At 71.3% G+C, this 54,969-nt stretch carries 55 protein-coding genes and 1 pseudogene (2 of these 56 cut by a window edge); 24 read left to right on the forward strand and 32 right to left on the reverse strand.

Annotated features, from left to right (window positions below):
• The 4 genes from ACFT4A_RS14495 to ACFT4A_RS14510 form a co-directional block, all read right to left on the reverse strand.
• Window positions 1-460, reverse strand: partial view of a Rieske 2Fe-2S domain-containing protein gene (locus ACFT4A_RS14495; protein WP_382829584.1) — the 5' end (the start) only. 725 nt of this gene lie to the left of the window's left edge; 460 of the gene's 1,185 nt are visible here — the first part of the coding sequence; its start codon is at window positions 458-460; the stop codon falls past the left edge of the window.
• A gap of 100 nt (window positions 461-560) precedes the next feature.
• Window positions 561-1,208, reverse strand: coding sequence for a hypothetical protein (locus ACFT4A_RS14500; RefSeq protein ID WP_382829586.1), 648 nt, complete (start codon window positions 1,206-1,208; stop codon window positions 561-563).
• A 69-nt stretch (window positions 1,209-1,277) separates the two neighbouring features.
• On the reverse strand, window positions 1,278-2,156 hold the full coding sequence (locus ACFT4A_RS14505; RefSeq protein WP_382829589.1) for an alpha/beta fold hydrolase: 879 nt from the start codon (window positions 2,154-2,156) through the stop codon (window positions 1,278-1,280).
• A complete protein-coding gene (locus tag ACFT4A_RS14510; RefSeq protein WP_382829590.1) occupies window positions 2,153-2,518 on the reverse strand; it encodes an STAS domain-containing protein in 366 nt (121 codons plus the stop codon). Before ACFT4A_RS14510 ends, ACFT4A_RS14505 begins: the two co-directional genes overlap by 4 nt.
• Before the next feature lie 173 nt (window positions 2,519-2,691).
• Between ACFT4A_RS14510 and ACFT4A_RS14515 the strand changes: the two genes are divergently transcribed.
• The gene (locus ACFT4A_RS14515; protein ID WP_382829593.1) at window positions 2,692-3,141 is read left to right on the forward strand and encodes an ATP-binding protein; all 450 of its coding nucleotides are present in this window, start codon (window positions 2,692-2,694) and stop codon (window positions 3,139-3,141) included.
• A gap of 18 nt (window positions 3,142-3,159) precedes the next feature.
• Here the strand turns inward: ACFT4A_RS14515 and ACFT4A_RS14520 are convergent, their stop codons facing one another.
• The 7 genes from ACFT4A_RS14520 to ACFT4A_RS14550 form a co-directional block, all read right to left on the reverse strand.
• Window positions 3,160-3,834, reverse strand: coding sequence for a 4-carboxy-4-hydroxy-2-oxoadipate aldolase/oxaloacetate decarboxylase (locus ACFT4A_RS14520; protein ID WP_382829596.1), 675 nt, complete (start codon window positions 3,832-3,834; stop codon window positions 3,160-3,162).
• The gene (locus tag ACFT4A_RS14525; protein WP_382829597.1) at window positions 3,831-5,042 is read right to left on the reverse strand and encodes an aspartate transaminase; all 1,212 of its coding nucleotides are present in this window, start codon (window positions 5,040-5,042) and stop codon (window positions 3,831-3,833) included. Before ACFT4A_RS14525 ends, ACFT4A_RS14520 begins: the two co-directional genes overlap by 4 nt.
• Before the next feature lie 4 nt (window positions 5,043-5,046).
• Window positions 5,047-5,790 (reverse strand): SDR family oxidoreductase, encoded by a 744-nt coding sequence (locus ACFT4A_RS14530; RefSeq protein ID WP_382829600.1) that lies wholly within the window; start codon window positions 5,788-5,790, stop codon window positions 5,047-5,049.
• Window positions 5,791-5,824: 34 nt separating this feature from the next.
• Window positions 5,825-7,135 carry an MFS transporter gene (locus tag ACFT4A_RS14535; RefSeq protein WP_382829603.1) on the reverse strand — a complete coding sequence of 437 codons (1,311 nt, stop codon included), beginning with the start codon at window positions 7,133-7,135 and terminating at the stop codon, window positions 5,825-5,827.
• A gap of 89 nt (window positions 7,136-7,224) precedes the next feature.
• A complete protein-coding gene (locus ACFT4A_RS14540; RefSeq protein WP_382829606.1) occupies window positions 7,225-8,211 on the reverse strand; it encodes a biotin-dependent carboxyltransferase family protein in 987 nt (328 codons plus the stop codon).
• On the reverse strand, window positions 8,204-8,917 hold the full coding sequence (locus ACFT4A_RS14545; RefSeq protein ID WP_382829609.1) for an allophanate hydrolase subunit 1: 714 nt from the start codon (window positions 8,915-8,917) through the stop codon (window positions 8,204-8,206). The genes ACFT4A_RS14540 and ACFT4A_RS14545 overlap by 8 nt, the downstream gene beginning before the upstream one ends.
• 1 nt (window position 8,918) lies before the next feature.
• On the reverse strand, window positions 8,919-9,701 hold the full coding sequence (locus ACFT4A_RS14550; protein WP_382829611.1) for a LamB/YcsF family protein: 783 nt from the start codon (window positions 9,699-9,701) through the stop codon (window positions 8,919-8,921).
• A gap of 256 nt (window positions 9,702-9,957) precedes the next feature.
• Here ACFT4A_RS14550 and nac point away from each other — a divergent pair, with 256 nt between their 5' ends.
• Both nac and ACFT4A_RS14560 read left to right on the forward strand, forming a co-directional pair.
• A complete protein-coding gene (gene nac, locus ACFT4A_RS14555) occupies window positions 9,958-10,875 on the forward strand; it encodes a nitrogen assimilation transcriptional regulator NAC (protein ID WP_382829614.1) in 918 nt (305 codons plus the stop codon).
• A 91-nt stretch (window positions 10,876-10,966) separates the two neighbouring features.
• Window positions 10,967-11,965, forward strand: a complete 999-nt coding sequence (locus ACFT4A_RS14560; RefSeq protein WP_382829616.1) for a 2-hydroxyacid dehydrogenase — start codon at window positions 10,967-10,969, stop codon at window positions 11,963-11,965.
• Window positions 11,966-11,974: 9 nt separating this feature from the next.
• Here the strand turns inward: ACFT4A_RS14560 and ACFT4A_RS14565 are convergent, their stop codons facing one another.
• Together ACFT4A_RS14565 and ACFT4A_RS14570 are read right to left on the reverse strand one after the other, a co-directional pair.
• Window positions 11,975-13,141 (reverse strand): acyl-CoA dehydrogenase family protein, encoded by a 1,167-nt coding sequence (locus ACFT4A_RS14565; RefSeq protein WP_382829619.1) that lies wholly within the window; start codon window positions 13,139-13,141, stop codon window positions 11,975-11,977.
• Between the two features lie 18 nt (window positions 13,142-13,159).
• Complete coding sequence (locus tag ACFT4A_RS14570) at window positions 13,160-14,359, reverse strand: CaiB/BaiF CoA transferase family protein (protein ID WP_382829622.1); 1,200 nt, start codon at window positions 14,357-14,359, stop codon at window positions 13,160-13,162.
• A gap of 154 nt (window positions 14,360-14,513) precedes the next feature.
• Here ACFT4A_RS14570 and ACFT4A_RS14575 point away from each other — a divergent pair, with 154 nt between their 5' ends.
• From ACFT4A_RS14575 to ACFT4A_RS14600, 6 genes are all read left to right on the forward strand, one after another.
• The gene (locus ACFT4A_RS14575; RefSeq protein WP_382829625.1) at window positions 14,514-15,473 is read left to right on the forward strand and encodes a LysR family transcriptional regulator; all 960 of its coding nucleotides are present in this window, start codon (window positions 14,514-14,516) and stop codon (window positions 15,471-15,473) included.
• A 121-nt stretch (window positions 15,474-15,594) separates the two neighbouring features.
• Complete coding sequence (locus ACFT4A_RS14580; protein WP_382829628.1) at window positions 15,595-16,131, forward strand: phosphonopyruvate decarboxylase; 537 nt, start codon at window positions 15,595-15,597, stop codon at window positions 16,129-16,131.
• Entirely contained in the window at window positions 16,131-16,718 is a 588-nt protein-coding gene (locus ACFT4A_RS14585) for a thiamine pyrophosphate-dependent enzyme (protein ID WP_382829631.1), read from the forward strand. The genes ACFT4A_RS14580 and ACFT4A_RS14585 overlap by 1 nt, the downstream gene beginning before the upstream one ends.
• Before the next feature lie 31 nt (window positions 16,719-16,749).
• Complete coding sequence (locus ACFT4A_RS14590) at window positions 16,750-17,004, forward strand: hypothetical protein (protein ID WP_382829633.1); 255 nt, start codon at window positions 16,750-16,752, stop codon at window positions 17,002-17,004.
• Between the two features lie 32 nt (window positions 17,005-17,036).
• Window positions 17,037-17,909 carry a hypothetical protein gene (locus ACFT4A_RS14595; RefSeq protein ID WP_382829636.1) on the forward strand — a complete coding sequence of 291 codons (873 nt, stop codon included), beginning with the start codon at window positions 17,037-17,039 and terminating at the stop codon, window positions 17,907-17,909.
• A gap of 57 nt (window positions 17,910-17,966) precedes the next feature.
• On the forward strand, window positions 17,967-18,755 hold the full coding sequence (locus ACFT4A_RS14600) for an HpcH/HpaI aldolase/citrate lyase family protein (protein WP_382829744.1): 789 nt from the start codon (window positions 17,967-17,969) through the stop codon (window positions 18,753-18,755).
• A 161-nt stretch (window positions 18,756-18,916) separates the two neighbouring features.
• Here ACFT4A_RS14600 and ACFT4A_RS14605 read toward each other — a convergent pair whose 3' ends face one another.
• Together ACFT4A_RS14605 and ACFT4A_RS14610 are read right to left on the reverse strand one after the other, a co-directional pair.
• Entirely contained in the window at window positions 18,917-20,500 is a 1,584-nt protein-coding gene (locus ACFT4A_RS14605) for a PucR family transcriptional regulator (protein WP_382829639.1), read from the reverse strand.
• Between the two features lie 24 nt (window positions 20,501-20,524).
• On the reverse strand, window positions 20,525-21,874 hold the full coding sequence (locus ACFT4A_RS14610) for an MFS transporter (RefSeq protein ID WP_382829642.1): 1,350 nt from the start codon (window positions 21,872-21,874) through the stop codon (window positions 20,525-20,527).
• Window positions 21,875-22,041: 167 nt separating this feature from the next.
• On the opposite strand from ACFT4A_RS14610, the gene ACFT4A_RS14615 reads away from it, so the two are divergent.
• The 3 genes from ACFT4A_RS14615 to ACFT4A_RS14625 all read left to right on the forward strand — a co-directional run bounded on the left by ACFT4A_RS14615 (window position 22,042) and on the right by ACFT4A_RS14625 (window position 24,957).
• Window positions 22,042-22,701: an SDR family NAD(P)-dependent oxidoreductase gene (locus tag ACFT4A_RS14615; RefSeq protein ID WP_382829644.1), complete on the forward strand. Its 660-nt coding sequence runs from the start codon at window positions 22,042-22,044 to the stop codon at window positions 22,699-22,701.
• Window positions 22,702-22,873: 172 nt separating this feature from the next.
• Window positions 22,874-23,545, forward strand: coding sequence for an HAD-IA family hydrolase (locus ACFT4A_RS14620; protein WP_382829646.1), 672 nt, complete (start codon window positions 22,874-22,876; stop codon window positions 23,543-23,545).
• A gap of 8 nt (window positions 23,546-23,553) precedes the next feature.
• The gene (locus ACFT4A_RS14625; protein WP_382829649.1) at window positions 23,554-24,957 is read left to right on the forward strand and encodes an NAD(P)/FAD-dependent oxidoreductase; all 1,404 of its coding nucleotides are present in this window, start codon (window positions 23,554-23,556) and stop codon (window positions 24,955-24,957) included.
• A gap of 12 nt (window positions 24,958-24,969) precedes the next feature.
• On the opposite strand, the gene ACFT4A_RS14630 is transcribed toward ACFT4A_RS14625, so the two are convergent.
• Window positions 24,970-27,204 (reverse strand): alpha-L-fucosidase, encoded by a 2,235-nt coding sequence (locus ACFT4A_RS14630; protein ID WP_382829651.1) that lies wholly within the window; start codon window positions 27,202-27,204, stop codon window positions 24,970-24,972.
• A 200-nt stretch (window positions 27,205-27,404) separates the two neighbouring features.
• Between ACFT4A_RS14630 and ACFT4A_RS14635 the strand changes: the two genes are divergently transcribed.
• A complete protein-coding gene (locus ACFT4A_RS14635) occupies window positions 27,405-28,109 on the forward strand; it encodes a FadR/GntR family transcriptional regulator (protein WP_382829655.1) in 705 nt (234 codons plus the stop codon).
• Between the two features lie 9 nt (window positions 28,110-28,118).
• Here the strand turns inward: ACFT4A_RS14635 and ACFT4A_RS14640 are convergent, their stop codons facing one another.
• The gene (locus ACFT4A_RS14640; RefSeq protein WP_382829658.1) at window positions 28,119-28,694 is read right to left on the reverse strand and encodes a helix-turn-helix domain-containing protein; all 576 of its coding nucleotides are present in this window, start codon (window positions 28,692-28,694) and stop codon (window positions 28,119-28,121) included.
• A 149-nt stretch (window positions 28,695-28,843) separates the two neighbouring features.
• Here ACFT4A_RS14640 and ACFT4A_RS14645 point away from each other — a divergent pair, with 149 nt between their 5' ends.
• Window positions 28,844-29,551, forward strand: coding sequence for a B3/4 domain-containing protein (locus ACFT4A_RS14645; RefSeq protein WP_382829661.1), 708 nt, complete (start codon window positions 28,844-28,846; stop codon window positions 29,549-29,551).
• Between the two features lie 10 nt (window positions 29,552-29,561).
• On the opposite strand, the gene ACFT4A_RS14650 is transcribed toward ACFT4A_RS14645, so the two are convergent.
• On the reverse strand, window positions 29,562-30,242 hold the full coding sequence (locus ACFT4A_RS14650) for a TetR family transcriptional regulator (RefSeq protein ID WP_382829663.1): 681 nt from the start codon (window positions 30,240-30,242) through the stop codon (window positions 29,562-29,564).
• A 278-nt stretch (window positions 30,243-30,520) separates the two neighbouring features.
• On the opposite strand from ACFT4A_RS14650, the gene ACFT4A_RS14655 reads away from it, so the two are divergent.
• The 3 genes from ACFT4A_RS14655 to ACFT4A_RS14665 all read left to right on the forward strand — a co-directional run bounded on the left by ACFT4A_RS14655 (window position 30,521) and on the right by ACFT4A_RS14665 (window position 34,840).
• The gene (locus ACFT4A_RS14655) at window positions 30,521-31,843 is read left to right on the forward strand and encodes a UDP-glucose dehydrogenase family protein (protein ID WP_382829666.1); all 1,323 of its coding nucleotides are present in this window, start codon (window positions 30,521-30,523) and stop codon (window positions 31,841-31,843) included.
• Between the two features lie 82 nt (window positions 31,844-31,925).
• The gene (locus ACFT4A_RS14660; RefSeq protein WP_382829668.1) at window positions 31,926-33,134 is read left to right on the forward strand and encodes a glycosyltransferase; all 1,209 of its coding nucleotides are present in this window, start codon (window positions 31,926-31,928) and stop codon (window positions 33,132-33,134) included.
• A gap of 89 nt (window positions 33,135-33,223) precedes the next feature.
• The gene (locus ACFT4A_RS14665) at window positions 33,224-34,840 is read left to right on the forward strand and encodes an MDR family MFS transporter (protein WP_382829670.1); all 1,617 of its coding nucleotides are present in this window, start codon (window positions 33,224-33,226) and stop codon (window positions 34,838-34,840) included.
• 31 nt (window positions 34,841-34,871) lie between these two features.
• On the opposite strand, the gene ACFT4A_RS14670 is transcribed toward ACFT4A_RS14665, so the two are convergent.
• Window positions 34,872-35,246: a hypothetical protein gene (locus ACFT4A_RS14670; protein ID WP_382829672.1), complete on the reverse strand. Its 375-nt coding sequence runs from the start codon at window positions 35,244-35,246 to the stop codon at window positions 34,872-34,874.
• A 100-nt stretch (window positions 35,247-35,346) separates the two neighbouring features.
• Between ACFT4A_RS14670 and sigJ the strand changes: the two genes are divergently transcribed.
• The gene (sigJ, locus tag ACFT4A_RS14675; RefSeq protein ID WP_382829675.1) at window positions 35,347-36,264 is read left to right on the forward strand and encodes an RNA polymerase sigma factor SigJ; all 918 of its coding nucleotides are present in this window, start codon (window positions 35,347-35,349) and stop codon (window positions 36,262-36,264) included.
• Between the two features lie 23 nt (window positions 36,265-36,287).
• Here sigJ and ACFT4A_RS14680 read toward each other — a convergent pair whose 3' ends face one another.
• The 5 genes from ACFT4A_RS14680 to ACFT4A_RS14700 form a co-directional block, all read right to left on the reverse strand.
• On the reverse strand, window positions 36,288-37,361 hold the full coding sequence (locus ACFT4A_RS14680; RefSeq protein ID WP_382829678.1) for an LLM class flavin-dependent oxidoreductase: 1,074 nt from the start codon (window positions 37,359-37,361) through the stop codon (window positions 36,288-36,290).
• 11 nt (window positions 37,362-37,372) lie between these two features.
• On the reverse strand, window positions 37,373-38,782 hold the full coding sequence (locus ACFT4A_RS14685; protein WP_382829682.1) for an MFS transporter: 1,410 nt from the start codon (window positions 38,780-38,782) through the stop codon (window positions 37,373-37,375).
• Between the two features lie 208 nt (window positions 38,783-38,990).
• A complete protein-coding gene (locus ACFT4A_RS14690) occupies window positions 38,991-39,080 on the reverse strand; it encodes a putative leader peptide (protein ID WP_106434236.1) in 90 nt (29 codons plus the stop codon).
• 37 nt (window positions 39,081-39,117) lie between these two features.
• The gene (locus tag ACFT4A_RS14695; RefSeq protein ID WP_382829685.1) at window positions 39,118-40,017 is read right to left on the reverse strand and encodes a dihydrodipicolinate synthase family protein; all 900 of its coding nucleotides are present in this window, start codon (window positions 40,015-40,017) and stop codon (window positions 39,118-39,120) included.
• A 29-nt stretch (window positions 40,018-40,046) separates the two neighbouring features.
• Complete coding sequence (locus ACFT4A_RS14700; protein ID WP_382829687.1) at window positions 40,047-41,012, reverse strand: MerR family transcriptional regulator; 966 nt, start codon at window positions 41,010-41,012, stop codon at window positions 40,047-40,049.
• A gap of 109 nt (window positions 41,013-41,121) precedes the next feature.
• On the opposite strand from ACFT4A_RS14700, the gene ACFT4A_RS14705 reads away from it, so the two are divergent.
• Together ACFT4A_RS14705 and ACFT4A_RS14710 are read left to right on the forward strand one after the other, a co-directional pair.
• Window positions 41,122-41,475 (forward strand): STAS domain-containing protein, encoded by a 354-nt coding sequence (locus ACFT4A_RS14705; RefSeq protein ID WP_382829689.1) that lies wholly within the window; start codon window positions 41,122-41,124, stop codon window positions 41,473-41,475.
• Window positions 41,476-41,500: 25 nt separating this feature from the next.
• Entirely contained in the window at window positions 41,501-43,186 is a 1,686-nt protein-coding gene (locus ACFT4A_RS14710) for a SpoIIE family protein phosphatase (protein ID WP_382829691.1), read from the forward strand.
• A gap of 31 nt (window positions 43,187-43,217) precedes the next feature.
• Here the strand turns inward: ACFT4A_RS14710 and ACFT4A_RS14715 are convergent, their stop codons facing one another.
• Window positions 43,218-43,685 carry a GNAT family N-acetyltransferase gene (locus tag ACFT4A_RS14715; protein WP_382829693.1) on the reverse strand — a complete coding sequence of 156 codons (468 nt, stop codon included), beginning with the start codon at window positions 43,683-43,685 and terminating at the stop codon, window positions 43,218-43,220.
• A gap of 337 nt (window positions 43,686-44,022) precedes the next feature.
• Between ACFT4A_RS14715 and ACFT4A_RS14720 the strand changes: the two genes are divergently transcribed.
• Complete coding sequence (locus ACFT4A_RS14720; RefSeq protein ID WP_382829695.1) at window positions 44,023-45,207, forward strand: type III polyketide synthase; 1,185 nt, start codon at window positions 44,023-44,025, stop codon at window positions 45,205-45,207.
• 63 nt (window positions 45,208-45,270) lie between these two features.
• Here ACFT4A_RS14720 and ACFT4A_RS14725 read toward each other — a convergent pair whose 3' ends face one another.
• Entirely contained in the window at window positions 45,271-47,433 is a 2,163-nt protein-coding gene (locus tag ACFT4A_RS14725) for a SpoIIE family protein phosphatase (RefSeq protein ID WP_382829698.1), read from the reverse strand.
• 332 nt (window positions 47,434-47,765) lie between these two features.
• Here ACFT4A_RS14725 and ACFT4A_RS14730 point away from each other — a divergent pair.
• A pseudogene (locus tag ACFT4A_RS14730) lies at window positions 47,766-48,364 on the forward strand (IS5 family transposase); the annotation flags it as partial.
• Window positions 48,365-48,559: 195 nt separating this feature from the next.
• A complete protein-coding gene (locus ACFT4A_RS14735) occupies window positions 48,560-48,988 on the forward strand; it encodes a hypothetical protein (protein WP_382829747.1) in 429 nt (142 codons plus the stop codon).
• Window positions 48,989-49,157: 169 nt separating this feature from the next.
• Here the strand turns inward: ACFT4A_RS14735 and ACFT4A_RS14740 are convergent, their stop codons facing one another.
• From ACFT4A_RS14740 to ACFT4A_RS14765, 6 genes are all read right to left on the reverse strand, one after another.
• A complete protein-coding gene (locus ACFT4A_RS14740; protein WP_382829700.1) occupies window positions 49,158-50,072 on the reverse strand; it encodes an SMP-30/gluconolactonase/LRE family protein in 915 nt (304 codons plus the stop codon).
• 15 nt (window positions 50,073-50,087) lie between these two features.
• On the reverse strand, window positions 50,088-51,008 hold the full coding sequence (locus ACFT4A_RS14745) for a sugar kinase (protein WP_382829750.1): 921 nt from the start codon (window positions 51,006-51,008) through the stop codon (window positions 50,088-50,090).
• Window positions 51,009-51,049: 41 nt separating this feature from the next.
• Window positions 51,050-51,679, reverse strand: a complete 630-nt coding sequence (locus ACFT4A_RS14750; RefSeq protein WP_382829703.1) for a bifunctional 4-hydroxy-2-oxoglutarate aldolase/2-dehydro-3-deoxy-phosphogluconate aldolase — start codon at window positions 51,677-51,679, stop codon at window positions 51,050-51,052.
• Between the two features lie 49 nt (window positions 51,680-51,728).
• Window positions 51,729-52,874 carry a galactonate dehydratase gene (dgoD, locus tag ACFT4A_RS14755; RefSeq protein WP_382829706.1) on the reverse strand — a complete coding sequence of 382 codons (1,146 nt, stop codon included), beginning with the start codon at window positions 52,872-52,874 and terminating at the stop codon, window positions 51,729-51,731.
• Window positions 52,871-53,617, reverse strand: coding sequence for a FadR/GntR family transcriptional regulator (locus ACFT4A_RS14760; protein WP_382829708.1), 747 nt, complete (start codon window positions 53,615-53,617; stop codon window positions 52,871-52,873). The genes dgoD and ACFT4A_RS14760 overlap by 4 nt, the downstream gene beginning before the upstream one ends.
• 67 nt (window positions 53,618-53,684) lie before the next feature.
• A complete protein-coding gene (locus ACFT4A_RS14765) occupies window positions 53,685-54,428 on the reverse strand; it encodes an SDR family NAD(P)-dependent oxidoreductase (RefSeq protein ID WP_382829752.1) in 744 nt (247 codons plus the stop codon).
• A gap of 230 nt (window positions 54,429-54,658) precedes the next feature.
• Here ACFT4A_RS14765 and ACFT4A_RS14770 point away from each other — a divergent pair, with 230 nt between their 5' ends.
• Window positions 54,659-54,969, forward strand: the 5' portion of a protein-coding gene (locus ACFT4A_RS14770; protein ID WP_382829711.1) for an ABC transporter substrate-binding protein. 1,042 nt of this gene lie beyond the right edge of the window; 311 of the gene's 1,353 nt are visible here — the first part of the coding sequence; its start codon is at window positions 54,659-54,661; its stop codon lies off the right edge, out of view.

A 54,969-nucleotide genomic window follows, 5' to 3' on the forward strand; every position in this document is an offset into this window, starting at 1 on the left:
CCGCCTTGTCCGGGTCGCCCGGGAACACGAAGACCAAGCCGTAGGCCTCGCGGACGGGATAGCCGCGCACGCCGCGCGGCGGCCGGCCGTCGTCGCGGGACAGGTACGGGATCTGCGAGATGCGGCCGTCGCCGCGGTAGGCCCAGGCGTGATAGCAGCAGCGGAGGGTGTCGCCCTCCACGACGCCCATGCTGAGCGGCACCTGCCGGTGCGCGCACCGGTCCTCCAGCGCGTGCACGGTGCCGCTCTCCCCGCGGTACAGCGCGATGCGCTCACCCGCGAAGGCTGTCGCGACCACCCGCTTGTTCCGGACGCTCCGGGACAGCGCGACCGGGTACCAGAAGTCGGGGTGCGCGCCGACGCGCCGGAGATCGGCCGTGCCGGTACCCGGGTCGGGGTGCGGCGAGGGCCTGCTTCCGTCCTCGGCAGGGAAGATCCTGGCCCTGTCGGTCTCGGTCATACCTCTCCCTCGCACGCGCACGGCTGTCCCGGGCTCCTCCATCCTGAAGGGCGCCTTCCGGCCACGCCTGGCCCAGCGTGCGGACGGGTGAGTTGTGCGTTCAGTGGGCGAAGGGCGGCGAGAAGCAGCCGCTCTCCGGGTACGGGCCGTTGGCCACCGCCGAGAAGTTCGTCTTCTGGACGAACGCCATGACGCAGGCGTCGTCGTGAACGCGCAGGGCGACTTGCGCCCCCTCGGGCGTCACGTATCCGTCGTCCTTCCAGCGTGAGGACATCCCGGTGACGGTGAGCGTCCCGCCGAGCCGTTTGCCGTCCCGTGTGACGCGCTCCTCCTCGTAGCCGAGCCGGAGCAGGGCCTCGCGCACCGTCGCGGGGTCCCACGTCCGCCGCTTCCACAGCCGTTCGAGTACCGGCCTGATGCGGTCGGCCTCCCGCTCGGCGTCCTTCGCGTGGGCCGGGGACATCTCTCCGGGACGGCGGTGGCCGTTGTTCTCGTTGTAGTGCGGGGCTCCGTCCCCGGCCCCGGGCTCCACGTACGGCGAGGCTCCGACGGCACTGGGCGAGGCTCCGGTGGTACTGGGCGAGGGCCCGGCAGTACTGGGCGAGGGCCCGGCTGACCTGCTGGGAGCGGCCCCGGCCGTCGCGCCCGAGGCGTGCAGATCACCGCAGGCGGTGAGGGTGAGGATCGCGACGAGGCCAAGCCCCACGGCGGTAACAGGGGCCCGGCGGGCGGAGGTTGAGGCGGACATGAGGTGACCCTCTCATCGCGACCGGCCGAGAGGATCGGTGGTTTCGCGGGCCCTGCTGAGTACGCGTACTCATGACGGCGGGGCGTCGAGATGCTCGGCGAGTTCCCCCAGCACCCGGGCCGCCGGCGCCGGGTCGACGAGCCACTTCAGGTGGCTGCCCCCAAGGGTGCTGACGTCGTACGGGTTGTCCGGCGTCAGCCGGTCGCCCTCGCGGATCAGCCGGTCCTGCAGGGCGAGAGGCATGCTCGCGTCGTCGGCCAGGCGGACGAAGGTCTTCGGGACACGGCCCCAGGTCTCGGCGCGCGCCCGGTCGGTCGGGGCGCCGGCGTCCGGATTCTCGTCGGGCTGGAAGGTGTTCAGGAAGGTCAGGAACTCCTCGTCGGTGCCGTCGGCGAGGAAGGCCGCCTTGAACGCCGCGAGGGCGTCCGGGTCGGCGGTACGGAAGTTGACGCGGAGCAGGCCGAGTTCGGCGGGGTCACCGGCCATCGCCGCACCCAGCGCGGCGACGTCGACCGTGGCCATCTCCGGCTCGGCGTAGTAGGCGCCGACGTCGAGGTCGACCGGGCACCAGGCCGCGACGTAGACGATCCGGTCGATCAGGTCCGGCCGCGCGTTGGCCGCCGCCGTGGCCGTGATGCCGCCGCGGCTGTGGGCGACGAGGATCACGGGGCCGTGGCGCTTGGCCCGTTCCAGGATGCCGATCAGGTGCGCGGCGTTGTCGGCGAGCGTCACACCCTTGATCGAGCCGGGCGTGCCGGCGAACTCTTCGAGATCCTGCGGCGCCTGATAGGCGCGGGTGTAGGTCGCCCCGAATCCGTGACCGGGCAGGTCGACGGCGACCGAACGGTGCCCGAGGAGGCCGAGTTCGGCCTGGAGCGGTGCGAAGGAGAAGGAGTTCGCGAAGGCTCCGTGCACCAGCACGAACGTCGGCTGCCCCGGCCCGCTCATGTCAGAGCGTCCTCGACCGTGGAGTGGCAGGCGACGACGGCGTCCAGGCCGACGAGCTGGACCACCCGCATCACCGAACCCCGGATCCCGGCCAGGCGCAGCCATCCCTGTGCGGCGTCGGCGCGTTGATGGGTGTGGATGAAGACGTTGATGCCACTGGAGTCGATGAAGGTCACGCCGCTGAGATCCGCCACGATCCGAGGCGCCCCGACATCACCGTCCTCGGGCAACAGGGCCTGCTGCAGTGCGTCCTTGACTCCATGGTCGATCTCGCCGCGCAGGGTCACGACGCGGATGCCGTCGACGGTGGAGTGTTCGATGGACAGCCGGTCCGGCCGGCTCGTCCCCTGGTTGTCGGTCACCGTCTCCTCAACTGCGCCTGGGCTGCCCCGTGCAACGTCTGTGCCGACGATTGTGCCGCACTCTCCCGGCCGAACGCATCCGATCGGCTGTGCCGAACAACACGCCCGTGGCATGCATGACAAAGTGAGGGGTACACGCACGCGCGTGAACGGGGAGTAGAAGGACGATGCTGTTGGAGCCGCAACCCGACGGGGACCGTACCGAGCCCGGCGACCGCCCGACGCAGGTCGGCTACGCCCTGGGCGGGGACGACGGCTGCATCGCCGAGGCCCGTCACCACGCGGCCGACTTCCTCACCCGGCTCCGGGAGGAGCACGGGCTGGACGTCTCCCCGCGTGCCATGGACCTGACCCAGCTGGTCGTCAGTGAGCTGGTCACCAACTCCCGTAAGTACGCGCCCGGTCCCGTCCTCATGGAACTGCGCGTCGCGGGCGCCTCGGTGGAGGTCGCCGTGTGGGACAGCGACCCCGCCGTGCCCGCGGCCCGGGCCGCCGACCCGGACCGCGTCGGCCAGCACGGCCTGGAGATCGTCAAGGCCGTCGCCCAGGACCTCGACATCGAGCGGCAGCCGGTCGGCAAGCGCATCACCGCCCGTATCTCCCTGACCGACACGAGGCCCTGACCGGCATGGCCCTCGCCGCTACTCCTCGATCACCAGCCCCTTCGCGGCGAGCAGCGGCTCCAGGTTGCAGATGTCGATGACGGTCCGGCCCGAGCGGTACGCGGCGATGAAGTCCGCCTCGGTGTCGATCCGCTCCTGTGAGGCGGCGGCCACCTCGGCCGCGTCCTCGCGGCGGACGACGACCACGCCGTCGGCGTCGGCCCGCATCACATCACCGGGGCGGACGAGCACGCCGCCGACGGTGACGGGCTCGCACATCGGCCCGACGGTCTCCTTGACCGTGCCCTTGATGGAGATGCTGCGGGAGAAGACGGGGAATCCCAGGGCGCGCAGGTCCTCGGTGTCCCTCACCCCCGTGTCGGTGATCAGGCCGCCGAGCCCCTTGGACTGGCAGGCGTTGGCGAGGACGTCCCCGAAGGAGCCGGCCTCCTCGTAGGCTCCGGCGGAGACGACGATGACGTCCCCCGGGCGGGCGTAGGCGATGGCGGTCTGCAGCATCAGGTTGTCGCGGGGCGCGCACTGGACCGTGAAGGCGGGGCCGCAGAGGGACATCCTGTGGTCGACCGGCTTGATGGTCGAGTCGAGGGCGCCCAGCCTGCCCTGGGCTTCGTGGATGGTGGCCGAGGAGTAGGCGGCGAGGCGTTCGACGAGTTCCGGGGCGGGGCGGTCGAACTTGGTGCTGACGCGGATCATGACGGCCTCTCGGACAGAGTGGTGCAGGCGGTGGCGATGCGGGCGCAGGCCTCGGTGAGCACGTCCGTCGACGTGGCGAAGGAGATGCGGAAGTAGCCGGGCGCGCCGTACGCGGCTCCGTGGATGACCGCCACCTGTCCGCTGTCGAGGAGGTGGCGGGCGAAGTCCTCGTCGTTCTCGATCCGGCTTCCCGACGGGGTGAACTTCCCGATCGTGCCTCGGCAGTTGACCAGGAGGTAGAAGCCGCCGTCGGGGACGGTGCAGCTGAGACCGGGAATGTCGTTGACGAGCTTCACGGTGGCGTCGCGGCGTGCGCGGTAGACGCTCACGGTCTCCCGGACGAAGTCCCGCGGTCCGGTGAGCGCGGCAGCGGCGGCGGCCTGGCTCACGGAGGAGGGGCAGGAGGAGGTCTGGGACTGCAGCGTGTTGATCGCGGTCACCAGGTCGGCCGGGCCCACGCCGTAGCCGATGCGCCAGCCGGTCATCGCGTACGTCTTGGAGACACCGTTGGTGAGGAACACCCGCTCGGCCAGGCGGGGTTCGACGGCCGCCAGGGACGGGGCGTCCTCCTCGCGGTACCAGATCTCGTCGTAGATCTCGTCCGTGAGGACGCGCACCCGCGGATGCTCCAGCAACACCTGGGCGAGGGCCCGCAGTTCGGCGGGGGTGTAGGCGGAGCCGGTCGGGTTGCCGGGGGTGTTGAGGACGACCCAGCGGGTGCGCGCGGTGATCGCCGCCCCGAGCCGCTCCGGAGTCAGCTTGAAGCCGTCCGCCTCGGGGCAGTCCACGATGACCGGGGTGCCGTCGTTGGCGCGGACCATGTCCGGATAGGACACCCAGTACGGGGCGGGGACGATGACCTCGTCCCCTTCGTCCAGGGTGGCCATCAGGGCGAGGAAGATGACCTGCTTGGCTCCGCCGCCGACCGCGATCCGCGCGTCGTCGCACTCCAGCCCGTGGCGCTCGCGGAGTTTCCCGGCGATGGCCGAGCGCAGTCGCGGGGTGCCGTTCACGGGGGTGTACTTGGTCTCGCCCGCCTCGATGGCCTCGATCGCGGCGGCCTTGACGTGGTCGGGGGTGTCGAAGTCGGGCTCGCCCACGGTCAGGTCGAGGATGGTGTGGCCCTGGCTCTTCAGTTCGCGCACGCGCTGGGCGGCGGCCGTGCTGGGCGAGGGCTTGATACGGCGTACCCGCTCTGCCGTGTCCATGGGATCAGCCCTCCCTGCGCTCGAAGTTGAGGCCGCCGGGGACCTGGAAGGTGGGCAGGATCTCGATGTGGCCGATGTTGACGTGCCGGGGCGAGTCGACGGCGAACTCGATGGAGTCGGCGATGTCCTCGGGCTTGAGGGACTCGTAGCCGTCGTAGAACCGCCGCTGGGCCTCCTCCATGTCGCCGAGCAGCCGGCCGAAGATCTCCGTCTCCACCCGGCCCGGGCAGATCTCGGTGACGCGGACCCGGCGGCCGTAACCGTCGACCCGCAGCTGGCGGGAGAGGGTGTGCACGGCGGCCTTGGTGGCGTGGTAGATCGTGTTGCCGCCGAAGTTGTAGACGCCGGCGATGGAGCTGATGTTGACGATGTGGCCGAGGTCGCGCTCGACCATGCCGGGCATGAGCAGGCGCACCAGGTGCAGAACGGCCTGGATGTTGACGGCGACCTGCTCGTCGACGGCGAACTCGTCGGCGGTGAGGATGTTGCCGGTGCGCGAGACGCCGGCGTTGTTGACGAGGATGTCGATGTCGAGGCCGGCCAGCTCGGCGGTGAGTGCCTCGGTGTCGGTGATGTCGACGGCGTGCGGGACGCAACCGGTGTCGCGGGCGAGGGCGTCGAGCCGTTCGGCGTTGCGCGCCACGGCGTGCACCTCGAGGCCGTGCTTGGCGAGTCGCTCGACGACCACGGCTCCGATGCCGGTCGACGCTCCGGTGACGAGGGCCGTCCTGTAGTCGGAGATGGGCATGCTGCTGTGCTCCTAGAAGTGGGGGAAAGGGTGATCAGGCGTCGCGCAGGGGCAGGTGGGCGCGGTCCTTCACCCGGGACACGGCGATGAGGGTGCCGAGGGCGGTGACGACGGCGTAGAAGGCCGGCATGTTGACGTTGCCCGTCTGGGCGATGAGGTAGGTCATCAGCAGCGGGGCCGTGCCGCCGAAGAGCGCGGAGGAGACGTTGTAGCCCAGGCCGTAGGCGGAGTAGCGCACGCGGGTGGGGAACAGTTCGACGAGCAGGATGTGGATGACGCCGGTGTGCCCGGCGAACACGACGGCCATGACGCAGGCGCCGACGACGGCGAGGGCGAGGTTGCCGGTGCCGATCAGCAGGTAACAGGGGATGCCGACGACGGCCATGGCGATCGCGGAGCCGGCGATGACCTTCTTGCGTCCGATCCGGTCGGAGAGGCGGCCCATGTAGGGGATGGCGATACAGATCGCGACCAGGCTGGAGGCGGTGACGAGCAGCCCCTGGACCTTGCCGAAGTCGAGCTCGCTGCTCATGAAGGTGGGCATGTAGCTGAACAGGACGTAGTACCCGGAGCCGTTCATCAGGGGGATGAACAGGGCCAGCAGCATGGCGCGGCGGTGCTCGGCGGAGGTGAAGGCTTCCTTCAGGGGGTTCTTGGACAGGCCGCCCTGTTCCTTCAGGCGGTTGAAGTTGGGGGTGTCGCTGATGCGCTTGCGGATGTAGATGCCGGTGATGCCGAGCGGCACGGCGAGCAGGAACGGTATGCGCCAGCCCCAGGACTCCATGCGCTCGTCGCCGAGTCCGCTGGTCATGGCGGCGGCGACGAGTGTGCCGGTGAGCAGGGAGAGGAAGGAGGCGATCTGCGCGTAGCTGGTGTAGAGGCCGCGCTTGCCCTCCGGGGCGTGCTCGGCGAGGAAGCTCATCGCGCCCGACGCCTCGCCGCCGACGGAGAAGCCCTGGGCGACGCGCAGCAGGATCAGCAGGGCCGGCGCCGCGATGCCGATGCTCGCGTAGGTGGGCAGGATGCCGATGGCCGCGGTGGCGACGCTGATGAGCATGATGACGAAGACCAGCATCCGCTGGCGTCCCATGCGGTCGCCGAGGTGGCCGCAGATGATGCCGCCGAGGGGGCGGAAGAAGAAGGAGACGGCGTACCCGAGGAAGACGAGCATGATCGCGTCGTCGGAGCCGGGGAAGAAGACGGCGGCGAGCGTGCCGGCCATGAAGCCGAAGATGCCGTTGTCGTAGAGCTCGGCGAAGATGCCGACGCATCCCGCGAGGGTGACCTTCCGGGCTGTTCTGGGGTCGACGGTGTTGGGGACTGGCTGAGCGGCCATGGTGGTCATGGCGTCTCCTGTCTTGCGGCGGGCTGGGGACGAGGCGAGGGGCGTGGGGCTCCGTGCGGGCGGGGACCGTTGGGGACGTGGCCGGTCGGTCAGACCGTGTCGGGGGCGCGGATGCGCAGGGCGTCGAAGGCGGTGCGGACGCGGGTGCGCAGGGCGTCGACGGCGCTCCGCTGGGCGCGGTGTGCCTTGACCGCCTGGTCGAGGGTGCGGTGGCGGAAGCGGATGCTCTGCCCGGGGCGTACCTGCCCGAGGGCGGACAGGCCGGTGGCGGTGACGACGGCCAGGACGGGGTAGCCGGCCGTGACGCCGCGGCCGCGGTGCAGCACGAGGAGTTCGTCCCCCGCCGGCACTTCGACGGCGCCGATGGGGACACCGCGGGAGAGGATCTCGCCCTGGGTGACGCGGCGGGGCACGTCGCCCCGCAGTCGCAGGCCGATGTGGTTGCTGCGCGGGCTGACGGTGAAGGGAGCCTCGAACAGCCGGCTTCCGGTGTCTCCGAACTCGGCCCGGTCGGGGCCGTCGGTGACGTCGATCGTCCAGGTCGTGGGGAACGGGGGGACGGGGGCGTGCAGACGGAACAGCGGGATCCGCGAGTAGGGGTGGTCGAGGGGCGGGCAGGCCGCGCGCAGGACGAGTTCGTCGCCGCTGCTCAGGGCGGGGCCGAATCCCAGGATGGTGTCGGGGGCGCAGCTGCCCTGAAGGTAGTCGGCTTCGAACGAGCCGAGCACGGCCAGGTAGACGCGCAGTCCCCGGCGGATGCCGGTGACGCGAAGGGTCTCGCCCGCGCACACGGAGACCGGTTCCCACTGGGGGCGGGCGACGCCCTCGACGGTCACGTCGGCGGGGGCGCCGGTCACGGCGACGAGGATGTCGGCGGAGGGCACGCACGCGAAGTCGAACGCCGTGATCTCCAGCAGCGGGGCGCGGTCGTCGTTGCCGCACAGGACGTTGGCGACGCGCGCCGAGTGCTGGTCGGCGGCTCCGCCGGCGGGCAGACCGTAGCGGGAGCGGCCGACCCGGCCGAGGTCCTGCACGGTGGCGATGCCCGGGGTGCGGATCGTGAGGGTGTCAGCCATGGCAGGCCGCCAGGGAGGTGCCTGCGTGGTCGTCCCACTCGTCGGGGGTGATGGGGACGAAGCGGAAGGTGTCCCCGGGCCGGTAGGCGGTGATCGGGTCGCTGTGCAGGTCGAGGACGCGCACGGGGGTGCGTCCGAGCAGCGGCCAGCCGCCGGGCGAGGGCATCGGGCAGATGACGGCCTGCCGTCCGGCGACGGCGACCGCGCCGGGGTCGACGTGGGTGCGGGGCGACGCCAGCCGCGGCACGGGTTTCGGGAAGGGCGGGCCGTCCGTCATCGGCGCCCCGGCGGGCGCGCCGAGGCAGCGCACGGTGAGGTCGCTGCCGGTGTGGAGGGCGACGACCTCGCTCTCGGTCAGGCCGAGCCCGCGGGCGACCTCGGGCAGGTCGGGCCCGTGCTCGCCGCCGTAGACGACGGGCACGACGAAGCGTCGGGGCGGCGTGGCCGGCGCGGGGTCCGGCCCGAGGCGGGCGGCCTCGTGCGCCACGATCCGCCGGACGGTGTCGTGGTCGGTGCCGGTGGAGTCGAACTCCACGAGCAGGGCGTCATAGGTGGGCACCACGTCGTGGACTCCGGGGAGCCGGACGGCGTCCAGGGCGTCGGCCAGGGCGTGGACGAGCCGCCAGGCGTCCTCGGCGTCCAGGCCCACGGCCCTGGCAGTCAGGGCGGAGTCACCGCAGTCCGTGATCGTGATGTTGCCGTTCATGTCAGGCGCCCGTCCCGCTCAGCACCTTGTCGAGCGAGGCGATCTCGACACCGGCGGCGAGGAGTTCCTCGCGGATGCGGCCGGCCAGGGCGATCGCTCCGGGGCTGTCTCCGTGCAGCAGGACGGTGTCGCAGGCGACCGGGATGTCCTTGCCGTCGGCGCTGCGGATGACTCCCTCGGTGACCATGCGCAGGGTCCGCCGGGCCACCTCGTCCGGGTCGTGGACGACCGCTCCGGGCTCCGAGCGGGGGACGAGGGTCCCGTCGTCGCGGTAGGCGCGGTCGGCGATGCCGACGATGCCCACGCGCAGTCCGCGGGCCCGGGCGGCGTCGGCGAGTTCGCCGTCCTGCGCGAGGACGATCAGCGACTCGTCGAGGGAGGCGACGGCGTCCACGACGGCACGGGCGTAGTCGGCGCGTACGGCGACCAGGTTGCCCAGGCGTCCGTGCGGGGCGACGTGCTGCACCCGGGTGCCGTGCGCGACGGCGAAGGCCTGGAGGGCGCCGATCTGGTACAGCATGTCGGTGCGGACCTCCTCGGGCGTGAGGTCCATGGCGCGGCGGCCGAAGCCGACCAGGTCGGGAAAGCTCGGGTGGGCGCCCACGGCGACCCGGTTCTGCACGCAGGTCCGGACGGTGGCGTCCATGATGCGCGGATCACCGGCGTGGAATCCGCAGGCGACATTGGCGGACGTCAGCATTTCCAGAAGGGCTTCGTCGTCGCCCATTGTGTAGGCGCCGAATCCCTCGCCGAGATCGGCGACGAGATCAACCGTGGGGGTCATGACGTCCTCCGGGAGAATATGGGGAAGGACAATGCGAGGAAGGGAATGCCATCACGTGGTGGCGATTTCCCGAGAATCATCCGGGCTGGATGTTCCGCTCAACTTAATCCCATGCTCGCTTGACCGCCAATATGCGTTCGATCTGGCGTTATCGCGAACGGTTATGACCTGCCTCACACCCCTGCCCCCTCTCGGGGGTGTGCTTCGGGGTGGCCCCTCCCTACGATGAGGCTCCGCTCCCCGTGGAAGGCCCCGCATGGACACCAGGCGTCTGTACTCGTTCATCAAGATCATTGACGCGGGGAGCATCACGCGCGCGGCCGACATCCTGCACATCGCGCAGCCCGCGCTCAGCCAGCAGCTGTCCGCGCTGGAGGCGCAGTTCGGGCAGCAGCTGCTGATCCGCAGCAAACGCGGGGTGGCCCCGACCGAGGCGGGCCGGGCGCTGTACCGGCACGCCCAGCTGATCCTGAGGCAGGTGGACCTCGCGCACGCCGCCGTGGAGGTCTCCGGCCGGGCTCCCGCCGGCAGCGTGTCCGTGGGCCTCGCGCCGTACAGCCTGGGCGCGGCGCTCGCGCTGCCGCTGCTGAAGAGCGTGCGCGAGCGCTATCCGGACATCCTGCTGCACATCAACGAGAACTTCGGCGGTGTGATCAGCGAGGCCATCATGACCGGGCGGATGGACATGGCGTTCATCTACGGGGCCGGCCCGCTGCGGGGTGTGCAGTTCGAGCCGTTGCGCACGGAGGACCTGTTCCTGATCGGCGCGCCCGGCGGTACGGCCCCGCACGGAGAGGGCGAGGTGGATCTGGACGAGCTCAAGGACGTGCCGCTGCTGCTGCCCAGCCGCATCCACACGATCCGGCAGGTGGTGGACGCCGCCTTCCAGCAGGCCTCGCTCCTGCCGAACGTGGCGGGTGAGGTCGAGTCGGCGCTGACGCTCGTCAACGCCGTGGACGCGGGCCTCGGCGCCACCGTGCTGCCCTGGTCGGCGGCGCGGGCCATCCTCGACGTCCGCTCCCTGTCGGTGCGCCGCATCGTGCATCCCGTGATCCAGGTGAAGCTGTCCCTGGTGACCTCGGACAACCAGCCCCTGTCGGAACCCGCCCTGGCGGTGCACGACCTGTTCCTGGAACTCATCACGGACTTTGACGAGACACCGCACGAAGAATAAGGAACCGCAATAGCGTCACACGAAACCTCTATTTGTTTCCGATGGCGGTCGCGGCTATTTTTCTGCGAAAGTCGCTGCCCTGGAGACATGAATGAAGAAGCGTGTGCTCACCACCCGTGAAAACCTGCCCGGCAACGGCCTGGACCGTTTGGCCGGGGCAGCGGATTTGGTGGCCTGGCCGGGCGACGGCAAGCCCGGCCCCGCGGATCTGGGCGCGCTCGCACCCGGAGTCGCCGGCATTCTGGCCCTGGGCAACGACCCGGTGGACGGCGCGCTGATGGACGCCGCCGGCCCTTCTCTGCGGGTCGTCGCGCTGGCGAGCATGGGCTTCGACAACGTCGACCGGGCCGCCGCCGCCGAGCGCGGCATCGTCGTCACCCACACCCCGCGGGTGCTCGCGGAGACCACCGCCGACCTCACCTTCGCCCTGATCCTCGCCGCCCGCCGGCGGATCGGCGCCGCCGGAGCGAGCCTGGAGTCGGGCTCCTGGAGTCTGTTCCGGATGCACGACTACCTCGGTCTGGACATCCACGGAGCCACCCTCGGCCTGGTCGGCTACGGCCAGATCGGCCGCGCGGTGGCCCGCCGGGCCCACGGGTTCGGCATGCGCGTGCTCCATCACGACCCCTACGCGCCCGACGACGACCTCTCCACCTCGGTCGATCTGGCCACGCTGCTCGCCGAGTCCGACGTCGTGTCGCTGCACGTGCCGCTCACCGAGGAGACACGGCACCTCGTCTCCGCCCGCGAACTGACCGCGATGAAGCCCACGGCCACGCTGGTCAGCACCTCCCGCGGCGGTGTCGTCGACGAGGAGGCCCTGCTGCACGCCGTCCGTGAGGGGCGACTGCACTCCGCCGGACTCGACGTCTTCGAACGCGAGCCGATGGGACCGGAGTTGTCGCCGCTGGTCGCCGAGCCCAACGTGGTCACGCTGCCCCACATCGGCTCGGCCACCGAGGCCACCCGGGCCGCCATGGTCGACCTGGCGGTGGACAACATCCTGGACGTCCTGGCCGAACGTCCCGCCCGGACGCCTCTGCCCGGCAGCCCGGCGGTGCCGTCCTCGACGGAGGCGGCATCACGCTGAGCGGAATCCTCACGCCTCCAGGCCGCCGCGCTTGACGAGCTGCCCCGCGATGACATTGCGCTGGATCTCGTTGGTGCCCTCGCCGACGATCATCAACGGGGCGTCGCGGAAGTAGCGTTCGACGTCGAACTCGGTCGAGTAGCCGTGGCCACCGTGGATGCGGACGGCGTCGAGGGCGATCCGCATGGCCGTCTCGGAGGCGAAGAGCTTCGCCATCCCGGCCTCCATGTCCACGCGCCGGCCCGCGTCCGCCTCGCGGGCCGCGTACAGGGTGAGCTGGCGGGCCGCGGTGAGCGACGTGGCCATGTCGGCCAGGTAGTTGCCGATGGACTGGTGCTTCCAGATCGGCTTGCCGAACGACTCGCGCTCCTGGGCGTAGGCGAGCGCGTCCTCGAAGGCGGCCCGGCCGACTCCGAGAGCCCTGGCGGCGACCTGGAGGCGTCCCGTCTCCAGGCCTTTCATCATCTGCGCGAAGCCCTTGCCCTCCGTCCCGCCGAGGACGGCGTCGGCCGGTGCCCGGTGGTCGTCGAAGGACAGCTCGCAGCTCTCGACGCCCTTGTAGCCGAGCTTGGGCAGATCACGGGAGACCGTCAGGCCGGGGCCGTGTTCGACGAGGAGGATCGAGATGCCCTGGTGGGCGGGCGTGGCCTCGGGGTCGGTCTTGCACAGCAGGGCGATCAGGCCGGAGCGCCGGGAGTTGGTGATCCAGGTCTTCGAGCCGTTGACCAGGTAGCTGTCGCCGTCCCTGCGGGCGACCGTGCGCAGGGCCTGGAGGTCGGAGCCGCCTTCCGGTTCGGTCAGGGCCATGGTGGCGCGGACCTCGCCGGTGGCCATCCTCGGCAGGTACCGGCGCTGCTGCTCCTCCGTGCCGTGGTGCAGCAGCAGTTTGGCGACGACGGTGTGTCCGCCCATCGCTCCGGCGAGGCTCATCCAGCCGCGCGCCAGTTCCTCGGTGATCAGGACGTAGCAGGAGGTGGAGACGGGGGTGCCGCCGTACTCCTCGGGGACGGCCAGGCCGAAGATGCCGAGGCTCTTCATCTGCTCGATCAGGGCCTCGGGGTAGGTGTCGGTGTGCTCCAGCTCCCGGACGACGGGCCTGACCTCCTTGTCCACGAAGTCGCGCACGGTGCGGACGACGAACCGCTCGTCCTCGGACAGGATGTCGAGGGTGCTCATGAGGGGACTCCTTGTGGCTCAGATGACGCTGTCGGCCCTGAGGCGGTCGATGTCGGCGGGGGCGTATCCCAGTTCGGCCAGGACGGTCTCGGTGTGCTCTCCGGCCGCGGGGACCGGGTCCATGCGCGGGGCGGTGCCCGCCAGGTCGACCGGCGGCAGCAGCGCCGGCACCTCGACGTCCCCGGGGATCCGTACGTCCCTCCAGCGGCCCCGTTCGCTGAGCACCGGGTGGGCGAGGAACTCCCCGACGTCGTTCACGTCCGCGTGGGCGATACCGGCGTCCCCGAGCAGCTTCACCACCTCGTCGCCGCTCAGTTCCCCGAACCGCTCGGTGACGATCGCGTTCAGCTCCGCGCGATGGGCCACCCGGGCGGCGCCGGTGGCGAACCGGGGATCCGCGGCGAGCCCGGGCCGGCCGAGGAACCGGTCGCACAGGGCCGCCCATTCGCGCTCGTTCTGGATGGAGAGGAGTACGTCCTTGCCGTCGGCGCAGGTGTAGGCGCCGTAGGGGGCGATGGTGGCGTGCTGGGTGCCGAGGCGCGGGGGCTGGGTGCCGCCGAAGCGCGTGTAGTAGGCGGGCTGGCTCATCCACTCGGCCAGCGCCTCGAACAGCGACACCTCCACGGCCCGTGCGACGCCCGTGGTCGCCCGGGTGAACAGGGCGGTGAGGATGCCCGAGTAGGCGTACATGCCGGCGGCGATGTCGGCGACCGAGACCCCGACGCGGGCGGAGGTGTCCTCGTCGCCCGTCAGCGACACGAGTCCGGTCTGGCACTGCACCAGCAGGTCGTACGCCTTGCGATCGGCCCACGGGCCGCTGGTTCCGTAGCCGGAGACAGTGCACGGGATCAGGGCGGGGAAGCGCTCGGCGAGCGCATCGGGCCCCAGGCCCATCCGGGCGGCCGCCCCCGGAGCCAGGTTCTGCACGAACACGTCCGCCCCGCCGAGCAGTTGGTCCAGGACGGTCCGCCCCGCGTCCGACTTCAGGTCGACCGTCACGGACTCCTTGGAGCGGTTGAGCCACACGAAGTAGCTGGACTCGCCGTGCACCGTCGTGTCGTACCGGCGCGCGAAGTCACCTCCTCCCGGGCGCTCCACCTTGATCACCCGCGCGCCGAGATCAGCCAGCTGGCGGGTGGCGAAGGGGGCGGCGACCGCCTGCTCGACGCTGACGACGGTGATGCCGGAGAGCGGCATGGCTTCCGGGCGTTCGCTCATGTGGTGACCTCCACTGGGGTCAGGGTCCCCTCTCGGGACGTACCATCATGAACACTCATGGCGACGTAATTGAAATAGCAATCCGTCATACCCTCATGCGTGCCGCGGATGGCCGCCGCGCGCTTCGGCGGCCGGCGGAGAGGAAGGGCCCCTCGTGGACATCAAGCAGCTCAGGGCGATCGTCACGGTCGCCGAGGTGGGCAGCGTCACGCGGGCCGCGGAGCTGCTGCATCTGGTGCAGCCCGCGGTGACCCGGCAGATCCGCACGCTGGAGCAGGAACTCGGCATCGACCTCTTCGAGCGGACCGGGCAGGGCATGCGCCCCACCGAGGCCGGAGCGATCATGGTGGACCGTGCCCGGCGCGCCCTGGGCGAACTGGAACGGGCCCGTGCCGAGGTGCAGCCGGCTCCCGGGGTCGTGACCGGCATCGTCACCGTCGGACTGCTGGAGAGCACCAGCGACCTGCTCGCCGAGCCCCTGGTGACAGCGGTCGCCCGCGCCCACCCCGGTGTCGAACTGCGTCTGATGACCGCCTACTCCGGGCATCTCCAGCAGTGGCTCGACGACGGCGACCTGGACCTGGCCCTGCTCTACAACCTCGACAGCACGCCCTCGCTCAACGCCCGCCCGCTGGTGCGGGAACAGCTGTGGGCGGTGGCGCCCGCGTCCGCCGGTCTGCGCGCCGACCGTCCCGTTCCGTTCGCGGAAGCGGCCGCGCATCCGCTGGTCATGCCCGCCTCGGGGCACGCGCTGCGGCGGCTGATCGACGCGGCGGCGGCACGCTCCGGGGCAGCCATGGACATCGCCTTGCAGACCAACTCCATGCGGGTGCAGAAGCAGCTCGTTCGCGCCGGGCACGGCTGGACCGTCCTGCCCGGGGTGGGGATCGCCGAGGACGTCGCCCTGGGCACGCTGAGCGCGGCACCGCTGAGCGAACCCGATGTGCGGCGCTCGATCGTCCTCGGCACCCCGCGGTTCACCCGCGTCCCGCCCGCCGTGGAGATCGTGGCGCGCGAGCTGGTGCTACAGATCAACACGGCGGTGGAGCAGGGCAGATGGCCGTCCGCCCAGGTGCAGGGAGTCGACCGCTCCCCTGCGGCCGACGGCCCCTGACATGCGGGCGGGGCATGCGAGCGGGGCATGCGGGCATCACCGTTTTCTATTGTTCATTCTCATTCATCAGCGCCCATGATGTGAGGCACCTCTAGCCGACCGATCAGCGGAGTCGCTACGGATGAGTCAGACCCATGCCGCGGCACCCTCCTGGCAGGAGGATGTCTTCGCCGCCTTGAAGAAGCGCGATGTCCGGCAGATCGCCTACGTTCCGGACTCCGGCCACTCCCACACCATCCGTGAGGCCCAGCGGGACCCCGGCATCCGCGATGTGGTGCTGACCACCGAGGAGGAGGGTGTCGCCGTCGTCAGCGGGGCCTGGCTGGGCGGGCAGCGCGCGGTGCTGCTGATGCAGAGCAGCGGCGTCGGCAACTGCGTCAACATGTTCTCCCTGCTGCAGATGGGCGGCTTCCCCTTTCTGACGCTGGTGACCATGCGCGGCGAGTACGCCGAGTTCAACCCCTGGCAGGGCCCCATGGGCCGCACCACCCGGCAGGCCCTGGAACTCATGGGCATCACCGTCCTGCGGGCCGACCGTCCCGAGGACGTCGGGGAGACCGTCGAGGCGGCCCTGGACTCGGTGTTCGAGGCGGGCGAGCGCGCCGCCGTGCTCCTCGGGCAGAGGCTGATCGGCCGCAAGAAGTGGGAGCGCGACTGATGACCTCCGTTCGACTGGACCGCCGCCGTTTCGTCGCCGACCTGGTCGGCCTGCTCCCCGAGGACACCCTGCTGGTGACCGGCCTCGGCTCACCCGGCTACGACGTCTTCGCCGCCGGCGACCGCCCCGGCACCTACTACCTGTGGGGCGCGATGGGCGCCGCCGTACCCCTCGCCCTCGGTCTCGCCCTCGCCCGGCCGGACCGCCCGGTCGTCGCGGTCACCGGCGACGGCGAACACCTCATGGGCATCGGCACGCTGGCCACCATCGGCGCGCAGCTCCCGCCCAACCTCACGGTCGTCGTGCTGGACAACGCCCACTTCGGCGAGACCGGCATGCAGCCCAGCCACACCGGCCTGGGCACCGATCTCGTCTCCGTCGCCCGGGGCTTCGGCATCCACGACGCCCTGCGGATCACCGACCTCGCCCAGACCGAGGACCTGGCTCGGCGCGTCGAGGCCCGCGCGGCGACGACGTACGCGCAGGTGCTGATCGACACCACCGAACCGCCCCGCGCCCTGCCGCCCCGCGACGGTGTCGCCAACAAGAACGCCTTCCGCGCCTCCCTGGGCCTGACCACGTTCTGATGCGGCGGGCGTCCCCGCGCAGCGCTACGAGATGTTCATCGACGGCGAGAGCCGCCAGGCCTCCGACGGTGACTGGTTCCCCACCGACAACCCGTGGATCGCCTTCCTGCTGTGGGTCTGCCGCACGCGCTGGTCACCGCCACCAGTCGGCGGACTGACCGAGCCGATCGCGCTGGGCCTGAAGAACAGCGGCCACGAGACGGTCTTCTACTGGTACGTCACGGGATGCACCGCCCTGACCTTCCTGGCCACCCTGTTCTTACCCGAGGCGGCCCGGCTCACCTGACCTGCCCGCACACCCTCCGGAACGGAAGGCCCATGCAGCCCACCTCACCAGCGCCCCTCGGCTCGTACGTGGAGTCGTGGACTCCCGGGCCGGTCACGGACGAAGACCCCCTGGCCGCCGGACCGGTGGCGGCCCTGTCAGCGGCCCTCGACCTGCCCGGAACCGTCGCGGAGGCCGGGGACCCGCTGCCTCCGCTGTGGCACTGGCTGCACTTCCTCGCCTGGCCGGCCCAGCGCGACCTGGGCGCCGACGGGCATCCGCTGAACGGGCACTTCCTGCCGCCGCTGCCCGACCGGCAGCGCATGTGGGCCGGCGGCCGCTGCGAGATCACCGAGCCGCTGCGCCTCGGCACACCGGCCGAACGCGTCAGCAGCCTCGTCTCCGTCGCCGCGAAGCGGGGCCGCACCGGGGAGCTGCTGTTCGTCACCGAGCGCCGGGAGTTCCGGCAGGGCGGCCGGACCCGCCTGGTCGAGGAGCAGGACATCGTCTACCGGTCGGGGCGGGGTGGCGGACAGCACCCGTCCGCCGTCGACGAGCCCGCCCTCCCCCGGCCGGACGACCCGTGGCAACTGCCGCTGCGCCCGAACCCGCCGCTGCTCTTCCGGTTCAGCGCCCTGACCGCGAACGCGCACCGCATCCACTACGACGCCCCGTACTGCCGGGACGAGGAGGGCTACCCGGGTCTCGTCGTGCACGGTCCTCTGCTGGCCCTGCTCATGCTCGAACTGCCGCGCCGCCACGCCCCGGAACGGCGGGTGCGCTCCCTGTCGTACCGGCTCCGGCACCCGGCGTTCACCGGCGAACCTCTGACGGCCTGCGGCACACCCACCGGCGACGGTGCCGAGCTGCGGGTCGCGACCCACCGGGAGGAGCGGCACGCCACGGCGGAGGTGACGTTCGCATGAGCCCCCTCCACGACCGCACCAGCCCTCTCCACGACCGCGTCGCCACTGCCCGGAAGCCTGCTCTTCGTCCCCGGGAGCCGGCCCGACCGCTTCGACAAGGCCGCCTCCGCCGGCGCGGACCTGGTCATCATCGATCTGGAGGACGCGGTCGCCGCCCCGGACAAGACGCGGGCCCGCTCCGACGCCGCGGCCTGGCTCTCGCTCGGCAACCGGGCCGTCGTACGGATCAACGCCTCCGGGACCCCCTGGGCGGAGGACGACCTGCGGACGGCGGCGGAGCACGGCTGCCCGGTCATGGTGCCGAAGGCAGAGGACCCGGCCGCACTCGCCGACATCGCCGCCCACGCGGGAGGCCGGTGCCCGGTCATCGCGCTCGTCGAGACCGCCCTCGGCGTGGAGCACGCCCTCACTGTGTCCGCCACACCCGGTGTCGTCCGCGCCGCCTTCGGCAACGTCGACCTCGCCACGCAGCTCGGCGTCTCCCAGGACGACCACACGGCACTCGCCCACGCCCGCTCCCGGCTGGTCCTCGCCTCGGCCGCCGCCGGCATCAGTCCGCCGATCGACGGTGTCACCACCGCCGTACGGGACACGGACACCCTCACCGCCGACGTCGCCCATGCCCGGCGGCTGGGCTTCACCGGCAAGCTCTGCGTCCATCCGTCCCAACTGGCGGGCGTGGCCGACGGGTTCGCGCCCTCGGAGCAGGAGCTGCGCTGGGCCCGGGCCGTCCTCGGCGCGGGCGACTCCGTCACCACGGTCGACGGCCGGATGGTCGACAAACCGGTCCTGGAACGCGCCCGGCGGGTCCTGGCACTGGCCCGCGCACCGCACACGACGCCCTGACACCACCAGGTTCCAGAGGGCTCCCGCCTCGCGACGGCGGTGGCCGCTGCGGGCTGTGCCGCGCTCGTGTTCCGCCCCCGCTTCCCCCCTCGCGGTCTTCGCGTGCACCGTGCGGATCCCGGCCGACTCGGGCTGACGGCCCAGGACCCGACCCGTGGGGATCACGCCCGGCCCGGGCGGTGTCGTGCCCGTTGGGCGTCCAGGGCCGCGATGGCGACATGCAACTGCGCCCGGCAGTCGCCGGACTCGAGGTCCGCGCGCAGGATGTCCTCGATGAGGTGCAGGCGTTGATAGAGCGCCTGCCGTGACAGATGGCTGCGCCGGGCCGCGATCGACTTGTTGCCCGCGGACGCGAGGTAGTGGCGCAGGGTGGTGAGCAGGTCCGTGCCGTGGTCCTGGTCGTGGGCGAGCAGCGCGGACAGTTGGCGTTCGGCGTAGGCCTGGACCCGGGGGTCGTCGCGCAGGGAGTAGAAGAGCTGGGGCAGGCCGATGTCGGCGATGGTGTGGACGGCCGCCGGACCGACGGGCGGAACGGCGTCGGCGACCTGTTCCGCCTCGGCGGCGGAGCGGGCCACCTCGGACAGTTCGCCCACCTCGGCACCGACGTAGACGGGTGCGCCGGCGAGTTCGCTGATGTCGGTGGCCAGCGGTCGCCAGCCACCCGGCTCGCGGTAGGCCAGGAGCACGCCGATGCCGCGCTCGCCCAGGTCTCCCACGAGGGCGCTGCCCTCCAGCCGTGCGCGCAGCTTGTCCAGCAGCGCGTCGCGGTCGGCGGCGCAGACCAGGACGACGGCGAGTCTGCGCCCATGGGTGGGCACACCGAGCGCCGTGATCTTCGTCCGGGTGTCGCGCCAGGACAGGTGCCGCTGCTCCAGGACGTCGAGCAGCGCGTCCCGTTGGGCCTGTTCCTCCCAGCGCGTCTCATGGGTGAGCCGGGACAGGGTGAGTGCGATGGCCGCCCGCTCCAGGACCATCACCTGGTCGGTGTGGAACCGCTGCTCGGCGGTGCTGCCCGGCAGCATGACCAGCCGTCCCCAGCGCTGCCCGCGGAACTCCACGGAGGTGACCAGCCAGCCCTCCTGTCCGCACACCTCCGTGCGTTCGGTGGGCGAGGGAGTGACCCGGGAGCGCTCCTCCCACCGGTTGAGCGCGTCCTCCACCATGGCTTCGCCGGGGGCACAGATCAGGGCCTGGTGGGCCAGGTTCTCCAGGACGACGGCACGGCCGGTCATCGTCGCGGCGGCCCGGACGACCTCGTCGGCGCCGGCTCCGCGCAGGGAGAGCGCGGTGAAGGTGTCGTGGACGTGCTGCGCGGCCCGGAGGGTGCGGACCTGGCCGGTCAGGATCATCGCGTGCACTTCCTGGGTCACGTCGACGAACTTGATCCCCCGCTGCAGCACGATCAGCGGCACGCCCCGCGCGCGGCACGCGGCGACCAGCTCATAGGGCGCCTCCCGGTAGCGGCGGCCGAGTTCCAGCACCAGGGCGGCGGCACCGATGTCCGCGAATTCGGCGGCCCACTCCTCCAGCCGGTTGGGAAACCCGAACCCGGTGGTCAGCACCAGCTCGCCGCCCCGCAGGGCCGACGCCGGGTGCTCCCACTCGGTGACATGCACCCAGCGCACCTGCCGGTCCAGTCGGTCCTGCCCCGCGAGGATCTTCGGCAGTCCGCGGACCAGCACGGGAAGGGCCAGTACCTCGGCCACCGTCACTGCCCCGCCGTCGCTCACCCTGACAACTTGCATGCTTTCGAGCCACCACGCAATGGGTCACGGCTGCCGGACGGGCACGGCTTCGGTCTTGGTCGTGGAGGTGAGGGGGCGGTCCTTCGTCTCCGGCGCCAGGGCCAGGGAGACCACCAGGCCGACGAGCGTGATGCCCGCTCCGATCAGCAGCGTTCCGGAGTTGCCCACCCCGGCGATGAGCAGCGGCAGACAGAAGGTGCCGCCGGCCGATCCGATACGGCTCATGGCGGAGGCGAAGCCGACCCCGGTCGCCCGCAGATCGGTGGGGAAGAGCTCGCTGGGATAGAGGAACTGCAGGGCGCTGCCCGCGGCCTCGGCGAAGTGGAACACCAGGAACAGCACGATGATCGGCAGGGCGAGGTGCAGCGGCAGCACCGCCAGGCAGAACAACGCGACGAAGATCGCGACGAAGCTGCCGATCAGCAGCGGCCTCCTGCCGACCCGGTTGACCAGGAACAGACCGGTCGACACACCCAGGATCGGGATGAGCATCATGACAGCCGCGCTGGTCGTGGCGTTGCCGACGCCCATCGAGGTGAGGATCTGCGGCTGGAAGGTCCGGATCGCGTAGCCCGTCGCCACCTGGCACAGGAAGAACGTCGAGCAGAACACCACCTGCTTCGTGTAGCCGCGGCGGAACACCTCACCGATGTTGCCCAGGCCCGACCCCTTGCGCCGCGGCACCCTGCTCTCCTCGACGAGTTCGTCGACCCGGACGTCGGGTCCGATGTAGCGCCGTACGATCGCGGTCGCCTCGTCCACCCGGCCCCGGCTGGCCAGCCACCGCGGTGACTCCGGAAGCCCGGCCCGCATGGCCAGGAAGATCGCCGCCGGAACGGCCCCCGAGGCCAGCATCCAGCGCCACGCGTCGTCGCCGACCCCCATCAGGGCCAGCCCGATCCAGTAGCTCACGCCGTAGCCGATCCACCACGACAGCACCAGCCCGGACAACGCGCCGCCGCGCAGCTTCCTGGGGACCAGTTCGGCGGTGAGGGCCGAGGCGATCGGATAGTCCGCGCCGACGGCGATCCCGATGATCAGGCGCAGTACGAAGAGCTGCCAGGCCTCGTTCACGAAGAACTGCGGGATCGACGCGGCGACGAACACGACGAGGTTGAGGACGTACATCAGCCGTCGGCCGACCCGGTCGGTGATCGCGCCGAAGACCATCGCCCCGAAGAACACGCCGATCAGGGCGGAACTGGCGAGCAGTCCTGACCACACGGAACCCAGGTGCAGCTGGGGGGTGATCTGGCTCAGTGCGATGGCGATGATGCCGAGCAGATAGCCGTCGCAGAACGGGCCGCCCATCGCCACCGCGACCAGGCGGCGATGGAACCGATTGACGGGAACGTCGTCCAGGGTGGTTGTCATGGTGGTGCGCCTTTCGTCGGCAAGGGCCGGGTGCAGACACTGTGGGACAGGTCACCCGGGGCCGACAGATACAGATTGTCAGGTGGTCCCGGGCCCGGTTGACACGGCGTTCCGTTCCTCGCCCGCCGGTATCGCGCCGCCGGTCGCCTGCGGTACAGCTGGTCGCCATGGAACAGAGAACCGCGCTGGTCACGGGCGCGAACCGAGGACTGGGTGCCGCCATCGCCGAAGGCCTGGCCGGACAGGGTATCCGCGTGTGGCGCGGCGCACGAGAGGGCGGAGGCACGGCACGCGAGGTGCGGCTGGACGTACGGGACGAGGACAGCGTCACCGCGGCGGTGCGGCGGATCCTGGACGAGGACGGACGCGTCGACATCCTCGTCAACAACGCCGGCATCACCGACGGCAGGCAGGCCCCGGTCACCGCCGATCTCGATGTCGCGGCACGCGTCTGGGACACCAACGTCCTCGGCGCCTGGCGGTGCGCCCAGGCGGTCGTCCCGGGCATGGTCGCCGCCGGGTACGGCCGCATCGTGAACATCGGCAGCACGCTCGGCTCCCTCGCCCTCATGGACCGCCCGACCGAACCCGGCTACCGCGTCTCCAAGGCCGCGCTGAACGCGCTGACCCGGCTGCTGGCCGCGGAACTCGCCGGCACCGGGGTCCTGGTCAACGCCGCCTCGCCCGGCTGGGTGCGCACCGACATGAGCCCGACCGCGACACGCGGCCCGGCCGAGGGGGCCGACACCCCGGTCTGGCTCGCGACCCTGCCCGACGACGGCCCCACGGGCGGCTTCTTCCGGGACCGGGAACCGCTCGCCTGGTGAGCCGTACGCGCTGCTCAGCGGGTCCGCCGGGCCGCCGGTCCGCGAGCACGCGACGTCGTGTCAAGTGGAACCGCGATGCGCTGACAGTCTGTTCCTGTCTCGCCGCGCCCCCTCGGCTCACAGTGAAGACAAACGTCCCGCCGCCCTCGCGGCACGACTCTGAGGAACGCCCATGGCTCCGAGGCCCGTCGTCTCCTTCGACTGCTACCGCACCCTGATCGACTTCGACCTCAACCGCGCCACCCTGCCCATCGTCCGGGACCGCCTCGACGAGGTCGGTGTCGACCACGAGGTCTTCCTCGACAACCTGCGCGTCATGCGCTTCCAGGGCGTCGTCCAGCCCTACCGCCGCTACCGCGAGATCGTGCGGGACAGCCTCGAGAACTGCATGCTGCTGCACGGCATCGAGTACCGTGACGAGGACTACGAGCAACTGATCGCCGCCGCCGAGCGGTTCCCGGTCTTCCCCGACGTCCCCGACGCGCTCCGCACGCTCAAGGAGCGCTACGACATCGCCATCCTCACCAACAGCGACGACGATCTGATCCCGTATCACCTGGAGACCATCGGCGTCCCCTTCGACCATGTGGTCACCGCCCAGCAGGCAGGTGCCTACAAGCCCCGCCGCGAGGCCTTCGAGAAGCTCTTCGAGGTGCTGCCGCAGAGCAGGGACCAGATCACCCACGCCGCGCAGGGCTGGGACTACGACATCATGCCCACCAAGGACCTCGGCATCGCCCGGCGGGTCTGGGTGAACCGCTACGACCTCAAGGGCAGCGACGCCTACCAGCCCTACGACGAGATCCGCGACCTGTCCGAACTCCCCCCGCTGCTGGGGATGTGAGCGCCGCCATGGACGCTGTCACCACACCCCGGGCGGATCCCGTCAACGGAAACGTCTCGTTCTGGTTCGAGGCCATCGGCGGCCGCCCCCCGCTGCGCCCCGCGCTGTCCGGCGACACCACCGCCGACGTGTGCATCGTCGGCGGCGGGTTCACCGGACTGTGGACCGCCTACTACCTCAAGAAGGCCGACCCCTCCCTCCACATCGTCGTCCTGGAGCGGGAGTTCGCGGGCTACGGCGCCTCCGGGCGCAACGGGGGCTGGGCCTCCGGGTTGCTCGCCGGCTCCCGGGACAGGTTCGCGGAGCTGTACGGCGTCGACGCGACCAAGGCGCAGCAGCGCCTGATGCACGAGGCCGTGGACGAGATCGTCGCCGTCGGCGCGGCCGAGGGCATCGAGGCCGATGTCGTCAAGGGCGGCACCCTCCGCATCGCCTGCTCCCCGTCGCAGGTGCGGCGGCTGACCTCCGGGGTCACCGAGGACCACAGGTGGGGCGTCACCGAGTCGCGGCTGCTGGACGACGGCGAACTGCGTGAGCGCCTCCGCATCCCGGAGGCGCTCAAGGCCGCCTACACCCCGCACTGCGCCCGGATGCAGCCCGCCCGCTACGTACGCGGCCTGGCCGACGTCGTCGAGTCCCTCGGCGTCACCATCCGGGAGTCGACCACCGTCACCCGGATCGAGAGCGGCACCGCGCACACCGACCGGGGTGTCGTCCGGGCGCCCGTCATCCTGCGGGCGACCGAGGGCTACACCGCGTCCCTGGCCGGGGAGCGGCGCACCTGGCTCCCCATGAACAGCTCGATGATCGTCACCGAGCCGCTGCCGGAGTCCGTGTGGGACGAGATCGGCTGGAACGGGGGCGAGACCCTCGGCGACAAGTGCTACTCCCACATGTACGGCCAGCGCACGGCCGACGGCCGGATCGCGATCGGCGGACGGGGCATCCCGTACCGCTTCGGCTCGGCCACCGACCGCGACGGCGCCACGCAGGAGGCGACCATCCGGTCCCTCACCTCGATCCTGCACCGCAGGTTCCCCGCCACGCGCGGCCACCAGGTGGAACACGCCTGGTGCGGCGTCCTCGGCGTCCCCCGGGACTGGTGCTCCAGCGCGGTGTTCGACCCGGCCACCGGACTCGGGCATGCCGGCGGGTACGTCGGCCAGGGCCTCACCACCACCAACCTGGCCGGCCGTACCCTGCGTGATCTGGTCCTCGGCCATGACACCGAACTCACCCGGCTCCCCTGGGTGGGCCACACCTCACGGAAGTGGGAGGTCGAACCGCTGCGCTGGCTGGGCGTGCGGTCCATGTACCTGGCCTACAGCCGTGCGGACCGCAAGGAACTCGCCGGGCGCCAACGGGCATCCCGGCTGGCGAGGCTGGCCGACGTCATCAGCCGGCGCCCCTGACGGCCCGGGCGGTCAGAGGGCCGTGAACGTCCACAGCAGGTTGGTGCTGCTGTCGTACGTCCACTGCTTGGTGACGGAGCCCGAGGGCACGGTGCCACCGCCGTCGAGGACCAGTCCGGTGGTCCGGTTGGCGATCGAGTAGCGGCCGTCGCCCCGGTGGGTGATCGTCCACTGCTGGTTGTCTCCGCCGTTCCAGGCAGCCTGCCGGGCGGCGGAACCGTCGGTGGTGGCGCCCCAGCCGTCGGCGACCATGCCGTTGGCGCGGTTGACCAGCTTGTAGTGGCCGCCTCCGACCTCCACCGCCTGCCACTGCAGGTTGGTGCTGCCGTCCCAGGTCCATTGCTTCAGGTCGGCCCCGGAGGCGACGTCGCCGCCGCTGTCGAGGGCCAGTCCGTCGGTGACGTTGGTGATGCGGAAGTACGTCGAGGGCCTGAACCGGACCTTGAGCGAGCTGACCCGGTCGTTGCCGCCGGTGCCCCGGAGGTCGGCGTTGTCGGCGGTGAACGTCCAGGAGGTGCCGGTGAAGTCGTCGCCGGACCAGCCGGTGACCTGGTAGCCGGGGGCCAACCGCAGGGAGGAGAGAGTGCGGGTGCCCAGTCCGGCCGCGGTCAGTTCGTCCGCGGTGTAGTCGCCGAGAGGGAGCACGGCGGCGACGCCGGAGTAGTTCACCTCCCTGAAGCCGACGGCGCCGGTCAGCGGACGCAGGCCGGGGATCCGTCCCGAGAACGCGAGCTTCAATACGTAGGCGTCGGCGCTGTACGGCGCCGAGGACGGCAGGGTGACCGTCAGCCCGGAGGCGTTCTGTGTCCGCTTCGGCAGGTCCGTGTAGGTGCCCGGGGTGGATCCGAGCAGCTTCACGGAGGTGAGCGACGAGAGGTCGATCCGGTCCGCGCTCAGCGTCTTGACGGTCAGTGAGCTGCCGGGCCAGCCGAGCACGGTGGCGTACAGGACGGTGTTCGCCTTGTTGCGTGTGAAGCGGATGTCCTGCGCGGTGCCGGCCGTGGGCCGGGTGAAGGAGCCGCCGCCCATCTTCGTCGGTCCCTCGCCGTACGCGGTCCACGCGCGGGTCGAGTACAGCGACTCCCCGAAGCGCTTCAGGTGGTCTCCGATGCCCAGCAGGATGTCCTTCTGGACCTGAGGAATGGTGCCGTCGGCCTTCGGCGCGATGTTCAGCAGCATGTTGCCGTTCTTGCTGACCCGGTCGATGAAGGAGTGCAGCATCTCCTGGGTGCTGTAGTAGCCGATGTTCTGCGTGTGGCACCAGCTGTTGCTGGAGATGCTGTCGTCGGTGAGCCAGTACGGGGCGGTGAGGTCGGCCGGGCCGCCGCGTTCGTAGTCGAAGACCTCGCCCTTGCCGTTCATGCCGTCCTTGTAGGTGGCGACGACCTCGCGGCCCCAGCCGACGGCCTGGTTGTAGTAGTACGCCAGGAAGTTCAGCCGCTGCGTCTCGTCGACGGCGTCCAGGTTGAAGTCCTGCCAGAGGATGTCGGGCTCGGCCCGGTCGATGACCTCCTTGAGCTTGTCGAACCAGAGCTGGTTCTCCTGCGTCGCGTCCAGCTGCCCGTACAGCTTCTTCAGGCTGGAGTCCGCCTGTACGGGCGCGTGCTCGTAGTAGCCGGTGAAGTTGTACGCGTGGTGCATCGCCACCAGCAGCTTGAGGCCCTTGGCGCGGATGGCCGTGCTGAAGATCCGCAGCAGGTCCAGCCCAGGGCCCTTGTCCACCGAGTTCCACTCGCTGACCTGGCTGTCCCACATGGAGAAGCCGTCATGGTGCTCCGCCACGGGGCCGGCGAACCTGGCCCCCGCGTCGACGAACAGCTGCGCCCACTCGTCGGGGTCGAAGTTCCCGCCCGCCGACTTCGGCTTCGGCGCGAACTGCACGGTGTTGCCCGCCAGATCCCGCGCGCCGTCGATGAAGTTGTGGAACGGCCACTGGGATGGCTGGCCGTAGGTCGCGATGTGGTGCTTGTTGGCGTTGCTGCCGTCCGCGTACATGTTGCGCGGGTACCACTCGCTGTCGTAGGCCGGAACGCTGAAGGCGCCCCAGTGGAAGTAGACGCCGAACTTGGCGTCCCGGAACCACTCCGGGGCCGGCGGGTGCCGGTCCACCGATTCCCAGTCGGGCGTGTACCTCCGGGGCGCCGCCTGCGCGCCGCCGGCACCGAGCACACCTGCGGCACCGGCCGCCGCGGCCACGCAGGTGGCACTGGCCAGGAACTGGCGTCTGTTGATCGAAGACCTCGGCATGGAGACATCCCTGGTATGAGGGGGCAGGAGACGTTACGCACGAAGATCGACCCTGAATCATGGGATGTCAACGGGTGCGACGAGATGGAAGGCGCCCACAAACTCTGCTCCACACCTGGCATTTCTCCATTTACCATGACTTTCCGATCGGCCAGACATGGTATGTTTCCCAGCACTATCCAGCCGGTGAGGAGTTCGCGATGTCGCTCACGGACAAGGCCATCGAGCAGATTCGCGAGCTGATCAGGACCGGCGCCCTGCCTCCCGGTTCGAAGCTGCCTCCGGAGGCGGACCTGGCCGCCCAGTTGGGCCTGTCCCGCAATCTGGCGCGCGAAGCCGTCAAGGCACTGGCCGTCGCTCGCGTGCTGGAGATCCGGCGGGGCGACGGCACCTATGTGACCAGCCTGCAGCCGAGTCTGCTCCTCGGAGGGCTCGGCGGTGCGGTGGAACTGCTGCAGGGCGACTCGGCCGCGCTCCAGGACCTCATGGAGGTACGGCGACTCCTGGAGCCGGTCGCCACGGCGCTGGCCGCCACCCGGATCTCCGACGCTCAACTGGCCGAGGTGGAGCGACACTTGGATGCCATGCGCGAGGCCCGTGACGATGTCGAACGGCTCAATGCCCATGACGCCGCCTTCCATCGCGCCGTCGTCTCGGCCACGGGCAACGAGAGCCTCCTCACGCTGCTGGAAGGCATCTCGGGCCGCACCCTGCGGGCCCGCATCTGGCGCGGTCTGGTCGACACCCAGGCCGCGGGGCGGACCCTCGCCGAACACGAGGCTATCTTCCGGGCCCTGGCCGCCCGTGATGCCGCCCTCAGTCAGGCGGCGGCACTGCTTCATGTGAGCAACACCGAGCAGTGGCTGCGGGAACACCTGGGCTCGGGCGCGGCTCTGTCGAGCTGAGGCAGCGATTCAGGGCGCGGGCGGCAGGTGGACCGTCATGATCAGGTCGCAGGGTTCCACGCCGGAGCCTCGGTAGGTGTGCGAGGCGTCGCCGTCGAACGTGGCGGTCTGCCCGGCTTCCAGAGCGTGTTCCGTGCCGTCGACGATCAGGGTCATGCGGCCCGATGTGACGCTGACGGTTTCCACGACTCCCGCCTGGTGGGGGTGACTGGGGTATTCCTCGTCCGGCTCCAGGCGCCAGCGCCAGACCTCCACCGGGGCCGGGCCCGAGGTCGTCAGCATGAGCCGGGCCTCGCTGCCCCTCTCGCCGGTCCACAGGGGAGCCACGGCGTCCGCGGCCACGACACGGACGACACGGCCTTCGGGCGGCCCCTGCATCAGGGCGGACACCGAGATGCCGAGGGTGTCGGCCAGGCGGACCAGGGTGGCCAGATTGGGATTGCCCTGGGCTCTCTCCAAGGCGACCAGGGCCCCCTTGCTCACCTGGGCCCGGCGGCCGAGCTCCTCCAGGGACAGGCCGGCCCGGGTGCGCGCCGCCCGGACGTTGTGCGCGACCGTCCGCAGGGTCGCGGCCGTCTCGGCCATCCGATCTCCCTCCTCACCATCGATCATTCCACTGCACCGCACAGTCGTTTGGTTGACACTATCCGGTCGTTGCGTTGTACGGTCTGGTCGTTCCATTGAATGGTAAGGGACGTGCTGTGATCGCTCTGCTGGAAACGGAAACCCCGCCCATGACCTCCTTCCGCCTCTCCCCCGCCGTCGCGGACGCCTTCCCCGGCACCCTCATCGCCCTGGTCACCGCCACCGGCCTACGCGGCCGCGAGCCCTGGCCCCGGACCAGCGCGGTCCTGGAGGAGCTGGAGCAGCAGGTCGCCGCCGGCAGCTGGCACCCGGCCGACGAGACCGACCCCCGCATCGAGGCCTGGCACACCGCCTACCGCTCGTTCGGCACCAACCCCCGGCGTATCCGCCCCAGCGTCGACGCACTCGGCCGTCGCTTCGCGAAGAAGGGAACGCTGCCGCGCATCAATCCGGCCGTCGACTCCTACAACGCCGTCTCGGTCCGACACGGCCTGCCCGCCGGCGCCTTCGACCTGGACCACGTCACCGGCGACGTCGGCATCCATCACGCGGACGGCACCGAGTCCTTCACCCCGCTCGGCGAACCCGACACCGTCGAGCACCCCAAGCCCGGCGAGATCGTCTACGCGGACGCCGCCGGGGTGCTGACCCGGCACTGGAACCACCGCGACGCCCACCGCACCCGCGTCACCGAGGACTCCACCCGCGTGGCCTTCGCCCTGGAAACCCTCCACGCGGAGCGCGACGGCGACCTCCTCAAGCTCGCCGCCGGCCAACTGCTGGACCTGCTCGCCCCGCACGCCACGCGGACGGCCGGGTACCACCTCACCCCGGCCCGGCCCCAGGTCACCGTCTGAGGCCCCTGCCTCAACCCGCGTCGGGGCAGTTGTCGCCGATGCGGGGACCTTCTTCCCCGGCTCCGGCCGTCCCCTCACCGTCCCCCGGCGCCGGGCCCAGCAGGACCTCGATGCCCGCTCGAAGGTAGCGCTCCAGCGTGGCGTCCGGCGCCGAGGCCAGGGCGGGTGGGCGGATCTCCGACCGCATCAGGCTGGTGCCGAGCATCCAGGCCGCCAGGAGTTCCGCCCGCAGGTCCGCGTCGGGGCCCCCGATCCGGGCGGCCAGACGCTGGGAGAACACCTCCGTGAAGTCCGCCCGCAGCCGCGCCACCGCCTCGTCCCGGCCGGAAGAGCGCAGCACGGACAGCACCGGGTGCGGGAAATCGCCCTCCTTCGGGGGACCCATGAGCAGCGCGCAGAACCAGTCGGGTATCGCCTCGACCGGCTCCTCCAGCAGCGGCTCGAATATCTTGCCCGTACCCGACACGTCGTTGAACAGCGCTTCTTTCGAGCCGAAGTAGCGGTAGACGAGAGCCGCGTCCACACCGACGTCGCCCGCGATGTCGCGCACGCTGGTGCCCTCGTAGCCGTACTTGCCGAAGCGGAATGCCGCGGCGGCCCGCAGCGCGGTACGCGTCCCCGACGCCGAGCGTTTGTGGGCGGGCCGACAGGCCTCCGCCTTCGACGCCTCGCCCTTGTGTGCTCCGGTCACGTACCGCACCTCCGTGGTCCACGGCCCCTCGGCCATCCGCCCATGTTCCAGTCTGCGGCGACTGTCTCAAAGTCACCGACCGATGTCATCAATCGTTGACTTACGTTCTCGCCGCATGCCATACCTGACTCAGGTCAACGATTGGTGACTTGAGTCCTCGCTGTGCCCGGGCCGTACGACGGAGTCGGCCCTTCAGGTCCGCCCGCAGGACACGACGGCGCACGCCCACAAGCCGTCCCACGCGGGCATCCCCCACCGACCGGAAAAGGTGATCTTCTGTGCCTGCTCGACGCGTCGCCGTCATCGGAACCGGCTACGTCGGACTGACAACCGGCGCCTGTCTGGCCTCTCTCGGGCACTCCGTGGTGTGCGCGGACGCCGACCCGCACAAGGTCGAGCGGCTGCGTGAGGCCCGGGTGGACATCCTGGAGCCCGGTCTGCCCGAGACCGTCCGGGAGTCCCTGGACGCGGACCGGCTCGACTTCACGGGCGACACCGCGGCCGCCGTCGCCGAGGCGGACGTGGTGTTCCTGTGCCTGCCCACACCCATGGGGGCGGGCGGCGCGGCCGATCTCGCCGCCGTGGAGGCCGTGGCCGCCCAGATCCGCGACGTGCTGCCGCCCGGCTGTGTCGTCGTCAACAAGTCGACGGTGCCGGTCGGTACGTGTGAGCGCGTGGCCGCGCTGCTCGGCCGGGACGACGTGGCCGTGGTGAGCAACCCGGAGTTCCTGCGCGAGGGCCGCGCCGTCCAGGACTTCCTGCACCCCGACCGGATCGTCATCGGCTCCGCCGACCAGGACGCCGCCCGGCGCGTGGCCGATCTGTACGCCGAATTGGACACGCCACTGGTGCTCACCGACGCCGCCAGCGCCGAACTGACCAAGTACGCGGCGAACTTCTTCCTCGCGATGAAGCTGTCCTTCGCCAACAACCTCGCCACCGTCTGCGAACGCTTCGGCGCCGACATCGACGATGTCACCGAGGGCATAGGCCGGGACCCGCGCATCGGCTCCGCGTTCCTGCGGCCCGGACCCGGCTGGGGCGGTTCCTGTCTGCCCAAGGACACCCACGCCCTGCTGACCGTGTGCGATCTGGCCAGGGTCGACTTCCCCCTGCTGCGCGCCACCATCGAGACCAATGTCGCCCACCAGCGGCAGCTCGTCGACCGGGTCGCCGCCGCGTGCGGACGCGCCGAGGACGGTTCGCTGCACGGCGTACGGCTCGCCCTGTACGGCCTGACCTTCAAGGCCGGCACCTCCGACCTGCGCGACTCCCCCGCGCTCTCCGTCGCCCGGCTGCTGCGCGAGCGGGGCGCCGAACTCACGGCGTACGACCCGGCGTTGCGCGAGGAGCGGCCCGACCTGAGCGATCTGGTCGAGCTGGCCGACGACCCGGTGCGGGCGGCGGAGGGGGCGGCGGCCTGTCTCGTCCTCACCGAGTGGCCGGAGCTGCGTGACCTCGACTGGGCGGCGATCGCCGCGCGCATGGCCGGCCACGAGGTCCACGACTTCCGCAACCTGCTGAACGCGGACCGGCTCGCGCGGGCCGGACTGAGCCTGCAGGGCATCGGACACGCGGAGTCGCCGACGCGGGTGGCGTGACCCCCGGGTAGGGCGGCCCGTACCCCCTGCCCTCTCCTCTGTGTCGCCGAAGAAGAATCCCGAAGAGAAAGGCTCACCCTCCATGCGGGTTCTGTGCACCACGCTCGGCAGTCCCTCCCACGGACGTGCTCAACTGCCGCTGCTGCGCGCCCTCTCCAAGGCCGGGCATCAGGTTCTGGTGGTCACCACCGAAGCCCTCGCCCCCGTCTTCCGTGACGACGACGTTCAAGTGAACGCCGCTCTGCCGGAGTTCGATCCGCTCGCCGCGATGGGACCCTACCTCGCCGAGCTCCAGGAGACCGCCGACCTCACGGAGCCGACGGCCGCGCTGACCCGGCTGCTGATGCGCCATGTGGCCGGGCCGGGAGTCAAGCCGCACCTGGACATCCTGCTCCCCCTCGCCAAGGACTTCCGGCCGGATGTGATCCTGCGGGACGGCATGGACATGGGTGCGGTGCTGACCGCCGAGCTGCTGGGCGTACCGCAGTTGCCGACGCCTTCCGGGTTCAGCAACATCCTGGACCCCGTGGAGGTGCTGCCTCAGCTCAACGAGCGGCGCGAGGAGCTGGGACTGCCCGTGCGGGAAGACCCGCTGTCCCTCGTTCCGCACGGCCGCGTCGACTACGTGCCGTCCGCCTTCTCCTTCGCCCGGCATCTGCACGAGGCGTGGGCCTACCGGCAGACGGTGGACGTCGAACGCGGCGGCGTGCTGCCGGAGTGGCTCGCCCGGCTGCCCACGGACCGGCCGCTGGTGTACGCGGCGATCGGCACCGCCCTGCCGGTGATGCGGGAGCGCGTGGCGGGCCGGGACACGCCTCTGCCCGTGAAGCTGCCGGACCCCACCGAGAGCCTCGATGCGATCCTGGGGGCGGCGGCCGAGCTGGACGACTGCACGGTGGTCGTGTCGACGTCCGGGATCCAGGTGGACACCGAAGGGCTCCCCGGGCACGTCCACGTCGCCGACCGGGTGCCGCAGCCGCTGCTGCTGGAGTCGGTCGACCTGTTCGTCACCCACGGCGGCTTCAACAGCATCCGCGAGGCCATGCGCACCGGCACGCCGCTGGCGGTACTGCCGCACTTCGGCGACCAGCCCGCCAACGCGGACCGGGTGCAGGAACTGGGACTCGGCCGTCACATCACGGACCGCACCGCGGCCGGCATCGCCGAAGCGTGCCGGGGGCTCCTCGCCGATCCCGGGCCCCGGGCGCGGGCCCGGTCGGCCCAGCTGGCGATGCTGACGCTGCCCGAGGTCGATCAGGCGGTCGGTGACCTGGCGAAGATCGCCGGCTAGCCGCCCGGTTCCCCCGGTACGGGCTGCTCCGGAACCCCCGGGGCGGCCCGTACCCGCGAGCCGTACCCGCCCCACTCCAAGGACGACACGTGACCTTCTCCGACACCCAAGAACAGGGCGCGTCCGGGGACATACCCCCGCGGCTCAGTCACCGGCAGATCACCACCGTCATGTCCGGTCTGGTCCTCGGCATGTTCCTGGGGGCGCTGGACCAGACGGTGGTCTCGTCCGCGCTGCGGACCATCGCCGACGATCTGCACGGACTGACGGCCCAGGCGTGGGTGACGACCGCGTATCTCATCACCGCCACCCTCGCGACCCCGCTCTACGGCAAGCTCTCCGACATCCACGGCCGCAGGCCCGTCTACCTCGCCGCGATCGCCCTGTTCACCGTCGGCTCACTGCTGTGCGGATGTGCCACGTCGATCTATGAACTCGCGGCGTTCCGCGCCGTTCAGGGGCTCGGTGGCGGCGGGCTGATGTCACTCGCGATGACGATCATCGCCGACATCACCTCCCCTCGCGAGAGGGGCCGGTACCAGGGCTACTTCATGGCCGTGTTCGGCGGTGCCAGCATCGCCGGACCGCTGGTGGGCGGTGCGTTCGCGGACCGGGCCGAGCTGCTCGGCATCGCCGGCTGGCGCTGGATCTTCCTGATCAACGTGCCGCTCGCCGCCGCGGCCGCGGTGACGATCATGCGTGTGCTGCGCTTCCCGCACCGGCGGGTGCGGCACCGGCTCGACTACGCCGGGGCGCTCTCCCTGGCCGTGGGCATCGTGCCGCTGCTGACCGTCGCCGAGCAGGGCCGTACCTGGGGGTGGGGCTCGCCCCTGGCCCTGTCGATGTACGCGATCGGTGTGGCGGGCCTGGCCGTGTTCCTGGTCGTCGAGCGGCGGTCGGGCGATGCCGCGCTGCTGCCGCCGCGCCTGTTCCGCATCCGGACCTTCCGGCTGGGCGTCGGGCTACATTTCGTCGTCGGCATCGGCATGTTCGGCGCGATGACGACGCTGCCGCTCTACCTGCAGCTCGTGCGCGGGATGAGCCCCATCGCGGCGGGCCTGGCCACCCTGCCCACGGTCGCCGCGAACCTCGCGGTGACGATGCTGACGGGCCGGATGATCGCCCGGACGGGGCGGTTCAAGGTCCATCTCGTCGCCGGTGTCGGCTCGTTCACCGCGGCGATGCTGGTCTTCGCCACGCTACGGGCGGACAGCCCGCTGTGGCACCCGGCGCTCGGCATGGCCCTGATGGGCGCCGGGCTCGGCGCGTCGATGCAGACGCTCACCACGCTCGCGCAGTGCGAGGTGCCCCGTACGGACATGGGCGCGGCGACGGCCTCGGTCAACTTCTTCCGCTCCAACGGCGGCACGGTCGGCACCGCGGCGTTCCTGTCGGTCCTGTTCACCACGGCGGCCGGCAGCATCGCCGACCGGCTGGCCGAGGCCCGCCAGGACCCGGGCTACCGCCGGCTGCTGGCCCAGCCCGACAACGCGCACGCCCTGACGGGAGTGCTCCGCCCCGACGGCGGCGTCGACCTGGAGGACTCCGCGTTCCTGCGCGCCCTCGACCCGAGCGTGACGCTGCCGTTCCTTGAGGGCTACGTCGCATCGATGCGCATCGTGTTCCTCACGGGCGCCGCGGTGTCCCTGGCCGCCTTCGTGATCGCGGCCTGGCGGGTCCCGGACCTCACGCTGTCCGACGAGTAGCCTCCGGCTCGGGGCCGCCCGCTGTCGGACCTCAGCGCCGGGCCAGCGCCAGCACGCTCAGACCGAACATCAGGACGCCCAGAGGGAGATGGACCGACGGCACGTGCGCGATGCCGAGCACTACCTGGGCCGAGGCGAGTACGAGGAAACCCGTGGCGTGCCGGACAGGCCGGGGCGAGCCGCCGCCCGGCTTCCACGCCAGCACGGCCGCGAGGAGGTACAGCATCGACGCCCCGTACGTCACCCGGGCTCCGACATCGTGCAGCATCGCCCCGTAGGACGAGGTCAGCAGCAGTCCGGCCGAGACCGCCTGGAGGAAGATGGTCAGGGTCTGCAGGGCGATCGCGATCCGCAGGAACGAGGAAGTGCGCTGCGCGTTCACCGGCGCCGTCACCTGAGTGGCCATGTCACAGTCCCCTTTTCCCGCCGTCGGGCGGTAGATCGATAAGGTCTCACCAGCCCGACGACGCGGGCCCGCGAAAGGTAAGGCGAGGGGGGCCGAAACCATGGGGACAGTCGGGACCAGAACGGATGAGATAGCCGGCGAGCGACGCCAACTGATCAATGTCGCTTACCGGTTGCTCGGTTCGGTGACCGAGGCGGAGGACGCCGTACAGGACGCCTACGCACGCTGGTACGGGCTGTCACGCAGCCGGCAGGAGGAGATCCTGTCCCCCGGCGCCTGGCTGACGACGGTGACCGGCCGCATCTGCCTGGACCTGCTCGGCTCGGCACGGGCGCGCCGTGAACGCTATGTCGGCGCGTGGCTGCCCGAGCCGCTGCCCGACCGCACCGAGTGGGACCAGGCGGGCGGCGCCGACGCCACCGGCCCCGCGGACCCCGCCGACCAGATCGTCCTGGACGAGTCGGTGACCATGGCCTTCCTCGTCGTCCTGGAGTCGATGACGCCCGCCGAGCGAGTGGCGTTCGTCCTGCACGACGTCTTCCGCTACCCGTTCGCCGAGATCGCCGGTGTGCTCGGCCGTACCCCTGCCGCCTGCAAGCAGCTGGCGGCCTCCGCCCGCCGGCGGGTGAGCGCCGCGCGCGCTCCGGTGCCGACGAACGGCCGGGCCGACGTGGTGAGGCACGTCAAAGAGGCATGGGAGACGAAGGACATCGCGGCCCTCGTCGGACTTCTCGACCCGGCCGCCGTGATGACCGCCGACGGCGGCGGCCTGGTCGGCACCGTCCTGCGCCCGGTCGAGGGCGGCACGCGCATCGCCCAGTACATGGTCGCCATCGCCGACAAGGCTCCCGGGCTCGAACTCCTGGAGCGGTCGGTCAACGGTGTGCCCGGCCTGGTGGCCCAGCGTGCCGGCGTCGTGATGACCGTAGCCGCGTTCGATGTCTCCGACGGACGCGTCACCCGGATCTGGGCGATCCGCAACCCGGAGAAGCTACGGCCGTGGGCACGGGAGGGCTGATTCCACCGCGCCCGAACCTGTCCTCATCCGCTGCCCCGCAGCCTGGGCAGGAGCTGGTCGCCGACTCGGATGGTCTCCTGTTTGTAGGGCGTGTCGGAGAGCACGAAGTGGGTGATGCCGAGCTTGCGGTATGCGTGCAGGGCCGTGGCGACGTCGGTGGCGGAGCCGACCAGCCAGGTGGTTCCCGCTCCGCCACCGCCGAGTCTGCCGGGCGTCGTGTAGAGGCAGGTGTCGAGCACTTCGCCGCGCGCGGCGAGGTCGAGGAGCCGTCGCTGTCCGACGGCGGTGCCGCGGTTGCCCGTCCAGGTCAGCTCGCGCGCCCCGGCCTCCGCCATCGCCGCGGTCTTCTCCTCGGCCGCCCGCCACGCCTCCTCCGTGGTGTCGCGCACCAGCGTGGTGATCCGCAGCCCGAACTCGAGGGGCTTGTGCCGGCGGCCCACCTGCTCGCTCAACGTCTTGAGCCGGTCGATGCGTTCGGCGATCCCGTCGAGGGGCTCGCCCCAGAAGAGCTGCACATCCGCCTCCGCCGCCGACACCCGTTCGGCGGCCTCGGAGGCACCGCCGAAGTAGAGCGTCGGATGCGCCCTCGCGTCGGTGGCGTACGGCCGTGGCGTCACCGTGGATCGCTCGACCTGGAAGTGCTCCCCCGTGTACGTCACGTCCTCCTCGGTCCACAGCCGTCGTACGAGACGCAGGAACTCCTCGGTGCGCGCGTACCGTTGGGCGGGGTCGCCGCGGGTGTCGCCGTACGCGGCCAGGTTGTCGAGTCCGCTGACGATGTTGATGAGGACCCGGCCACGGCTGAGCTGGTCGAGTGTCGCCGCGGCGGTGGCGAAGTGCGCGGGCTGCCAGTAGCCGGGGCGCACGGCTATCAGGGGTTTGAAGGTGGTGGTCCGGGCGGCCAGCGCGGTGGCGACGGTGAAGGTGTCCGGCCGCCCCCACCCGGTCCCGATGAGCGCACCGCCCCAGCCGTGTTCCTCCGCCGTGCGGGCGAGGTCGGTGGAGAACTCGATGGAACCCCAGCCGGTCGTCGTGTCGTCGCCGCGGTGGCCCGGCTCGACGGTGTTGGGGATGTACCAGAGGAATTCGGGGCTCATCCTGTCTCCGATCACGGTCGGCCGGCGCCGGGACGCCGGGTCCGGGCCGGGAGTTCGTCGGCCTTCGCCAGGGACGCCGTACCGGTCGGGACGTGCAGATCCCCGTCCCGCAGCCGGCCGGTCGCCCACACACTGACCAGGCCGGTCAGTGCCAGATAGCCGCAGGCCCACCACGGGCTGCCCGAACCGAGTGCCAGCAGGGCGGTCATGATCAGCGGGGTGATGCCGGACGCGAAGATGCCGGACATCTGGTAGACGAAGGACATGCCCGTGTACCGGACCGGGGTGGCGAAGAGGGCGGCGAACAGGGTGCCCTGGGCGCCGTAGAACCAGGCGTGCACGACCCCGAGCGTCACGACCAGCGCCGCCGCGAAGGCCCAGGTCCCGCCGGTGCCGAAGAGCCAGAACGCCGGGAAGACCGAGACGGAGAACGCGGCCATGCCGGTGACGTAGACCCGGCGGGCCCCGCGCCGGTCGACCGCAGCCCCGGACACCGGTATCAGCACGGCCATCACCAGCGCCGCGGCGGTGACCGCGAGCAGCACCGGCGTACGGTCCAGCTTCAGCGTTCCGGTCGCGTAGGTGATGGCGAAGACGGCCCAGGTGTTGAAGGCGGCCCCCTCGCCCCACCGGGCGAGCATCCCGAGCAGGACGTGCCGACGGGCCCGCGGCGCACGCATCAGCTCCACCAGCGGCGCGGAACGCGGCAGTTCCTGAAGACGGCGTACGGCTCGGAACGCCGGCGTCTCGTCGATCTTCAGCCGCACGGCCAGCCCGACCACCACCAGCACCAGGCTGACGAGGAAGGCGATCCGCCACCCGTAGGCGAGGAACGCCTCGTCGCTGAGCGCGTCGCTCAGCAGCGCGAACACGCCGGTCCCCAGGGCCAGTCCGAGGGCGAGCCCGATCTGCGGGCAGCTGCCGAACCGGCCCTTGCGGCCGTCGGGCCCGTACTCCACCGCGAGCAGCACCGCTCCGGCCCACTCCCCGCCCAGCGCGACGCCCTGCGCGACCCGCAGGACCAGCAGCAGCGCGGGCGCGAGGATGCCGACCTGCTGATATGTGGGCAGCAGACCGATCAGGGCGGTGGAGACGCCCATCAGCCCCATGGTGAAGGCCAGGGTGTGCTTACGGCCGATCCGGTCCCCGATGTGCCCGAAGAGCAGACCGCCCACGGGGCGGGCGACGAAGCCCACGGCGAACGTCGCGAAGGACAGCATCGTGCCGACCGTGCCGTTGGTCGTGGGGAAGAACAGCTTGTCGAAGACGAGCCCGGCGGCCGTGGCATAGAGGAAGAAGTCGTACCACTCAACGGTGGTGCCCAGCAGACTGGCGAGCACCACGGTCCTCAGCCGGGAGGGAGCGGGGGCTTCTTGTTCCGGCTTCTGGGCTTCCGGTGTCTGGGTTGCATGCGCGGACATGTGGCTCCGAGTGGGGTGCGGAGACGGCGTGCGGGCATGCCGACGCGGGGACGTACGTCCAGGGACGCGTCGGAGCACGCAAGGGCGCGTGAAAGTTGGGATGGCCGCAGCCTTGACCGGTGCGCATGCTGCTGTGGGGGACGCGGACGCGCGAAGGCTGACGACCCGGTGGCCCTACGCCGCCGGGGAACTCATGGGCTCTTGGTCGTCAGCCGCGACAGGTCGCGCTGGACTGGCGGCACAGATCAACGTGCAGTCGTCCCACGAGGATGTCGGCGGCAGCGGTCATGCCTGGCATTGTGCGTGAGCAACCCCGCCGAACTCAAGTAGGCAGGTCACGCACTCGTTCCCAGGCCGAGGTTCTCCAGGACGGTGACCAGTCGGCGTCGGGCGTCGGAGGGCAGGCCCCGCAGGGGCAGCGGGAGATTCGGCTCGGCGGCGAGACCCAGCTGCGAGGCGGCCGCCGACATCACCCGCAGGCCGCCGTACTGGCGGATGAACTCCCAAAGGGGCTCCAGCCGCTCGGAGTGAGCCGTGGCGCCGGCCGTGTCGCCGGCCTGGGCGGCCCGGGTGAGGGCGAGGGCGGTGGCGGGGAACAGGCCGCCGGTGACCGAGTACCACGCGTCGCATCCGGCGTTCAGTCCGGTGGCCGCCGTCCAGTCGCCGCTCACACCGATACTGACCGTGTCCGGGAGCAGCGCCCGCAACGCCGCGACGCGCTGTCGCGCGGCCTCCCGGTCGTCGGGCACCGGCGGAATCTTGACCGCGGCCACGTTCGGCAACCCGGCGATACGGCCGTGGAGTTCGTCGGTGAAGTGGACGTGGGTGGTGCGGGGGTTGTCGTACACGCACAGCGGCACCGACAGCTCACCGCTGACGCTCTCGTAGAGGCCGAACACCTCGTCGTCGGTGAGGGACTGATACGTCATCGGGGCGAGCAGGACCGCGGACACGCCCGCCATCTGCGCGTCCTCGGCGACGGCGCGTACCTCCGAGGTGCGCAGGGCCCCGATGCCGGCCATGACCGGGACGCCGTCGGCGGCTTCGACCGCGAGCCTCGCCACGCGGGCGCGCTGCTCGCGGGTGAGGTAGGCGTAGCCGCCGGTGGAGCCGAGGGCGCCGATGGAGTCGACGCCCGCTGCGGCGAGGCGGGAGACGAGGGCGCTGAACGCCCGCTCGTCGATGCCTTCTTCCGTCGTGGGCGTGAGGGGGAAGGCGCTGAGGCCGCGGAACATGGCAGGACTCCTCGGTACGGGTTGGTTCGTCACGTCGTGGGCGGAGGGTTCTCGCGCAGCCAGGCCAGGACCTGCCGGGCGTGCTCGTTCGGCGGGAAGACCGGGTAGAAGGCGTGCTCGATCACACTGTCGCGGACGACGAGTGTCAGCCGCTTGAACAGTCTCGCCCCGTCGGCCTCGAAGGTGGGCAGTCCGAGGGTGTCGGCGAGACCGAGGGCGGGGTCGGAGAGCATGTCGAAGGGCAGGCCGAGCCGCTCCACGACCTCGTTCTGGTAGTCGGTGCCCTGGCTGGACAGCCCGTGGACACGGCCGGCGCCGGCTTCGAGGAGGTCCTGGAAGTGGTCCCGGAAGCCGCATGCCTCGGGGGTGCAGCCGCGGGCGCCGGGGATGGAGTTCCAGCCTTCCGGCAGGTCGGTGCCGGGGCGTCCGGTGAGGGGGTAGATGTAGATCACCGTGCGCCGGGGCCCGAGCGCGTCCAGCCGGACCGCCCGGCCCGCGGTGTTCGGCAGCGCCAGGGGCGGCATTCTCGTGCCGGGCAGGTGGGCGGCGGCACCGTCGTCCTCGGGGACGGGCAGCTCCGCGGGCAGGGTCAGACAGTGCCCACCCGGTGTCCCGGCGGTCTCGGGCGGTGCGGCACCGCTGCCCCGGTGGGCCGCGGCCTGCAGGTTGGTGATCAGCGTCGCGCGGCGGGCGCTCAGTGCCTCGATCCGCTCGGTGAGCTCGTCGATGGCCGCCCGGTAGGCGGCGAGTGAGGCGGGGCAGTCGTCGGCGTACGGGCTCCCGGCGGCCAGGCACTCCAGGAAGGGCCGGGTGCTCTCGACCGGGATGCCAAGCCGGTGCAGGACCCTGATCTCCCGTACGAGACGTACGTCGTCCTCCGCGTAGTCCCGGTAGCCGTTGCCGAGACGCCCGGGCGTGATCAGCCCCAGGGACTCGTAGTACCGCACTGCTTTCGTCGTCACGTCGGCCCGACGTGCGAGCTCACTGATCCTCATCTCGCTCACCTCGCTGCTCGCACGCTAAACCCTGCCCCGGAGGGCAAGGTCAAGCGAGGCCGCTGTCCGGTGCGATGATGAGGGGATTCCACAGTGAGGAGGAACCTCCATGGTTCCGGTGCACGGCGTACGACGCTCCGAGGACTGTGGAGGGTGGGCGGTGGTGGTCCTCACCGGCGAGCTGGACCGGGCGCTGGCCCCGGCGCTGCGTGAAGCCCTGGACGCGCTGATCGTCGAGGACCAGGCACGGATCGTGCTGGATCTGGAGCAGGTGTCGTTCATGGATTCGTCCGGTCTGAGCGTGCTGGTGTACGGGGCGCGGCGGGTCGGAGCGCTCGGCGGGACGCTGCGTCTGGCTGCCCCGGGTGAGCAGGTGCGCCGGCTGCTGGAGCTGACGGGGCTGAGCACGGCCGTCGAGGTCTTCCCGGGCGTTCCTGCGGCGTGCGAGGCCCCGTGCCGGTGACGACCCGCGGAAGAAGCTCGTTGGGGTGGGTGTGGACGAGGCACTGATGTCGGCGCTGTTCGCCTCGGTGGAAGCCGGTGTGTACGCCGTGGACGACAAGCACAGGGTGATCGCCTGCAACCCGTGGGCGGAGCATCTGCTGGGCTACGAGCCGGGCGCCCTGGTCGGGGTCGACGCCCACCGCGCCCTGCACCCGTCGGCCCCGGAGACCGCCGCCGTGCCCGCGCAGCGGCCGATTCCGAAGGATGTCGCGCCGGGCAGGCGGACCGGTGGCCACCGCGCCGTGCTCCGGCGCGCCGACGGCACGCCGCTTCAGGTGTGGTGCACCGCGGCTCCGCTGCCCGCTGAGCTCGGAGGTGGCGAGGGCGCTGTCGTCGTGTTCCACGACGCGACGGCCGAACGGGAGCGGGAGGGCCGCCGCGCCGAGCGGTACGCGCACAGCGAGACGATGCGTGAGCAGGCCGAATACGATCTGGCGGAGGCCACCTGGCTCGGCGAGCTGACACTCGCCATGACCAGCACCCTGGACACCGACGAGGCGCTGCACCGTCTCGTGCGCCAACTGGTGCCCCGCCTCGCGGACACCGCGCTGATCGACCTGGCCGAGGGTCATGGCTACCGCCGCGCGGCCGGCGCCCACCACGTCGCCGGCGTCCTGCCCGCCGCCCTCTCCGACCAGGGCGAGGTGCTGCCGCGGCACCCCGCCCACCACACGGCCGTCAGCCTCGTCATGCAGGGAGGCACCACCCGGCACCTGACGGACCTGACACCCGCGCCGCCCGAGGAAAACGACCTGATGTCGGTGGTGCAGGCCCAGGAGGCCTTCGTCATTCCGCTGCGGCTGCGCGCCACCACCTTCGGGGCACTGACCCTCACCCGCGCACCGGCAGGCCCGCCTTTCGACGCCGCCGACCGCGCCCTGGCGGAGGAGGTGGCCCGTCGCATCAGCCTGGGCCTGGACAACACCCGCCTGCACGCCGCCCAGGCCGATATCGCGACCGCCCTGCAGCGCGCCCTGCTCACCGACCTGCCCGATGTGCCGGGCATCGAACTGGCCGCCCACTACCAGCCGGCCCAGCACACGGCGGAGGTCGGCGGCGACTGGTACGACGCCTTCCTGCTCCACGACGGCGACCTCGTCCTCGTCATCGGGGACGTCACCGGACACGACATCCAGGCCGCCTCCCGCATGAGCGAACTGCGCAATATGCTCCGCACCTTGGTCGTCGACCGCCCCGAGGAGGCACCCGGCCAGATCCTGCGCCGTCTGGACACCGCCCAGGCCCGGCTGACCCTCGCCGACTCCGCCACCGCGATCCTCACCCGCCTGCGCCGGAGCACCAGTGGGGCCTGGCAGGCATCCTGGTCCGTCGCGGGCCACCCCCCACCCCTGCTGATCACCGGCGACGACGTCGGCTACCTCACCGGAGCACGCGCCATGCTCCTGGGACTGCGCCCCACCACCGAGCGCCCCACCACCGACACCGAGTTGCCCGACGACGCGACCCTCCTGCTCTACACCGACGCCCTGGTCGAATCCCGCACCCAGTCCCTCGACGAGGGCATGGCCCGCCTGCGCCGGCACGTCATGACGCATCACCACCTGCCGCTGTCCGAGCTGTGCGCCAAACTCGCCCGGGATCTCGGCGACCCGCGCGACGACATCACCCTCATCGCCGCACGCACTCCCCCGCGAACGCCGACGGGCTGACCACGCGCGACATGCCGCAGCGGCAGCTCGGTCAGGCAGGAACCTCAAAGATGAGTTCGAGGCCGTCTTCCTCGTCCCATTGCTCTCCGACCTCCACGAAGCCGAACCCGGAAATCGTGGCCAGGGAAGCGGTGTTGTCCGGACTGATCGTCGCCCGCACGATCCTGACCCTGGCTTCGGCGGCGGCCCGCCGCACCAACGCGGCCAGAATCGCCCGGGCGTAGCCCTGACGACGGCTTTCGGGGACCACCGAGTAACCGAGTTCCACCATGCCCGCGTCGTCCGGCGGCCCATGGAACCCGGCATACCCCACGACGACGCCCTCCGGCTCGGCTACCACGATCTGCGTGAGCCACCCCGCGCAACCCGGGTCCGAGGCCAGCTGGTTGACGCGATACCGCCACACCCACTTCGCCCGGTCGGTGACGAAGTACTCGGGGAGAGCGACACCCGCCTCGGTACTTGCCCGATCCAGGTCGTCCTTCAGCAACGCGCTCATGGCCGTACCCGACAGCTCGACAAATCGCACGGACTTCGTGCTCGTGGGGACTGAGGTCCGGCGTTCGGCTTTGTCTGTCACAGCACGAATGGTCATGGACAGCCCAGGACATGTCCAACTGTTTTCCCCTGCGCGGTGTGCGCCGTGTCACGCATGGCAAAAACCACCTAAGTTGCCCAGGTCACAGCGCAAATGTCCCTTTAGCGTCCATTCTCGATGCGGACGCAGAAGCACGAAGTAGAGCGCGCCGCCATGGACTTGGATGCGCCGTGCCCAAGTGATCCATGACACAGCCTTCGTGATGTTCTGCCTCGTTCCCCCGAGAAAGGTGCCAACCATGGCCGCATACCTGTGCCCGCCTGCCGTGATCCACGGCGAGCACACCGTGAAGACCAGCCAGATCGTGGCGGAAGTGCGCGACCGGCACCCGCACGCGCCGTGGGCGCCGCGGATCGACAGCATCGCGGCCAGCACGGGCATCGCATCCCGCGGGTGGATGCTGCCGCTGGAGACCGCCGTCGCCCCGGGCAACGGGAGCGCCCTGCCCGCTGCCGGCATAGGCCCGGCCCGGGAGGCCCTGGCCGGTGACGGGTTCACCGAACAGGACGTGGACCGGGTGATCGCCGCCCTGGAGGCGATACCCGCGCCGCAGACCGTCCAGGAGCGCACCGCGCCGGCCTGGGCTGCCGTGCGGTCCGGCGGGGAGCGCGCGGCACGCGGGGCCCTGCAGATCGCCGGGCTGGACGCCTCCGACGTCGACTGCCTGATCACCAGCCACTCCACCACCCCGGCGCTGCCGGGGCTGGACGTCGCCCTGGCCAACGAGCTCCCGCTCCGGGGCGACGTCATGCTGCTGCCGGCCACGCAGTGGGCCTGCGTCGCCGGGACCCGCTCCCTGGCGCTGGCGGCGGACCTCGTGGCCGCGGACCCCGACCGGGTGGTCCTGGTCGTGATCGCGGAGGCGCTGAGCACGACCTACCAGCCCGCGGACGACACTCTGGAGTCCTTGATCGTCCGGTTGCTGTTCGCGGACACCGCGGTCGCCGCGGTGGTCACCGGCCGTCCGAGGCCCGAGTCGGTGCTGCGCCTTGACGCCGCCTGGCACCACACCCTGCCCGGCACCCAGGACCTGCACCGCCTGGAGACACGGGAGGACGGCACCCACTTCGTGATGGACCGGCGCGGGCCGCGCGCCGTACAGGAGACGGTCACCGCGATGTGGGAGTGGCTGCGCGTCCGCTACCAGGACGACCCCGACTCCTGGCACCCCGACGTTCTGCTCGCGCACCCCGGCGGGACGCGCGTGCTGGAGTACATGGAGCAGACGATGCCCGACGGGTGGCCGTCGGGGCTGCTGGACTACAGCCGGGACAGCTACACCAGCGGAAACCGCGGAGGTGCCGCCGTGTTCGACATCCTGCGCAGGGCGCACGACGCCGGGCAGGAACCGGGCAGTCGCGCCGTCCTGTACGCGGCGGCCCCGGGCCTGACGGCCACCGCGCTGCAAGGGGAGTGGCTGTAGCGCGGCGAGCTCGCGCCACACGCGTACCGCCCCTCCTGCCCCGTACCGCCACCGGCGGCCGCGTCACCTCGCGACCGACGCCCAGACCACCTTGCCGGTGTCCGTCCACCGCACCCCCCACCGGGTGGTGAGTCCGTGCACGACGTGCAGGCCGCGACCACCGTCGTCGAGGAGCCCGCCCCGGCCCAGCCGGGGCCTGCCGTTGCCGGTGTCACCCACCTCGCACAGCAGCCCGTGACCGGCCCTGATCAGCCGTATCGTGATGGGTCCGTCGGCGAAGCGGACCGCGTTGTCGACCAGCTCGCTCACCACCAGCAGCACACTGTCCCGGGTGTCGGCTCTGACGCGCCATCGCACCAGCAGCGCGGAGACCAGCGTGCGGGCCCGGGCGGCCGCGTCACCGCGGGCGGGCAGCCGCCAGGTCGCGGTGTCGCCCTTGCGGTAGCCGATCATGCGCGCGAGGAGCAGGGTCACGTCGTCGCGCCGCCGCACGGGCGCCAGATCGGAGACCACGCGCCGCGCGGCCTGCTGCAGGGCATCCCAGGGGTGCACCGTGGACACGGCGTCCGCCAGCCTGTCGATGCCCTCGTCGATCGAGAGGGCGGGATCCTCCACCAGGCCGTCGGTGTAGAGGGCGAGCAGCGAGCCCGGGGGTACGGCGAACGCGTGCACCCCGAACGGCTCCCGCAGCGCGAACTCGGCGCCCAGCCCGGGGTGAGGGCTGACCGCGACCGGGCCGGCGGGGCCCTCCGGGGGCACCAGGACCGGAGGGAGGTGGCCGGCGCTGGACAGCGCCACGCGATGGCTGACCGGGTCGTAGACGGCTATGCAGCAGGTCGACCCGAGGGCGCTGTATCCGGCAGCCAGCCCGGACTCCGTGTCGTCCAGCAGCGTCACGGTCTCGTCCAGGTGCTCCAGCACCTCGTTGGGCGCCAGCCCCGCGGACAGCAGCGCGCGGGCCTCCATGCTCAGCTGCCCCATGGTCGCCGCGGCCCCCAGTCCGTGCCCTACGACGTCGCCGACCACCAGCGCCGTACGGCCGTCCGGCAGCGGAAAGCTGTTCACCCAGTCACCGCCGACGCCCGCGCTGTCGGGGGTGGCGGGCTGGTAGACGCTGGCGGTCTCGATGGTGTCGCCGCCGGACCGCGGCAGCAGTCGGCGCTGCAACGCCAGCACCTGGGTGTGCTCGCGCTGGTGCTGACGGGCCAGGTCGACGTGGTGGGAGGTCCTGGCCACCAGCTCCTGGAGGTCGAGCAGCTCGCTGTCGTGGAAGGGGCGGTCCTCCCGCCGCCAGACCTCCGCCACACCCAGAACGACGGGCGGCGCGCCGTCCAGAACCAGCGGTATGTACGCCACACCCGCCGCCCGGTCACCGGGCACCAGGGCACGTACCAGCCGCGGACTGCCGAGGACCCGCTCGATGGCCGCCCGGTCGGACAGGACGATGGCCTGCGCGGCGTCGTCACGCCGTATCGCCTGCGACAGCAGGCGACTCGCATCGCCGGGAAGATCGTCGCCCGGAGTCACGTAGCCGTCGGGCCACACCCGGTCCGGCACCAGGGCCGCCCGCCGCAGCCGGATGCGCCGCTGCGGCTGCTCGGTGACCACCTCGCCCGTCCACACGGCGAGGTCGAGGTCGATGGCGGCCACGTCTCCCCAGGCCAGCAGTGACTCCGCCAGCGACTGGGCGGTCTCGCCGATGTCCAGCGAGGTGCCGATCGCGGTCTCGGCGGCGTACAGGTGCAGCCTCCTGGCCATGGCGATCAGGGAGACGGTCAGGCCCTCCTGAGGCGCCGCGGCGGCCAGGATGCTCATCGAGACCACCAGCTCCGACCCGTCACCGCGCCGCAGGCGCTGGACCCGGGCGACATGCGGCTCACCGGTCTCGAGGACCTGCCGCAACCGCCGGGTGACCGTCGGTACGTCCCAGGGCGGCAGAAGATCGACGAAGGAGCCCCCGGTCACGGCCTCCACCCCCGCGAAGACGGGGGCGTCCAGATTGCAGCGGGTGATCCTGAGATCCCGGTCCAGGTTGACCGCACCGAGGATCTGCTCCTGCCGGCCGGGGGTCGGATCGGCGTGCACGCGCCGGCGGGCGGCACTGTCGCCCTGCGGGTCGGCAGAACCGGCGGCCGCTGCCGTCCCGCCGCGTGGCATGTACCGCCCCAAGGCGCCGCTGACCATGTCGAACGGCGACGCGGACGAGGGGGAGGGGGTGGAGTCCATGCGGCTCTCTCAGCTCGCTCGCCAACCCCGGCACAGCGCCGGGGCCGTACCAGAACCCGGGCGACAGGGCCCCGAGATTCCTGACCGCACACCTCATTCAATAACACCCGGCGCCGCTTCGCCTACGCCGGCGGATCGCACCGTGAGCGGAAAGCGAGGGAAGGCGACGTTCGGTGACGAACAAGGACCTCGGCGAAGCACGCTCCGCGCCCGCGGCGCCGCCGGACACCACGGGCCCTACGCGAGAGACGGGCCGGTCGTGCGGTCCGCCGTGACTAGGAGCTGTCCGGGCGATCATGTGACCGCCCCGTGCTCGGATCGTTGTTGTGGGCATGGGGCGGGGCGATCTGACGGATGCCGAGTGGGAACAGTTGCGGCCGTTCCTCCTGCACCGGGTGCGGACCGGGGTGCAGTGGCGGGATCTTCCCGAGCGCTTCGGCCCATGGAAGACCGTGTATGAACGCCACAGGCTGTGGTCGGCCGACGGCACGTGGGAGCGTCTGCTGCAGCAGGTCCAGGCCGCCGCCGACGCCGCGGGCGAGATCGACTGGGACATCTCGGTGGACTCCACCATCGTGCGGGCCCATCAGCACACGGCCGGTGCCCGGACGGGACCCCCGCCCGCGTCAAAGGGGGCCGAAGCGGCAGAACACCAGGGCGAAACGCCGTGGCAGAGCCTGCTCGCCCGGCTGGTGGAGGTGGTGCAGGAGGTGAGGGCCTGGGCCGCTCGCGGGGCGGGTTCACCAGCAAACTCGACCTGAGCGCGGACGGCCGCTGCCGCCCGCTGTCCCTGGTCGTCACCGGCGGACAGCGGGCGGACTGCACCCAGTTCCAGACGGTGCTGACGAAGATCCGTGTTCCGCGGGGCGGTCCGGGCCGGCCGCGCACGAAACCCGACAGCCTCGCGGCCGACAAGGTGCTTTATGCGCGCACGGGGCTGGTCGGATTCCATGCCGACTTGGCCACGTCCGGACTCGGCGGACACTGGCAGACCACGCCCGCAGCACTCCAAGCTGCGCTTGAGAAACTCTACTCGAGGCTGCTGACCGGTACGGAACCGATCGGTGCGCTGCCAACCACACCGTGATGGGAGTGCTGGCGTGCCGGTCGCGCCGAAGGCCGACTGATCGGCGGGGTGATCAATCGCATCGTGCTGACACAGGCGCCGCCCTACGCGCTGCCGGTCGAATGGTTCGACGGCGCGGTGCTGTTCTGGGGGGGGGAGACGGGTGGCCAGGCATCGCATGTGTGGAGCTATCTGCAGGTGCTGGGGCACTGCGGCATCCTCGATCGAATAGCCGGCATGGTCGTGGGCGTTCCGTACGCGATCGACGGACTCGGCTCGCCCGACGAGTCCCCGAACCTGCAGGAGATCGTCCTCGATGACCTGGGCAACCGTGACATCCCGGTCCTGGGCAACGTCGAGTTCGGGCATGCCGGCCCGAATCTGCCTATGCCGGTCGGCATCCGCGTCGCCCTCGACGCGCAGCAGCGGAGTTTGTCGCTGCTCGAACCGGCAGTACGTCCGCTCACAGTGACCGGACCGGGCTGCTGAGCAACATGGATCAGTGAGTTCGGGGTCTGTACGTATCGAGGCGTTCTCCGGCGTGGCCGCGGACTTCCACACATCCGCTCGACATGGAACGGAAGCTCGAAGCCGGCGGGTGGAGCGGGCCCACTCGACATCCGGGAGCCGAGCGACGTGTCGACCAGCGGCGTCCGCATCATCCGCCGTGGGGACTCTGTCGCGGGGCCGGGATCTCCCCGTGCCAGGAGCAGGCTTCCCGTCCCTTGGCCGGTGCGGGAGCGCTGAGCACCGCTCCCGAGGCCGGTGTCGGGTCCTTGAGCCCGTGCTGGGCCGTGGTGATCAGGATGCGGAAGTCCGAAGGGTGCAGGCACACGGAGGTGGGTTGCGGAGCGGGCACCGTAAGGGTGTGGAGCAGACGGCCGGTGGGATCGTAGCGGCGGACCGTGCCGCCGCCCCACATCGCGACCCACAGGCAGTCTTCGTCGTCGACGGTCATGCCGTCGGGGCTGCCCTCATCGCTGCGGAAGCGGACGAGGGTCTCCGGGCCGGTGAGGTCACCCGTCGCAGGGTCGACATGGCAGCGGTGGATGATTCCGGCGGCACTGTCCGCGAGGTACAAGGTCCTGCCGTCGGCCGTGAACGCCGGGCCGTTGACGATGGTCAGGCCGTCCAGCACCCGGACGACCGTACCGTCGTGATCCGTGCGGTACAGCGAACCCGCGCCGGGGGTACCGTCGTAGGCCATGCTGCCGGCCCAGAAGCGGCCGGCGGGATCCGCGACGCCGTCGTTCATCCGGCTGGGTACCGGGGTGCGGTCCTCGGGACGGTCCAGCCATTCCACCACGCCGTCGGCGGTGAGCAGCGCGATGCCGGTGCCCGCGGCGGCGATCCATGCGTCCGGCCGGTGGCGTACCGGGGCGACCGCGCCGAGGGGCACGTCCAGCCGGGCCAGTTGGCGCGGTACCTGGCCCGCTCCGTCACGCAGTTCGAAGAGCCGACCGCTCAGAATGTCCACGTACACGTACCGGTCGCCGACCCGGCGTCCCCCTTCGGCGAGTTCGTAACCGCCCTGGACGGTGACCGTCGTCGTCGGTTCTGCGGCAGCTGCCACGGTCGGTCTCCTCCGTCAGCGGATGGTGGTGCCGTCGGGCTGCTCGAGCAGGGCGAGTTCGTCCTGTGTCGGCAGGCCTTCCCAGTCACCTCGGGTGGCGACGGCGAAGGCCGCGGTGGTGACGGCCCTGTGCAGGCGGGCCGGGACGGTGGCACCTTCGAGATGTCCCGACAGATATCCGGCCACGAACGCGTCCCCCGCGCCGACCAGGTCGACGGCGTTGACCTGCCGAGCCGCGCGGTCAGCCGTCTCATGGGCGGTGAAGGCGGTCGCTCCGCGCGCGCCGCGCTTGATGACCACCTCGGTGACGCCTTCGGCCAAGAGGCTGCGCACACCCTCGGATTCGTCCGCGGCGGGTTGCTCCAGTGCCAGCGACAGTTCGTCCTCGGAGGCGATGAGCAGGTCGGTGCGGGCCACGAGTGGCCTCAGGGCCGTACGGGCGCGGTCAGCGGTCCACAGCCGCGACCGGTAGTTGACGTCGAGGCATACCGTGATGCCCACGTCACGGGCTGCCGTGGCGGCAGCGACCGCGGCCTCGGCGGCCGACGGGCTGAGCGCGGGCGTGATGCCGGTCAGATGCAGGACACGGGTACCGGGGGTCAGCGTGGGCAACACATCGGCCGGTGACACGGCCGACCCCGCGGAGCCGGCACGGTAGTAGCTGACGCGGGTCAAGGTGCCCAGGCGGGGTTCGGTCAGCAGCAGTCCCGTGGGCCGGCCGCTGTCGTCGGTCACCGCGTGACCGACGTCGATGTTCTCGGCCCGGAGTGTGCGCAGCACCAGTGCGCCGAGTTCGTCGGCGCCGACCCGGCCGGCCCAGCGCACCCGGTGTCCGAGCCGGGCGAGGCCGATGGCGACGTTGGATTCGGCTCCCGCGATGGACAGTCCGAGACTGCCGCCCAGCCGCAGTGCGCCGCCGGCTCGTAGCGCGGCCATCGTCTCGCCGAAGGTCACCACGTCCGGCGCGGCCGATGCCGTCACGCCGCCTCCCCCGCGACCACCTTGCGGAACTCGGCCGCACGGACACGGAGTTGACCTAGGTCGCCGCCGTCCGCCGCGTCCCCGACGAGCGGTGAGCCGACGCCCACGGCGAGGGCGCCCCGGCCCAGGTACGCACGGGCGGCCGACGCGTCCACTCCCCCGACGGGGACGAAGGGCACCTCGGGGAACGGGTCGCGCAGGGCCCGCAGATAGCCCGGTCCGCCGAGGGAGCCGGGGAAGAGTTTGATCGCGTCGGCTCCCCGCGCGAGGGCGGCCTCGATCTCGCTCGGTGTCAGGGCACCCATCAGCACGGGTACGTCACTGACATCGCTCGATCCCAGGCCGTCGACGAGTGCCGGCGTGACGAGATACGACGCGCCGGCGTCCACGGCGCGTACGGCGTCGGCGACCGTGCGCACGGTTCCGGCGCCGATCAGTGCGTTCGGACCGAGTCGGGCGCGCGCCTGCTCGATCACCGCCAATGCGTCGGTGGTGGTCAGCGAGACCTCGACGGCCTCGATGCCCTCCTCGGCGAGGGTGAGCACAGCGCCCAGGGCGGCGAGGGGGTCGTCGCCTCGGACGATCGCCAGCAGGCGGTGTGCTCGGAGTGATTCCACGAGATTCACGGTGTGCGGCTCTCCTGTGGTGCGAGGTTCGGGGCGGTCTGAGAGTGGGTCACCATTCGGTGAACGCCCCGTCGGCGCCCCGCCATACGGGGTTGCGCCAGCGGTGTCCGGTCTCGGCGGCGCGGCGTACGGCCTTCTCGTCGATCTCGACGCCGAGCCCGGGGCGGGACCCCCGGGCGGCGTAGCCGTCCTCGAAGCGGAAGGGCTCGGGGTCCATCACGTACTCCAGCAGGTCACACTGCTGGTTGTAGTGGATGCCCATGCTCTGTTCCTGGATGAGGAAGTTCGGCACGGAGAAGGCGATCTGCAGGCTGGCCGCCAGGGCGATGGGGCCGAGGGGGCAGTGGGGAGCCATGGCGACGTCGTGCGTCTCGGCCATGGCCGCGATGCGGCGGACCTCGGAGATGCCGCCGGCGTGCGACAGGTCGGGCTGGGCGACGGCGATGCCGCTGGCCAGTACCTCGCGGAAGTCCCAGCGGGAGTAGAGGCGTTCGCCGGTCGCGAGCGGGATGTTCGTGGACTCGACCAGGCTGCGCAGGTGGCCCGAGTGCTCCGGCAGGACGGGCTCCTCGACGAACAGCGGGTGCAGTGGTTCGAGGAGCGGCAGCAGGCGGCGTGACATGGCGGTGGAGACACGTCCGTGGAAGTCGACGGCGATGTCCCGCTCGTCGCCGAGCACCTCGCGGACGGCCGCGACGCGTTCGACGACCTCGGCGGTGCGGGCCGGGGTGTCGATCGGGGCGAGTTCGGCCGAGGCGTTCATCTTCACGGCGGTGAAACCCGCCTTCATCTGCTCCTCGGCGAGCTCCGCCACGTCGCTCGGCCGGTCGCCGCCGATCCAGGCGTACATCCGGACGCGGTCGCGCACCGGGCCGCCGAGGAGGCGGTGCACGGGGGCGCCGTACGTCTTGCCGGCGATGTCCCACAGTGCCTGGTCGATGCCGGCGACGGCACTGGAGAGGATGGGGCCGCCGCGGTAGAAGCCGCCCTTGGTGAGGACCTGCCAGTGGTCCTCGATGCGCAGCGGGTCGCGGCCGACGAGGTAGTCGGCCAGTTCGTGGACGGCGGCGCGCACGGTGTCGGCGCGTCCCTCGACCACGGGCTCGCCCCAGCCGGTGATGCCCTCGTCGGTGGCGATACGCAGGAACAGCCAGCGCGGAGCCACCAGGAACGTCTCAAGTCCGGTTATCTTCAAGGAGTTTCCTCCGGCATCGTGTCGGTCGCGGCGTCGTCGAATTCGTCCTGCGACTGCACGGCCGCCAGGTCCTGGGACGCCTGCGCGAGGAGTGATCCGACGGCGGCCACGGCGGCGTCCGGGTCGCCCGCCTCGACCGCGTCCAGCAGTTCCCGGTGCACCGGGATGGAGTCGGAGAAGTGCCGGGCGCCGTGCACGATCCGGTCGCGGACCCGCAGCCCGGCCTCGATGACGACCTCCATCCGGCTCAGCAGTTCGTTGTGGGCGGCGTCCAGCAGCGCACGATGGAAGGCCAGGTCCGCCTCGACCATGGCCTCCGCGTCCGTCCCCGCCGCAGCCATCGCGTCCAGCGCCTGCCGCATCGCGTCCAGGTCGGACGGTGTGCGGCGGGACGCGGCGAGCCGGGCTCCGGCGGGCTCCACTATCGCGCGGACCTCGGCGAGGTCCTCCAGGAAACCGTCGGTCGGAGCGCTGCTGCCCTGCCAGCGCAGCAGGTCGCTGTCCAGCAGGTTCCAGTCGGCCCGGGGCCGGATGGTCGTGCCGCGCTTCTGCTTCGATTCGAGCAGCCCCTTGGACGCCAGCACCCGCATCGCCTCGCGCACCACTGTCTTACTGACGCCGAGTTCGGCTTCGAGCTTGACCGGGTCCACCACGGAACCCGGGGGGTAGTCGCCGCGGATGATGCGCCGCCCCAGCTCCTCCACCGCCTGGCCATGCAGCCCCTTACCGGGAAGGGTCACCACGTTCTCCGTTTCCGCTCAGGTCCTGTTCGCGGGTGTCGCGCACCAGGCGCCGCGTGATGTGCGCCGTTCACGAGGACTCCTTCATGACGCTCCATCCTCCATCGACCACCAGGCTCGCACCGGTCACATAGGAGGCGTCCTGTGATGCCAGGAAGGCGACGGCCGAGGCCACTTCCTCCGGCATGCCGAACCGCTTTGCCGCAGTGGCCGCCACACTGAGCGCCCGGTCGGCCTCAGGTATCCCGTCCCAAGCGGCGGTGAGGATGGGGCCGGGCAGCACGGTGTTGACCCGGATGTCCGGCCCGTACTCGACGGCCAACTGCCGCCCCAGCGCGCACAGCGCGCCCTTCGCCGCGGCATAGGCGGCATGGCCCGGCAGGCCGATGACCGCGTGCACGGAAGAGGTGAGGATGACGGAGCCCGACGCTTCACGGAGCGGGACCGCGAAGGTCTTCATCGCCCGCCAGGCCGGTTTGAGCAGCACGGCCATCTGGCCGTCCCACTCGGCCTCGCTCAGTTCGTGGGCGGGCTTGTTCAGCTGGGCGAAGGCGTTGCTGTGCAGCACGTCCAGCCGACCGTGACGCTCCTCGACGTGGCGGGCCAGGTTCTCCCAGTCGCCGGCCGAGGTCACGTCGCAGCGGACGTACTCCGCGAGCCCGCCGTCGTCCGCGATGCCTGCCGCGACCGCCTTGCCCGCCGCGTCGTCCACGTCCGTGACCACGACCGCCGCGCCCTCGGCCGCGAGCCTGCGCGCCGTGGCCGCGCCGATCCCGTGCGCCGCGCCGGTGATCACCGCCACGCGCCCCGCCATCCTGCGGCATCCCGTCATCGTGCGCTCTCCCCTTCGACTACCTGGCCCCATGAGTCGGCGCCTCGGACCCACGATAGCTCTTTCAATTAATAATGCATATATCTTGACGGGGCTGCTCCGGCCCTCCAAGACTGACCGGCACACCACACAGCATGGTCAGCCGCGCCGCGCTGTGGTCGGAGGTCGTCGCGGCAGGTCCAGGCGAGCAAGCCGTAGACAAAGGGACACACATGGACACCTCAGCACCATCGCGGAGAGCCGTTCTCCGGTGGGGGGCCGGAACGGCCGCGGCTCTCGCCGCCGCCCCGGCTCTGACTGCCTGCGGCGAGGCCGTCGGAGCCGCCCGCACGACCAGGCAGGCACCCACGCGCCGCGGCCAGAAGGTCAAGTTGGTCTTCTGGACGTGGGTACCTATGCAGAAGACCGTCGACCTGTGGAACCGGACGCACCCCGACATCCAGGTCGAGATGCAGACCATCCCCGCGAACGTGCAGGGCGGCTACCAGAAGATGCACTCCTCGCTGACGGCCGGGAACCCGCC

Source organism: Streptomyces sp. NPDC057099 (assembly GCF_042671245.1).
GTDB lineage: Bacteria > Actinomycetota > Actinomycetes > Streptomycetales > Streptomycetaceae > Streptomyces > Streptomyces purpurascens.

Coding starts and splice junctions, on each gene's coding strand:
- ACFT4A_RS14565 (WP_382829619.1), bottom strand. CDS start 13,141: ATGAGCACCCTCGACATCCTGTCCGAGGACGAGCGGTTCGTCGTCCGC.
- ACFT4A_RS14700 (WP_382829687.1), bottom strand. CDS start 41,012: ATGAGGATCAGTGAGCTCGCACGTCGGGCCGACGTGACGACGAAAGCA.
- nac (WP_382829614.1), top strand. CDS start 9,958: ATGGACACCAGGCGTCTGTACTCGTTCATCAAGATCATTGACGCGGGG.
- ACFT4A_RS14610 (WP_382829642.1), bottom strand. CDS start 21,874: ATGACAACCACCCTGGACGACGTTCCCGTCAATCGGTTCCATCGCCGC.
- ACFT4A_RS14615 (WP_382829644.1), top strand. CDS start 22,042: ATGGAACAGAGAACCGCGCTGGTCACGGGCGCGAACCGAGGACTGGGT.
- ACFT4A_RS14765 (WP_382829752.1), bottom strand. CDS start 54,428: ATGGCGGGGCGCGTGGCGGTGATCACCGGCGCGGCGCACGGGATCGGC.
- ACFT4A_RS14505 (WP_382829589.1), bottom strand. CDS start 2,156: ATGAGCGGGCCGGGGCAGCCGACGTTCGTGCTGGTGCACGGAGCCTTC.
- ACFT4A_RS14705 (WP_382829689.1), top strand. CDS start 41,122: ATGGTTCCGGTGCACGGCGTACGACGCTCCGAGGACTGTGGAGGGTGG.
- ACFT4A_RS14530 (WP_382829600.1), bottom strand. CDS start 5,790: ATGCCCATCTCCGACTACAGGACGGCCCTCGTCACCGGAGCGTCGACC.
- ACFT4A_RS14540 (WP_382829606.1), bottom strand. CDS start 8,211: ATGGCTGACACCCTCACGATCCGCACCCCGGGCATCGCCACCGTGCAG.
- ACFT4A_RS14525 (WP_382829597.1), bottom strand. CDS start 5,042: ATGGACACGGCAGAGCGGGTACGCCGTATCAAGCCCTCGCCCAGCACG.
- ACFT4A_RS14745 (WP_382829750.1), bottom strand. CDS start 51,008: ATGGCCGCGCTACGAGCCGGCGGCGCACTGCGGCTGGGCGGCAGTCTC.
- ACFT4A_RS14520 (WP_382829596.1), bottom strand. CDS start 3,834: ATGATCCGCGTCAGCACCAAGTTCGACCGCCCCGCCCCGGAACTCGTC.
- ACFT4A_RS14680 (WP_382829678.1), bottom strand. CDS start 37,361: ATGAGCCCCGAATTCCTCTGGTACATCCCCAACACCGTCGAGCCGGGC.
- ACFT4A_RS14670 (WP_382829672.1), bottom strand. CDS start 35,246: ATGGCCACTCAGGTGACGGCGCCGGTGAACGCGCAGCGCACTTCCTCG.
- ACFT4A_RS14585 (WP_382829631.1), top strand. CDS start 16,131: ATGACCTCCGTTCGACTGGACCGCCGCCGTTTCGTCGCCGACCTGGTC.
- ACFT4A_RS14695 (WP_382829685.1), bottom strand. CDS start 40,017: ATGTTCCGCGGCCTCAGCGCCTTCCCCCTCACGCCCACGACGGAAGAA.
- ACFT4A_RS14605 (WP_382829639.1), bottom strand. CDS start 20,500: ATGCAAGTTGTCAGGGTGAGCGACGGCGGGGCAGTGACGGTGGCCGAG.
- ACFT4A_RS14630 (WP_382829651.1), bottom strand. CDS start 27,204: ATGCCGAGGTCTTCGATCAACAGACGCCAGTTCCTGGCCAGTGCCACC.
- ACFT4A_RS14685 (WP_382829682.1), bottom strand. CDS start 38,782: ATGTCCGCGCATGCAACCCAGACACCGGAAGCCCAGAAGCCGGAACAA.
- ACFT4A_RS14580 (WP_382829628.1), top strand. CDS start 15,595: ATGAGTCAGACCCATGCCGCGGCACCCTCCTGGCAGGAGGATGTCTTC.
- sigJ (WP_382829675.1), top strand. CDS start 35,347: ATGGGGACAGTCGGGACCAGAACGGATGAGATAGCCGGCGAGCGACGC.
- ACFT4A_RS14545 (WP_382829609.1), bottom strand. CDS start 8,917: ATGAACGGCAACATCACGATCACGGACTGCGGTGACTCCGCCCTGACT.
- ACFT4A_RS14625 (WP_382829649.1), top strand. CDS start 23,554: ATGGACGCTGTCACCACACCCCGGGCGGATCCCGTCAACGGAAACGTC.
- ACFT4A_RS14620 (WP_382829646.1), top strand. CDS start 22,874: ATGGCTCCGAGGCCCGTCGTCTCCTTCGACTGCTACCGCACCCTGATC.
- ACFT4A_RS14550 (WP_382829611.1), bottom strand. CDS start 9,701: ATGACCCCCACGGTTGATCTCGTCGCCGATCTCGGCGAGGGATTCGGC.
- ACFT4A_RS14715 (WP_382829693.1), bottom strand. CDS start 43,685: ATGAGCGCGTTGCTGAAGGACGACCTGGATCGGGCAAGTACCGAGGCG.
- ACFT4A_RS14645 (WP_382829661.1), top strand. CDS start 28,844: ATGACCTCCTTCCGCCTCTCCCCCGCCGTCGCGGACGCCTTCCCCGGC.
- ACFT4A_RS14725 (WP_382829698.1), bottom strand. CDS start 47,433: ATGGACTCCACCCCCTCCCCCTCGTCCGCGTCGCCGTTCGACATGGTC.
- ACFT4A_RS14690 (WP_106434236.1), bottom strand. CDS start 39,080: ATGCCAGGCATGACCGCTGCCGCCGACATCCTCGTGGGACGACTGCAC.
- ACFT4A_RS14635 (WP_382829655.1), top strand. CDS start 27,405: ATGTCGCTCACGGACAAGGCCATCGAGCAGATTCGCGAGCTGATCAGG.
- ACFT4A_RS14595 (WP_382829636.1), top strand. CDS start 17,037: ATGCAGCCCACCTCACCAGCGCCCCTCGGCTCGTACGTGGAGTCGTGG.
- ACFT4A_RS14660 (WP_382829668.1), top strand. CDS start 31,926: ATGCGGGTTCTGTGCACCACGCTCGGCAGTCCCTCCCACGGACGTGCT.
- ACFT4A_RS14590 (WP_382829633.1), top strand. CDS start 16,750: ATGTTCATCGACGGCGAGAGCCGCCAGGCCTCCGACGGTGACTGGTTC.
- ACFT4A_RS14500 (WP_382829586.1), bottom strand. CDS start 1,208: ATGTCCGCCTCAACCTCCGCCCGCCGGGCCCCTGTTACCGCCGTGGGG.
- ACFT4A_RS14640 (WP_382829658.1), bottom strand. CDS start 28,694: ATGGCCGAGACGGCCGCGACCCTGCGGACGGTCGCGCACAACGTCCGG.
- ACFT4A_RS14570 (WP_382829622.1), bottom strand. CDS start 14,359: ATGAGCGAACGCCCGGAAGCCATGCCGCTCTCCGGCATCACCGTCGTC.
- ACFT4A_RS14535 (WP_382829603.1), bottom strand. CDS start 7,135: ATGACCACCATGGCCGCTCAGCCAGTCCCCAACACCGTCGACCCCAGA.
- ACFT4A_RS14560 (WP_382829616.1), top strand. CDS start 10,967: ATGAAGAAGCGTGTGCTCACCACCCGTGAAAACCTGCCCGGCAACGGC.
- ACFT4A_RS14720 (WP_382829695.1), top strand. CDS start 44,023: ATGGCCGCATACCTGTGCCCGCCTGCCGTGATCCACGGCGAGCACACC.